This is a genomic window from Rossellomorea sp. NRS-1567 (assembly GCF_050467885.1).
GTDB lineage: Bacteria > Bacillota > Bacilli > Bacillales > Bacillaceae_B > Rossellomorea > Rossellomorea aquimaris_C.
Genome location: NZ_JBITPL010000016.1, coordinates 57,672 through 115,342, shown reverse-complemented (window position 1 = coordinate 115,342; position 57,671 = coordinate 57,672). Strand labels below are relative to the sequence as shown.

At 39.6% G+C, this 57,671-nt stretch carries 63 protein-coding genes (2 of these 63 cut by a window edge); 32 read left to right on the top strand and 31 right to left on the bottom strand.

The annotated features are described in order from the left end of the window. The 5 genes in view from ACIFOD_RS12015 to ACIFOD_RS11995 are tightly spaced (at most 51 nt apart) and all read left to right on the top strand, a layout consistent with a single transcriptional unit that may run on beyond the window. Positions 1-201: the 3' end of a glycosyltransferase family 4 protein gene (locus ACIFOD_RS12015; RefSeq protein ID WP_430314870.1), read on the top strand. Its footprint begins 1,047 nt before the window's first position; only the last 201 of its 1,248 coding nucleotides appear in the window; the start codon falls outside the window, past its left edge; its stop codon occupies positions 199-201. Continuing rightward, positions 198-1,313 (top strand): DegT/DnrJ/EryC1/StrS family aminotransferase, encoded by a 1,116-nt coding sequence (locus tag ACIFOD_RS12010; RefSeq protein WP_430314869.1) that lies wholly within the window; start codon positions 198-200, stop codon positions 1,311-1,313. Before ACIFOD_RS12015 ends, ACIFOD_RS12010 begins: the two co-directional genes overlap by 4 nt. Before the next feature lie 12 nt (positions 1,314-1,325). Then, entirely contained in the window at positions 1,326-2,036 is a 711-nt protein-coding gene (locus ACIFOD_RS12005; protein ID WP_430314868.1) for a DapH/DapD/GlmU-related protein, read from the top strand. A 51-nt stretch (positions 2,037-2,087) separates the two neighbouring features. Beyond that, positions 2,088-3,575 carry an O-antigen ligase family protein gene (locus tag ACIFOD_RS12000; protein WP_430314867.1) on the top strand — a complete coding sequence of 496 codons (1,488 nt, stop codon included), beginning with the start codon at positions 2,088-2,090 and terminating at the stop codon, positions 3,573-3,575. Further along, positions 3,553-4,230 (top strand): hypothetical protein, encoded by a 678-nt coding sequence (locus tag ACIFOD_RS11995; protein ID WP_430314866.1) that lies wholly within the window; start codon positions 3,553-3,555, stop codon positions 4,228-4,230. The genes ACIFOD_RS12000 and ACIFOD_RS11995 overlap by 23 nt, the downstream gene beginning before the upstream one ends. A gap of 54 nt (positions 4,231-4,284) precedes the next feature. On the opposite strand, the gene ACIFOD_RS11990 is transcribed toward ACIFOD_RS11995, so the two are convergent. Next, positions 4,285-5,211: an LCP family protein gene (locus ACIFOD_RS11990; RefSeq protein ID WP_430314864.1), complete on the bottom strand. Its 927-nt coding sequence runs from the start codon at positions 5,209-5,211 to the stop codon at positions 4,285-4,287. A gap of 202 nt (positions 5,212-5,413) precedes the next feature. After that, entirely contained in the window at positions 5,414-6,058 is a 645-nt protein-coding gene (locus ACIFOD_RS11985; protein ID WP_430314943.1) for a YigZ family protein, read from the bottom strand. Positions 6,059-6,583: 525 nt separating this feature from the next. Here ACIFOD_RS11985 and ACIFOD_RS11980 point away from each other — a divergent pair. Together ACIFOD_RS11980 and ACIFOD_RS11975 are read left to right on the top strand one after the other, a co-directional pair. Continuing rightward, entirely contained in the window at positions 6,584-7,726 is a 1,143-nt protein-coding gene (locus tag ACIFOD_RS11980; RefSeq protein WP_430314942.1) for a sensor histidine kinase, read from the top strand. Between the two features lie 30 nt (positions 7,727-7,756). Beyond that, positions 7,757-8,434, top strand: a complete 678-nt coding sequence (locus tag ACIFOD_RS11975) for a response regulator (protein ID WP_397552677.1) — start codon at positions 7,757-7,759, stop codon at positions 8,432-8,434. Between the two features lie 146 nt (positions 8,435-8,580). Here the strand turns inward: ACIFOD_RS11975 and treR are convergent, their stop codons facing one another. Beyond that, complete coding sequence (treR, locus tag ACIFOD_RS11970) at positions 8,581-9,303, bottom strand: trehalose operon repressor (RefSeq protein ID WP_430314862.1); 723 nt, start codon at positions 9,301-9,303, stop codon at positions 8,581-8,583. Positions 9,304-9,421: 118 nt separating this feature from the next. Here treR and ACIFOD_RS11965 point away from each other — a divergent pair, with 118 nt between their 5' ends. Next, positions 9,422-10,027 carry a hypothetical protein gene (locus ACIFOD_RS11965; protein WP_430314860.1) on the top strand — a complete coding sequence of 202 codons (606 nt, stop codon included), beginning with the start codon at positions 9,422-9,424 and terminating at the stop codon, positions 10,025-10,027. A gap of 37 nt (positions 10,028-10,064) precedes the next feature. Here the strand turns inward: ACIFOD_RS11965 and ACIFOD_RS11960 are convergent, their stop codons facing one another. The 11 genes from ACIFOD_RS11960 to treP all read right to left on the bottom strand — a co-directional run bounded on the left by ACIFOD_RS11960 (position 10,065) and on the right by treP (position 18,535). Further along, the gene (locus tag ACIFOD_RS11960) at positions 10,065-10,232 is read right to left on the bottom strand and encodes a Spo0E family sporulation regulatory protein-aspartic acid phosphatase (protein WP_430314858.1); all 168 of its coding nucleotides are present in this window, start codon (positions 10,230-10,232) and stop codon (positions 10,065-10,067) included. Positions 10,233-10,307: 75 nt separating this feature from the next. Next, positions 10,308-10,553, bottom strand: coding sequence for a hypothetical protein (locus ACIFOD_RS11955; protein WP_430314856.1), 246 nt, complete (start codon positions 10,551-10,553; stop codon positions 10,308-10,310). 11 nt (positions 10,554-10,564) lie between these two features. After that, positions 10,565-10,948 carry a DUF4176 domain-containing protein gene (locus ACIFOD_RS11950; RefSeq protein ID WP_430314854.1) on the bottom strand — a complete coding sequence of 128 codons (384 nt, stop codon included), beginning with the start codon at positions 10,946-10,948 and terminating at the stop codon, positions 10,565-10,567. Beyond that, positions 10,938-11,246, bottom strand: coding sequence for a DUF4176 domain-containing protein (locus tag ACIFOD_RS11945; protein ID WP_430314852.1), 309 nt, complete (start codon positions 11,244-11,246; stop codon positions 10,938-10,940). Before ACIFOD_RS11945 ends, ACIFOD_RS11950 begins: the two co-directional genes overlap by 11 nt. Positions 11,247-11,262: 16 nt before the next feature. Continuing rightward, the gene (locus tag ACIFOD_RS11940) at positions 11,263-11,484 is read right to left on the bottom strand and encodes a hypothetical protein (protein ID WP_430314851.1); all 222 of its coding nucleotides are present in this window, start codon (positions 11,482-11,484) and stop codon (positions 11,263-11,265) included. Positions 11,485-11,513: 29 nt separating this feature from the next. Then, positions 11,514-11,759 (bottom strand): hypothetical protein, encoded by a 246-nt coding sequence (locus ACIFOD_RS11935; RefSeq protein ID WP_430314849.1) that lies wholly within the window; start codon positions 11,757-11,759, stop codon positions 11,514-11,516. 20 nt (positions 11,760-11,779) lie between these two features. Beyond that, positions 11,780-13,249 carry a T7SS effector LXG polymorphic toxin gene (locus tag ACIFOD_RS11930; protein WP_430314848.1) on the bottom strand — a complete coding sequence of 490 codons (1,470 nt, stop codon included), beginning with the start codon at positions 13,247-13,249 and terminating at the stop codon, positions 11,780-11,782. A 16-nt stretch (positions 13,250-13,265) separates the two neighbouring features. Next, the gene (locus ACIFOD_RS11925; RefSeq protein WP_430314846.1) at positions 13,266-13,544 is read right to left on the bottom strand and encodes a DUF5344 family protein; all 279 of its coding nucleotides are present in this window, start codon (positions 13,542-13,544) and stop codon (positions 13,266-13,268) included. Continuing rightward, the gene (locus ACIFOD_RS11920; RefSeq protein ID WP_430314845.1) at positions 13,541-13,906 is read right to left on the bottom strand and encodes a YwqH-like family protein; all 366 of its coding nucleotides are present in this window, start codon (positions 13,904-13,906) and stop codon (positions 13,541-13,543) included. The genes ACIFOD_RS11925 and ACIFOD_RS11920 overlap by 4 nt, the downstream gene beginning before the upstream one ends. A gap of 1,182 nt (positions 13,907-15,088) precedes the next feature. Continuing rightward, positions 15,089-16,774, bottom strand: a complete 1,686-nt coding sequence (gene treC / locus ACIFOD_RS11915) for an alpha,alpha-phosphotrehalase (RefSeq protein ID WP_430314843.1) — start codon at positions 16,772-16,774, stop codon at positions 15,089-15,091. A gap of 345 nt (positions 16,775-17,119) precedes the next feature. Next, complete coding sequence (gene treP / locus ACIFOD_RS11910) at positions 17,120-18,535, bottom strand: PTS system trehalose-specific EIIBC component (protein WP_430314841.1); 1,416 nt, start codon at positions 18,533-18,535, stop codon at positions 17,120-17,122. Between the two features lie 551 nt (positions 18,536-19,086). Between treP and ACIFOD_RS11905 the strand changes: the two genes are divergently transcribed. Continuing rightward, positions 19,087-20,019 (top strand): LysM peptidoglycan-binding domain-containing protein, encoded by a 933-nt coding sequence (locus ACIFOD_RS11905; RefSeq protein WP_430314839.1) that lies wholly within the window; start codon positions 19,087-19,089, stop codon positions 20,017-20,019. Between the two features lie 238 nt (positions 20,020-20,257). On the opposite strand, the gene ACIFOD_RS11900 is transcribed toward ACIFOD_RS11905, so the two are convergent. From ACIFOD_RS11900 to ACIFOD_RS11890, 3 genes are read right to left on the bottom strand one after another with little or no spacing between them, the layout of a single operon-like run. Further along, complete coding sequence (locus tag ACIFOD_RS11900; protein ID WP_430314837.1) at positions 20,258-20,602, bottom strand: MFS transporter; 345 nt, start codon at positions 20,600-20,602, stop codon at positions 20,258-20,260. Positions 20,603-20,619: 17 nt separating this feature from the next. Continuing rightward, positions 20,620-20,760 (bottom strand): hypothetical protein, encoded by a 141-nt coding sequence (locus ACIFOD_RS11895; protein WP_430314835.1) that lies wholly within the window; start codon positions 20,758-20,760, stop codon positions 20,620-20,622. Beyond that, the gene (locus ACIFOD_RS11890) at positions 20,751-20,966 is read right to left on the bottom strand and encodes a hypothetical protein (RefSeq protein WP_430314833.1); all 216 of its coding nucleotides are present in this window, start codon (positions 20,964-20,966) and stop codon (positions 20,751-20,753) included. The genes ACIFOD_RS11895 and ACIFOD_RS11890 overlap by 10 nt, the downstream gene beginning before the upstream one ends. A gap of 339 nt (positions 20,967-21,305) precedes the next feature. On the opposite strand from ACIFOD_RS11890, the gene ACIFOD_RS11885 reads away from it, so the two are divergent. Then, a complete protein-coding gene (locus ACIFOD_RS11885; protein WP_430314831.1) occupies positions 21,306-21,860 on the top strand; it encodes a DUF6241 domain-containing protein in 555 nt (184 codons plus the stop codon). A gap of 45 nt (positions 21,861-21,905) precedes the next feature. On the opposite strand, the gene ACIFOD_RS11880 is transcribed toward ACIFOD_RS11885, so the two are convergent. Both ACIFOD_RS11880 and ACIFOD_RS11875 read right to left on the bottom strand, forming a co-directional pair. Then, positions 21,906-22,841, bottom strand: a complete 936-nt coding sequence (locus ACIFOD_RS11880) for a LytR family transcriptional regulator (RefSeq protein WP_430314829.1) — start codon at positions 22,839-22,841, stop codon at positions 21,906-21,908. A gap of 101 nt (positions 22,842-22,942) precedes the next feature. After that, positions 22,943-23,749, bottom strand: coding sequence for a hypothetical protein (locus tag ACIFOD_RS11875; protein ID WP_430314827.1), 807 nt, complete (start codon positions 23,747-23,749; stop codon positions 22,943-22,945). A 198-nt stretch (positions 23,750-23,947) separates the two neighbouring features. Between ACIFOD_RS11875 and ACIFOD_RS11870 the strand changes: the two genes are divergently transcribed. The 15 genes from ACIFOD_RS11870 (at position 23,948) to ACIFOD_RS11800 (ending at position 38,385) form a co-directional block, all read left to right on the top strand. Beyond that, positions 23,948-24,691, top strand: coding sequence for a YveK family protein (locus tag ACIFOD_RS11870; RefSeq protein WP_430314825.1), 744 nt, complete (start codon positions 23,948-23,950; stop codon positions 24,689-24,691). A gap of 22 nt (positions 24,692-24,713) precedes the next feature. Continuing rightward, on the top strand, positions 24,714-25,388 hold the full coding sequence (locus ACIFOD_RS11865; RefSeq protein WP_430314941.1) for a CpsD/CapB family tyrosine-protein kinase: 675 nt from the start codon (positions 24,714-24,716) through the stop codon (positions 25,386-25,388). A gap of 105 nt (positions 25,389-25,493) precedes the next feature. Beyond that, on the top strand, positions 25,494-26,261 hold the full coding sequence (locus ACIFOD_RS11860) for a tyrosine-protein phosphatase (protein WP_430314824.1): 768 nt from the start codon (positions 25,494-25,496) through the stop codon (positions 26,259-26,261). Positions 26,262-26,578: 317 nt separating this feature from the next. Continuing rightward, on the top strand, positions 26,579-26,725 hold the full coding sequence (locus ACIFOD_RS11855) for a hypothetical protein (RefSeq protein WP_430314822.1): 147 nt from the start codon (positions 26,579-26,581) through the stop codon (positions 26,723-26,725). A 79-nt stretch (positions 26,726-26,804) separates the two neighbouring features. Beyond that, positions 26,805-28,625, top strand: a complete 1,821-nt coding sequence (locus tag ACIFOD_RS11850; RefSeq protein WP_430314820.1) for a polysaccharide biosynthesis protein — start codon at positions 26,805-26,807, stop codon at positions 28,623-28,625. Positions 28,626-28,869: 244 nt separating this feature from the next. After that, positions 28,870-29,979 carry a hypothetical protein gene (locus tag ACIFOD_RS11845; RefSeq protein WP_430314818.1) on the top strand — a complete coding sequence of 370 codons (1,110 nt, stop codon included), beginning with the start codon at positions 28,870-28,872 and terminating at the stop codon, positions 29,977-29,979. Beyond that, the gene (gene murJ / locus ACIFOD_RS11840; protein WP_430314817.1) at positions 29,979-31,544 is read left to right on the top strand and encodes a murein biosynthesis integral membrane protein MurJ; all 1,566 of its coding nucleotides are present in this window, start codon (positions 29,979-29,981) and stop codon (positions 31,542-31,544) included. The genes ACIFOD_RS11845 and murJ overlap by 1 nt, the downstream gene beginning before the upstream one ends. A 14-nt stretch (positions 31,545-31,558) precedes the next feature. After that, positions 31,559-32,392 carry an aldolase/citrate lyase family protein gene (locus ACIFOD_RS11835; protein ID WP_430314815.1) on the top strand — a complete coding sequence of 278 codons (834 nt, stop codon included), beginning with the start codon at positions 31,559-31,561 and terminating at the stop codon, positions 32,390-32,392. Continuing rightward, positions 32,376-32,942: a sugar transferase gene (locus ACIFOD_RS11830; RefSeq protein WP_430314813.1), complete on the top strand. Its 567-nt coding sequence runs from the start codon at positions 32,376-32,378 to the stop codon at positions 32,940-32,942. The genes ACIFOD_RS11835 and ACIFOD_RS11830 overlap by 17 nt, the downstream gene beginning before the upstream one ends. A gap of 13 nt (positions 32,943-32,955) precedes the next feature. Then, positions 32,956-33,873: an ATP-grasp domain-containing protein gene (locus tag ACIFOD_RS11825; protein ID WP_430314812.1), complete on the top strand. Its 918-nt coding sequence runs from the start codon at positions 32,956-32,958 to the stop codon at positions 33,871-33,873. Further along, the gene (locus tag ACIFOD_RS11820) at positions 33,870-35,084 is read left to right on the top strand and encodes a CDP-glycerol glycerophosphotransferase family protein (RefSeq protein ID WP_430314811.1); all 1,215 of its coding nucleotides are present in this window, start codon (positions 33,870-33,872) and stop codon (positions 35,082-35,084) included. Before ACIFOD_RS11825 ends, ACIFOD_RS11820 begins: the two co-directional genes overlap by 4 nt. 13 nt (positions 35,085-35,097) lie before the next feature. Further along, the gene (neuB, locus tag ACIFOD_RS11815) at positions 35,098-36,144 is read left to right on the top strand and encodes an N-acetylneuraminate synthase (RefSeq protein ID WP_430314809.1); all 1,047 of its coding nucleotides are present in this window, start codon (positions 35,098-35,100) and stop codon (positions 36,142-36,144) included. Next, complete coding sequence (gene neuC, locus ACIFOD_RS11810) at positions 36,141-37,298, top strand: UDP-N-acetylglucosamine 2-epimerase (protein ID WP_430314807.1); 1,158 nt, start codon at positions 36,141-36,143, stop codon at positions 37,296-37,298. Before neuB ends, neuC begins: the two co-directional genes overlap by 4 nt. Next, positions 37,291-37,986: a cytidylyltransferase domain-containing protein gene (locus ACIFOD_RS11805; protein ID WP_430314805.1), complete on the top strand. Its 696-nt coding sequence runs from the start codon at positions 37,291-37,293 to the stop codon at positions 37,984-37,986. Before neuC ends, ACIFOD_RS11805 begins: the two co-directional genes overlap by 8 nt. A gap of 30 nt (positions 37,987-38,016) precedes the next feature. Next, the gene (locus ACIFOD_RS11800; protein ID WP_430314803.1) at positions 38,017-38,385 is read left to right on the top strand and encodes a 3'(2'),5'-bisphosphate nucleotidase CysQ family protein; all 369 of its coding nucleotides are present in this window, start codon (positions 38,017-38,019) and stop codon (positions 38,383-38,385) included. 452 nt (positions 38,386-38,837) lie between these two features. Here the strand turns inward: ACIFOD_RS11800 and ACIFOD_RS11795 are convergent, their stop codons facing one another. Then, the gene (locus tag ACIFOD_RS11795) at positions 38,838-39,653 is read right to left on the bottom strand and encodes an alpha/beta fold hydrolase (protein WP_430314801.1); all 816 of its coding nucleotides are present in this window, start codon (positions 39,651-39,653) and stop codon (positions 38,838-38,840) included. Between the two features lie 199 nt (positions 39,654-39,852). Between ACIFOD_RS11795 and ACIFOD_RS11790 the strand changes: the two genes are divergently transcribed. The 4 genes from ACIFOD_RS11790 to ACIFOD_RS11775 all read left to right on the top strand — a co-directional run bounded on the left by ACIFOD_RS11790 (position 39,853) and on the right by ACIFOD_RS11775 (position 42,261). Further along, the gene (locus ACIFOD_RS11790; RefSeq protein WP_430314800.1) at positions 39,853-40,689 is read left to right on the top strand and encodes a DnaD domain protein; all 837 of its coding nucleotides are present in this window, start codon (positions 39,853-39,855) and stop codon (positions 40,687-40,689) included. Between the two features lie 267 nt (positions 40,690-40,956). Next, the gene (locus tag ACIFOD_RS11785) at positions 40,957-41,298 is read left to right on the top strand and encodes a sigma-70 family RNA polymerase sigma factor (protein WP_430314798.1); all 342 of its coding nucleotides are present in this window, start codon (positions 40,957-40,959) and stop codon (positions 41,296-41,298) included. Between the two features lie 11 nt (positions 41,299-41,309). After that, positions 41,310-41,483: a sigma factor-like helix-turn-helix DNA-binding protein gene (locus tag ACIFOD_RS11780; RefSeq protein WP_430314940.1), complete on the top strand. Its 174-nt coding sequence runs from the start codon at positions 41,310-41,312 to the stop codon at positions 41,481-41,483. Beyond that, a complete protein-coding gene (locus ACIFOD_RS11775) occupies positions 41,476-42,261 on the top strand; it encodes a hypothetical protein (protein ID WP_430314797.1) in 786 nt (261 codons plus the stop codon). Before ACIFOD_RS11780 ends, ACIFOD_RS11775 begins: the two co-directional genes overlap by 8 nt. Before the next feature lie 239 nt (positions 42,262-42,500). Here the strand turns inward: ACIFOD_RS11775 and ACIFOD_RS11770 are convergent, their stop codons facing one another. The 3 genes from ACIFOD_RS11770 to ACIFOD_RS11760 all read right to left on the bottom strand — a co-directional run bounded on the left by ACIFOD_RS11770 (position 42,501) and on the right by ACIFOD_RS11760 (position 43,735). Then, positions 42,501-42,629, bottom strand: coding sequence for a hypothetical protein (locus ACIFOD_RS11770; RefSeq protein WP_430314795.1), 129 nt, complete (start codon positions 42,627-42,629; stop codon positions 42,501-42,503). Positions 42,630-42,672: 43 nt separating this feature from the next. Further along, on the bottom strand, positions 42,673-43,035 hold the full coding sequence (locus tag ACIFOD_RS11765; RefSeq protein WP_430314793.1) for a DUF948 domain-containing protein: 363 nt from the start codon (positions 43,033-43,035) through the stop codon (positions 42,673-42,675). Positions 43,036-43,162: 127 nt separating this feature from the next. Beyond that, the gene (locus ACIFOD_RS11760; RefSeq protein WP_430314792.1) at positions 43,163-43,735 is read right to left on the bottom strand and encodes a hypothetical protein; all 573 of its coding nucleotides are present in this window, start codon (positions 43,733-43,735) and stop codon (positions 43,163-43,165) included. Between the two features lie 511 nt (positions 43,736-44,246). On the opposite strand from ACIFOD_RS11760, the gene ACIFOD_RS11755 reads away from it, so the two are divergent. Then, on the top strand, positions 44,247-44,891 hold the full coding sequence (locus tag ACIFOD_RS11755) for a hypothetical protein (RefSeq protein ID WP_430314790.1): 645 nt from the start codon (positions 44,247-44,249) through the stop codon (positions 44,889-44,891). 207 nt (positions 44,892-45,098) lie between these two features. Here ACIFOD_RS11755 and ACIFOD_RS11750 read toward each other — a convergent pair whose 3' ends face one another. Further along, positions 45,099-46,343, bottom strand: a complete 1,245-nt coding sequence (locus tag ACIFOD_RS11750; protein ID WP_430314789.1) for a glycosyltransferase — start codon at positions 46,341-46,343, stop codon at positions 45,099-45,101. Positions 46,344-46,667: 324 nt separating this feature from the next. On the opposite strand from ACIFOD_RS11750, the gene ACIFOD_RS11745 reads away from it, so the two are divergent. Beyond that, positions 46,668-47,378: a hypothetical protein gene (locus tag ACIFOD_RS11745; RefSeq protein WP_430314787.1), complete on the top strand. Its 711-nt coding sequence runs from the start codon at positions 46,668-46,670 to the stop codon at positions 47,376-47,378. Between the two features lie 60 nt (positions 47,379-47,438). On the opposite strand, the gene ACIFOD_RS11740 is transcribed toward ACIFOD_RS11745, so the two are convergent. Then, positions 47,439-48,323 (bottom strand): helix-turn-helix domain-containing protein, encoded by an 885-nt coding sequence (locus ACIFOD_RS11740; RefSeq protein ID WP_430314786.1) that lies wholly within the window; start codon positions 48,321-48,323, stop codon positions 47,439-47,441. A gap of 278 nt (positions 48,324-48,601) precedes the next feature. Between ACIFOD_RS11740 and ACIFOD_RS11735 the strand changes: the two genes are divergently transcribed. Next, positions 48,602-52,021 carry a S8 family serine peptidase gene (locus tag ACIFOD_RS11735; RefSeq protein WP_430314784.1) on the top strand — a complete coding sequence of 1,140 codons (3,420 nt, stop codon included), beginning with the start codon at positions 48,602-48,604 and terminating at the stop codon, positions 52,019-52,021. A gap of 186 nt (positions 52,022-52,207) precedes the next feature. On the opposite strand, the gene ACIFOD_RS11730 is transcribed toward ACIFOD_RS11735, so the two are convergent. The 6 genes from ACIFOD_RS11730 to ACIFOD_RS11705 form a co-directional block, all read right to left on the bottom strand. Then, the gene (locus ACIFOD_RS11730; RefSeq protein ID WP_430314783.1) at positions 52,208-52,744 is read right to left on the bottom strand and encodes a tubby C-terminal domain-like protein; all 537 of its coding nucleotides are present in this window, start codon (positions 52,742-52,744) and stop codon (positions 52,208-52,210) included. Positions 52,745-52,996: 252 nt separating this feature from the next. After that, entirely contained in the window at positions 52,997-54,571 is a 1,575-nt protein-coding gene (locus tag ACIFOD_RS11725; protein WP_430314782.1) for an elicitor-associated permease-like protein, read from the bottom strand. Continuing rightward, entirely contained in the window at positions 54,568-55,296 is a 729-nt protein-coding gene (locus ACIFOD_RS11720; RefSeq protein WP_430314780.1) for an ABC transporter ATP-binding protein, read from the bottom strand. The genes ACIFOD_RS11725 and ACIFOD_RS11720 overlap by 4 nt, the downstream gene beginning before the upstream one ends. Before the next feature lie 153 nt (positions 55,297-55,449). Continuing rightward, positions 55,450-55,680: an AMEP412 family response elicitor gene (locus ACIFOD_RS11715; RefSeq protein ID WP_430314779.1), complete on the bottom strand. Its 231-nt coding sequence runs from the start codon at positions 55,678-55,680 to the stop codon at positions 55,450-55,452. A 181-nt stretch (positions 55,681-55,861) separates the two neighbouring features. Beyond that, positions 55,862-57,571: a sensor histidine kinase gene (locus tag ACIFOD_RS11710; RefSeq protein ID WP_430314777.1), complete on the bottom strand. Its 1,710-nt coding sequence runs from the start codon at positions 57,569-57,571 to the stop codon at positions 55,862-55,864. After that, positions 57,568-57,671 carry the 3' end of a response regulator transcription factor gene (locus ACIFOD_RS11705; RefSeq protein WP_430314775.1) on the bottom strand. The gene runs 610 nt beyond the window's last position, so only the last 104 of its 714 coding nucleotides appear in the window; its start codon lies off the right edge, out of view — the gene reads right to left on this strand; its stop codon occupies positions 57,568-57,570. Before ACIFOD_RS11705 ends, ACIFOD_RS11710 begins: the two co-directional genes overlap by 4 nt.

Here is a 57,671-nt window from a genome sequence, read left to right as displayed (position 1 = left end):
ATAACGGTCACTCCAGAATCTCCTGAAGAATTTGCAAAAGGGATGGAGTATTTATTAAACTTAACAAGTGAAGAGAAAGAAAAGATAAGAACCAATGGATATCGTTACTTGGACGAGCATCATAATATTGAGAAATTATCGAGTCAATTTCTGTCCGTTTGTAAGAACAATCATTTCGAAAACAAGGAGAATGCCCAATGAAGGTACCTATGTTAGATTTAACAGAACAATATCAAAATTTAAAAGAAGAAATCCATGTGGCCATGGAAGACGTTATGTCTAAAGCCCATTTTATCCTTGGGCAAAATGTGAAAGATTTAGAAGCTTCTGTTGCAGAATATAGCAGTGCTAAACACGGTATTGGTGTTGCAAATGGATCGGATGCTTTAAACATATCCATTTTAGGCCTGAATATCGGACCTGGAGATGAAGTGATTTGCCCATCCTTTACCTTCTTTGCTACTGCAGGGGCAGTGGCAAGAGCAGGAGCTACACCGGTATTTGTAGATATTGATCCTAAAACATTCAATATCGATCCTGAGAAGATTGAAGCGGCGATCACATCAAAGACAAAAGCGATTATTCCGGTTCACCTGTACGGACAAATGGCTGATATGGATAAAATAAAGGAAATTGCGGATAAACATAACCTTGCAATCATTGAAGATGCAGCCCAATCAATCGGCTCTCTCTATAAAGGGAAAAAAGTAGGAGAACTTGGAACGACAGCTTGTTACAGCTTCTTCCCTACTAAAAACCTGGGAGCATACGGGGATGCAGGAATGATTATCACAAGTGATGATGAAGTGGGCGAGCGCATGCGTGTCATTCGTGTCCACGGCAGCAAACCTAAATACTATCACCATGTATTAGGCTATAACAGTCGCCTGGATGAATTACAGGCAGCAATACTAAATGTGAAATTCAAGCATTTGGATGATTGGAGTAATCAACGTCGTGAAAACGCCTATTACTACAATGAATTACTTCATAAAGAACTGGGCGATAAGATCGTAACACCATATGAAGAAGAATTTAATCACCATGTGTACCATCAATATACAATCAGAGTACCAAAACGTGATGAACTTCAAGCATACCTTAAAGAGCAGGGTGTAGCGACGATGATTTATTATCCACAACCATTGCACATGCAGCCTGTATTTAAAGAGTTGGGCTTTAATGAAGGAGATCTACCTGAAACGGAAAAGGCGGCTAAAGAAGCCATTTCCTTACCGATGTTCCCGGAATTGAAAAGAGAACAACAAGAATATGTTGTTTCTAAAATTAAAGAGTTCTACAACAAAGCTTAAAGGGGAATAATGATGAAACCTGTTAAAGTTGGACAAAATGTAGTGATTGAAGATGGTGTGGAATTTGGAGAGAATGTATCCATTGGACATAATGTCATCATTTACGCTGGAACCAAAATAGGGAAGAATGTCATGATCCAGGATAATGCAGTCATTGGGAAACAGCCAACCAGAGCGAAGAATTCCATTTTGCCTGAAGTGAAAAAACTGCCACCTGCAATCATTGGGGATGGAACTACCTTGGGAACATCATCAATCATTTATGCGAATGCCGAGTTGGGTGAAGAGGTATTCGTTGCAGACCTGGCGACTGTCAGAGAGAGAGTAACAATCGGTAAACAGACCATCGTCGGCCGCGGTGTATCTGTCGAAAATGACTGTACAGTAGGAGAAAAATGCAAACTGGAAACAAATTGCTATATTACGGCCTACTCAAATTTAGGCAATTATGTATTCGTCGCTCCTTATGTTGTTACAACCAATGATAATTACATGGCCCGCTCTAAAGAGAGATATGATAAATTCAAGGGTGTAACGGTCAAAGATGGTGGAAGAATCGGAGCGAATGCACTCATTCTTCCAGGGAAAGTCATACATGAAGATGGTACAGTAGCTGCAGGCAGTATCGTATCAAGAGATGTAGAACAAGAAACACTTGTTGTCGGGTCTCCTGCCAAGCCTCTCCGCAAGGTACCTGATGATCAACTATTAAGAAATCAATAAACTTTATTGGAGGCTGTTTCTGACAGCCTCTAATTATTAGGTGATGATCAAATGAATACATATGCTAAAACTAAATACCATGCTTCCTTTATAGGGGTTGCCATCATCCTCCTTCTGGCATACACAGTGGTGATGCTAAAGGGAATCGACCTTCAATTGCTATTTCTGGTCTCATTCACAGGAGTGATAGGGATCAGTGGATTGACTTTCATCTGGCAAAGATGGTGGAAAAAAGCCCATCGCTTCCATATCACAGTCAGTCTACTCATCCTCTCGTCTTTCATCGGGGCTGCTGTGCCAATCTATAAGATTGCAGGGTTCACCATTTATCCGTTCAGAATCTTATTAGCATGGAGTGTGTTCATGTTAATAGGTTTCATTTTTTATCAAAATAAATATATCGTTTCATCCCTTAAAGATTTGAAGGGGAATATTTTTACAAGTTATGGTGCACTATGGCTTTTCTTTGGCTTTTTCGCCCTATCTTGGTCAATCAGTCCCATGAACACAATTCAGGATATAATATTCCTGGCGAGTGGAGTATTCCTTATTTACCTTATTTTATTGGTCTATAAGAATGAAGAAGACTACAAGGAATTGTATTTCTATTGGATTATCATGTCACTGCTTCTTGTAGGTATTGGACTGATGAACCATTTCTTTCAAATACACCTTCCTATATCCAGAATAAATCAGGTTGCTCAATATCAGAAACATATCCCGACAGCGGTCTTTACGAATGAAAATGATTATGCAAGCTTCTTATCAATTGCAAGTTTCTTTTTTCTTTCCTTACTTAAGAATGGCAGAATCTTATTATATAAGCTGATAGGGTTAACCGGTATGCTCCTTTCCTTATACTTGATCGTTGTAGCTTCCTCCAGGGCAAATTATATTGCTGTTATGATAGGACTTATTGTATGGTTCTTATTCGTACTAAAACCTGCTCATCGCCTGAAGCTATCTGTGGCAGGATTTCTACTGATAGTACCAATCATCATCTTCTTTTGGGAAAAGGTATCAAGTGTTTTAGGATCCGTTGGAAAAGAATTGGCTACCCTCCTACCCACTGAAGGTACAACAGATTCTGTCAGTATAAGAGAGAATCTCCTCAAAAATGTTGGTGTTTTTTTAGAAAATTCTTTTGGCTTTGGAGTTGCTCCAGGAAATATCGAGTTATTTATGAAAGAATTTCAAGTATATGATACGTCAGGGGATTACAATGTCCATAACTGGTGGGCGGAAATCCTCATACACTATGGGCTAATCATTTTTGTAGGATATGTCCTCTTATTGCTATACTTGTTTGTTCAATTGATCAAAATAGTAAACACAAACCATGATCAAAACAGCCGATTTATGGGAGAAGCTTTAATATGCGGTCTGGGAGCTTTTACAATGGCCAGCATCAGTCCCAACTCCTTTATGGCCCTCCACTACAATTGGTTGTTCATTGGAGTATGTATAGGCTTTGTTTATATGAAAAAGAAAGGTGAAGATCATATTGTTAAAAAAGATGCTAGCATCAATCATCCATAGATTCAAAAAACTCTTTATTCTTCTTTGTATCATTCCAATTGTTACGGCTGGGATAGCTTTTTTTATGGAGATGGGGAAGGAGACTACTTATACTGCATCGACAAAGATTGAGTTGGGTAATTTTGAGAATCAGAAGCATACAAGTGCAAAGGTCATTAAAGACACATATCCTACTGAAGAAATGATAAAGAAGATAATAAAAGAAACTAATTTAAAATACTCTGTTGAAGAAGTTAAAAAAGGATTGAAAATTGAAGAAGAAGGCAGTAATACCATTTCATTCAAATACACCTCCGTTAATAAAAAGAAGGCTGAAGAAATTACAAATGCAATAACTGAATATTTTCTTAAAGTGTCAAATGAATTATATACCTCAAAAAAAGAAGCTATAGATAACAGTTTGAAAAATTTAGAAAAACTGAATGACTTAGATGACTCAAAGGCTATAGTAGACAGGGAAATATTTCTGAGTGAACAAACTATTACTAAATTAAATTTAAGGGGTAATAACTTATTAGAGCCAGTTTCTATCACTACGGACTACAACAATCCACTAAAAAAAGCAGTCTTCGGGTTCCTAGTAGGTATCATGCTAAGTCTATTCATCCTCCTAATTCCTGAACTGTTCAAGGAATATAGAGAAGAAAGAATATAAGTAAATAAAAGAGAAGGTATTTATCGTTTCAGATAAATACCTTCTCTTTCTTTGTTAATAAGATGTTTCTTCATCCTCAACATTTTCCTCCGTTTGTGGAGGTGAATATTGTAAGTGATCCTGTAATTCTTTAATGATTTCTTCAGTCTTTTCTTCATCAGGAATAAAGTAATACACACCACTATAATATTGGTCTGTACCTGCAAATTCGATTTGCTCTAAAGATGAAGGAGAGAAATCGTTATATTTTTGGATGAAAGCAAGTCCTTCTTTAATCTTCATATTGGTCTCTACATTATCTCCGACTTCCTTAGCGAGGTCGTCTACTTTTAAGAATGTTTTAGGAGACAATGTTTTATCGATAAGGCTTGTAACAATTTGTCTCTGTCTTTCATTTCGTCCAAAATCTCCACGTGGATCTTTTTTACGCATCCTTGCATAAACGAGAGCTTCTTCACCATTTAGCTTTTGTTTACCTTCTTTATAATAAAACTTGTCCCAATCTTTATTTATATCATAGAAATCGAATGGTACATCTACTGTCACTCCACCGACTTCATCAATTATATTTTTAAAACCATCAAAATTGACCGTTGCATAATAGTCAATGGGTATATCCAGAAAATCTTCTACCGTATCAATGACCAATTCTTTTCCACCGTAGGCATAAGAGTGGTTTATTTTATTTTCTTCATACCCTGGTATGTCTACTAGTGTATCACGGGGTATACTAACGAGTTTCATTGTTTGATCTTTAGGATTGAAGGTAGCGACCATAATCGTATCGGACCTGCCCTGATCGTACTCATCGGAATAATCTTCAACACCTAATAATAGGACAGAAAAAGGATCATTGGAAACATAAACCTGCTCATCGCGAAGCTTCGATTTGTCACCACGTTCGATTTCGGTATAAGTGTTGTCTAAAGCTGAATAGGATTTATAAGCCATGAAGCTTAAACCGGCTACAGTAAAAAGCATAAAGATACTTATGATGGCCAGTATCACTCTTCTTCTTCTTTTCCTGCGAATTTTTCTGTTGTGTCGGAGCCTTTCTTGATTGAAATCCTGCATATTTATATCATCCTTTTAATTTGATCCACTTGATAATTATAAACGATTACAAGAATGTTTGAAATGAAAAGTAGTATTAAGATTCATTTACGTTTATATTTTAGAGGTATTAAAGACCGGTATTACTATCTTGTTCTAAATACTCTACATTACCCTCATGAATGATTCCCTGCCCATTCGTAAGCTCCGTCATCCAATTCACAAACTGCTCCTTAGACGCTTCCTCCACATACACTTCAACCTCCACAGATTCCAGGTAGTGAATCTCTTTCAGTAGGTAATGAGAGGATCTCACCTCATTTTCAACCTTACCAAGCCATGTATAGTCGATTTTCGTCTTCATCACCCTCATAAGACTTCTTTCTACAATTCCAGTAGCGTTGAGGCCTTCTGACGTAGCACGTCCATACGCCCGGATCAGTCCGCCTGCACCAAGCTTGATTCCACCGAAATAACGTGTCACAACGACAACCGTGTCTTTGAGGTCACGTTTTTTTAATACTTCAAGCATCGGGACACCGGCTGTGCCACTTGGCTCCCCGTCGTCATTCGCTTTTTGAATCAAATTATTTTCACCAATCATATAGGCAGAGCAGTTATGATTGGCATCATGATGCTTCTTCTTGATAGAGGTGATGAATTCCTGTGCCTCTTCTTCGGTTTCAGCACGAGTCACATATGTGATGAATCTGGAACGTTCAATATTGATTTCGTGCTCTCCGTAACCCTTGACGGTATTATAGTGATGTAGCAAACTCATTTCTCCTTTCCCTCTTGTCGCAACTCACGACAAAATACGCTCTTTTCTCCTAATACTACTATATATAAAAATGAAGCATAATGCATAATTTGAGAACTCTGAGGGGTATTGTGTCAGGTAATAACTGGTTCTACATGAAATAATGGTAATACAATGTAATCAAACTTTAATCTCCGACAATATGTGACATGGTATAATGGACGCTGATAGTAATACTTCAGTTGTTCCAAAGCTCTGAAAGGGAAGCCGAATGGTCTAGATAATTCCCATTCATTCTCTTCTATTCCCGGAGCGAATGATCCCTTGGTAGAGGTATTACATAGGAATATGCCTAGATGAATAAAGGAGTTTTATGATTTTACATGGAATTGATAATAGGTAGATGAGTGGTAGGTCCATGGACATATTGAAATGGCTGAAACTCAAGCTGAATATGCCGATGATTACTATGTAAGTATAGCTTTACATGAAGCTTTATTCTGGGTTGACTACTATTGTGGAACAAAAGAGGGGTGTACCGTGTCACTTAAAAAAATAGACACCAAGATGTTAGATAGCATCCTGAAAAAGATGGTCGATACGGTTGACGAAAGTAAGGATGAAATCTTCCAGATTGGCGAGCAATGTCGAACTGATTATGAAGATTTGATGAAAGAACTGCTGGAAGTCAAAGAAATGGTCTTGAAAGTGATTGATGAAGGAGATCACCTCCAACAGAAATCGAAGTTTGCCCGACTCAGACTTTCTGAAGTAAGCAAGCATTTTCAAACCTATTCAGAAGATCAGGTAAGAGAAGCGTATGAAAAGGCTCATGACCTGCAAATGAAGCTATCCATGAATAGACAGCAAGAAAAGCAATTGAGAGACCGTCGGGATGAATTGGAAAGACGGTTACATGCACTCGGGGACACGATTGAACGGGCAGAAAATCTTTGCTCGCAAATATCCGTCGTTCTCAATTATTTAAATAGTGACTTAAGGCAAGTGAATGAGGCACTGGAGGATGCGAAGCAGCGTCAGGATTTCGGCCTTCAAATCATTGAGGCACAAGAGGACGAGCGGAAACGCTTATCCCGTGAGATTCATGATGGTCCTGCGCAAATGATGGCCAACGTCTTAATTCGTTCCGATCTGATCGAACGGGTTTTTCGTGAAAAAAGCACAGACGATGCCATCAAGGAAATACGCGACCTCAAACGGATGGTCCGCTCAGCCCTATACGAGGTTCGTCGCATCATTTACGACCTCAGACCAATGGCACTTGATGACCTGGGGTTAATTCCGACCCTCAAAAAATACTTGAGTACAATCGAAGAGTATAACCAGGAGACCTCGATTCAGTTTGTGAATATGGGACTCGATATCAGACTTCCTTCAAAATTCGAAGTCGCTCTTTTCCGATTAGTACAAGAAAGTGTTCAGAACGCACTTAAGCACGCTGAAGCATCACATATACAAGTTAAAGTAGAAGTAAAGAAAGACCAAATAACAGTTGTTGTCAAAGACAACGGCAAAGGATTCGACAAAGACAAACAAAAAACGGGATCCTTTGGCATCATGGGGATGAAAGAACGTGTCGACCTTCTTGAAGGGGACATCACGATTGACTCAAAAGTAGGAACAGGAACGGTCATACTGATCCAGGTTCCACTTAATAAGTAAATTTTTCCAAGGTTTAGGGAGGCGAAAGACATGGCAACAAATATTGTTATCATTGATGATCATCAGCTTTTCAGAGAGGGAGTAAAACGAATCCTCGAATTCGAACCTTCTTTCAACGTAGTAGCAGAAGGCGATGACGGTTCAGAAGCCATGAACCTAGTTGAAACACACGAACCAGATGTTGTCCTGATGGATATCAATATGCCGAAAACAAACGGCGTAGAAGCAACTCGTGAACTGATGGACAGATATCCGGATACGAAGGTCATCATCCTATCCATCCACGATGACGAAAACTATGTAAACCATGCGCTGAAAACAGGAGCACTTGGTTATCTATTAAAAGAGATGGACTCAGAGGCACTGGTTGATGCAGTGAAAATCGTTGCAGATGGCGGTTCCTACGTTCATCCGAAGGTAACACATAACCTGGTAGCAGAATACAAGCGCCTGGCAAACGCCCAAAATTCAGGTGGATTCCAACAATCCGAAGTTCGCCGCCCGCTTCACCTATTAACGCGCCGCGAGTGTGAAGTACTGCAGATGCTTGCTGACGGTAAGAGTAACCGAGGTATTGGTGAAGGACTGTACATCAGCGAAAAAACTGTTAAAAATCATGTAAGTAATATATTACAAAAGATGAATGTGAACGACCGGACCCAGGCAGTTGTGACTGCGATTAAGAACGGCTGGGTGGAAGTACGATAAGTACCGGTTAGCTAAATAGAGTATTGTTCATTTGTTGTTGAGAGAGCGGCCCTTCTTTGAGAAGGGCCGTTTTTTGATGTGTTTGATTGATTATTAAAACAGAGTATCACAAAAAATCCACTCCCCATCCAGGAAGTGGACTCACTCTAATGCTTTCTCCGTGCAAAATCAACAAACCGGAACATATCCAACCTGTGACGCGACTCCGTATACTCAAACAGCGTCGCATCCTTCAAGTGCACATAATTCTTCACGACAACCACATGATCATATTCATGTAAATCCAGGTGCTGCCGATCCTCATCCGTACACTCTTCCACAACAATCTCTTTTTTTGCAAAATCGATGGGAAGCTCCAGATCGCCCTCCAGATATTCATAAATCGAGTTCTCGCATATTTCTTTCGTCAACAAAGGGACTTGTTCTTTCAGAAAATAGGATTTGTCCAAAATAATTCTTTCCCCGCTGATTTGACGGGAGCGGACGACTTTCCACACTTCGGCGTTTGCAGAAGTCTCTAGCTGGGAAGCAACCTGGTCATCGGCACGCATCAGTCCAAACTCATGCACGGAGGTCTCAATCTGATTCCGACCCATGGAGGTCTGCAACTCTTTAAAGCTCACAAGCCCTGAAATCGGAAAGCTCATCCGCGACACATCGAGCACGAGGGACCCTTTTCCCCGCAGTTTTTGAATAAACCCTTTTTGGGCCAATAATGTAAGCGCTTTACGAATAGTCTCACGTGAAGTGGCGTAAATAACCGAGAGCTCGTTTTCCGATGGCAGAATCGAACCCGCTGTATAGGTACCATTTTGTATTTTTTCAGAGAGATCCTCGAAGATTTGTTTGTATTTATTGCTTTTCGTCATAATATCACCTGCTATTATTTTACCATAATTAATAGGAAGAAATGAGATTGAACTTGAGTGTTGTGAATATTTTCAATAGAATGGAGATAGCGCAAATTTTAGAAAAGGGTGAAGAGCATTGTCGAAACAGCATTGGAAGAAAATCATGTTGGGAATTGGCATGAGTACATTACTATTGGGTGCTTGTGGTGCAGACGAAGAGAAGAAGGAAGAGAACTCAAACAGTACGGAAGAGGTAAAGCCAAGTGAAGACCCGGCAACAGACGAAGCGGCATCTCTGAATCAAATGACACAAATCGTTGAGGATGCGAGCGAGCTGAAAGAAGCAGAGGGTATCCCGGAAGAAGAGAAAACGGCGATCAACGCAGCCTTTGATCAATATATCACGGCATTTAACGAAGAAGACTTTGAATTATACATGAGTGTCATCTCGAAGACACCGGTGAATTTCGAATACGCGGACGAAGAGCGCTATGTGAAACAGATATTTGACTCCGTCGACTCAAAGCGTACGGTTGAAAGCGTGAAGATCATCAATTACGCTGCCGGTAAAAAAGCAGATGTGTATGCTGATATTGAAGCGACGACGAAGGACCCGAACAGCGATAAGGAAGTGACGCGCTCAGGGAAGCAGGTAACCGTATTCCATAAGAAAGAAGATGGATGGAAGGTTGCGGCGATCTTCTTTTTGGCTAGTGAAGGGGAAGAGGAAGCGGCAGAATAAAAATGAAAGGCTGTGCTCGAGCGCAGCCTTTCATTTTTTATTTTTGATTCAATTGGTGGTATAGGTTAAATAGTTCATCAAGTTCCTGACTAAGTCTGACAGTGGCGGGATGTGAGAAACCGTGGTATTGTGCAAAATATTTTAGTTCCAGGCGTTTTGATTCCATTTCACGAGTGATGTTTTGAACTTTTGGCGTAGCGTTCATTGCAGGAACTCCTTTTTGCTTTATTATCCCACAGAAGGCTTTAAATGTTAACTTAATTATGTATATGGTTTACTATCATGCGCGCTGAGCTGAATCTTTCTTGAAAAATCTTGAACGCACCAGGAGTAAAACGATAGCAAAACTATAATTAACAACCGCAATGATCGCAAAAGCAGGAAATTGGTCAGGCATCGGATTGCCGGAAAGAAGGGCAGGACTGATGATCGCCAGTGGCAGTGTACCACTAATGAAGCCCATGATGTCGAATACAAGCAGTCCGACCCGGACAATTTTTCTAAGGGATGGATTGTCTGTGAACATCGATAAACCTCCTAGTAAGTGTTATCCTCGCGATCGGCTTCCTCACGAATTTTTTTATCTTCATCCGTTACATAGCCGTTATGTAGAACGTCTTCAATCATATTCCGGTTAAAGAAGACATTGTAGTCAGGGGAGATATTACCTTCAGGGTAAGGAACCCCAATATAGTCGAATTGTTTATTCGTACTTACTTGGATTTGGTTGTAGCCATAGATCATGACCGATTTATCTACTTTAGAGAGCTTGACAACAGTACCTATGGGGAGAAGTTTACTCGGATCCAGACTTTCTTCTTTAACTTCTTCCTGCTTTTTAGCTTCATCATTGGCTGACTGGCTACAGCCCATTAAGGTAAAGGTCATAAAAGTAAGGATCAATAGGAATTTAATTTTCATGGTTGGTTCCCTTCATACTTTTACTTTGTTCAATGTCTGATTCTACTTTTTTCCTCATCAGATCTTCGGCGGGTGATGTGAGACCTGGATGTATGATTTCTTCAATGATCTCTCGGTTAAAGAAGACATTGAATTCCTCTGACAGGTTCCCTTCAGGATAAGGGACAGCTATGTAATCGAATACCTTATCAGTCTTTTTTTGAATCTGGTGGCGGCCATAGATCATGACCGCTTTGTCTACACTTTTTAATTTGACTACTGTTCCGATTGGAAGCAACTTGCTTTTCTCATTAATCATCCGATATCCCTTCTTTCTAATGAATTTTTGAACGTATGAATAAGGAAATTCCGCAACTGGTAAAAGAAAATAAGGCTAAAATGATTATTGCAGGATACTGGGTTTGTAATTGGTCATCCCGAACTAACAAGAGGGTGACAATCGACAGTGAAACCGTACTACTAATCCCGATGAAAATGGCGAAAAACAGTAATGCAAAGCGGATGGCTTTTTTTAGTTTTGTTTTACTAGTAATCATTCTTTCATCCCGTTTCGTGCACTACGGTCTTATTCATGAGAAAGACGTTCCTTTTTGAAAAAAATGGCTCGAATAACGAGTGAAGCAGCACAACTTCCGTAAATGAGCAGTGCAATTATCATGATGGCTGGTAATTGAGATTGCAATTGATCTTGTGGTATTCCCCATGTTACCAGAACAATAAGGCTCACCGTTCCCATTAACCCGACAAAGATCGGATAGAATAGTAGAAGAAAACGGAATAGTTTTCTAGTTTTTTCTTTATTTGTAGGCATGGAATATCCTCCTGATGAAATTATTTTTTATCTTCTTCCAAACCACCTTTGAGTCCTATCCCGATCCCGTAAGCAGCATAAACTCCGGTTTCCATTCCAACGGACCCACTCACACCCATACTTCCTAATGATAAATCAACCGCGATATAAGGGTCATAATCGAATCCGAACCATTCTTCCAACGGTTCATAACCGAAGAAATTAAGAGGCTCCAGCTTCAATTCCGTTTTTGCAGCCGAGACTCCTACTCCTGCACTCGCTGTATAATTTTCAACGTTTGCCTTGGCATCTGCCTGCCCGAATGCCAAGTCCACTGCTAATGGAGAAGAGTCGTGGGAAAAGGTGGTTTTTGAGACGATTGCATCTGTTTTCAAGCCGATATTTTGACCGTATAAAAGGGCTTCGCCTGCAGATTTAAATGAGTAGGGAATGTCAGTATCCATCTGACCGTATAATACCTTTTGTTCGAGAAACGCCGGCACGTCATCCATATATTTCGTATCAACGACGGATCCGGATAAATCGAAGGACACGTTCCCTTCCGCATAATCATTTTTAAACAAAAGCTCAGCATTTCCCACACCATCTGAATTAAATTGATCTTCAACGCTTTTGTCTATGACAAATTCATCTTTTTCCGGGTAACATACCCCATACTCAGTCTGTGCAGTACCGACGCCAGATGTAGAAAGATCATCAGAATAAGAGAATAGTTGACTTGAAGAACTTTGGTTCCCTAACATCAACAATTGTCTCATGGAATCATACTCACTGGAAATGGTGAGTTTAGATAATAACAGGCTTTCAGCGCTCAACCGTTCCTCCAACGTATTCATGAATGGATGACGATGAAATGATTGATCAAGCTCAGTGCCAGAGTAATCTGCCACGCTGATCTTCCCGTTCTTAAACATTCCCTCTATGTCATAAATATAACGTTTCATCAGCTGAATGTCATGGTCCACAGTATCCAGGGCTTTGGTTTGGTCAGCGTCAAAAGAGGTTAAGTGTTCTATGGTTTGAGTGATTTCTTGTTGTGCCCTCTTCGTATCACCCAGAAATCGCTGGTCTTGAATGTGGGGGACGTGAACAATATCACTAATAGAGTTCAACGTTTCGTTTGTTTCGTCTACGAGGTCACAAGTGACGGTCTGGGATATGTTCAATCCATCGGTTAACTCTCCATCCAAAAAACTTTGACGAATCAACCCATTGGAATCGGACTCCAAATCAATGGAAGCTCCTTTAAGGCTTGACAGGGTCCTCTCATAGTTTTGAAGGGAAAGGGAGTAAAAGGTCAGGAAGGGGATGTGCATATCCTGATAAAAAGAACGGATGGCTTCCCCGCCTTTTCCGCTGAATGACTCCTGCAATCCAGTAAAGTTACCAACAGCCCGCTGGAGTTCAACGAGTTGTTTCTTCTGTGCTTCCACTTTGTTCAATAAATCTTCAATACCGCTATGTAACGATTGGTTATCAAGCATTTTCATGGTCCGTTTTCTCCCCCTAGCGTGACATGATGGAAGCCGAGATCGTGTGATCCACTTCTTTAAAGTCTTCAATGGCCTTGCTTGCAGATTGATTGTTTTCGGTTAATACGCTTTTATATACGTTTGCCACTTCCTCGAACAGTTGACTTAATTCATTCAATCTCCTGACAACGTCCAATTGGTTGGAGGAGGCGATGTCTTTGATGAGTGACGTTTCAAATGATTCAGAGGCAGCTTGTATGTCAACCAGTGCTTCATTGATATCGGAGAAACGCAGCTTAATATCCTGACTCACATTCCTTCCTCCCTTCTAAGTTCTCTCTCGATACGCTCTTCTTCGTTTGCGATACTTATTTCCAATGATTGAATCTGTGACCGGATAGAGGAGATTTTATCTTCAATGCTTATGATGGCAGTATCCATCTGGGTTTGAGAAATATCTTTATAGGAAAATAAAACATCGTCGCGGACTTCGATAAACTTTCTGGCTAATGTCCCCTGCCAAGTGGAAGAAGTGAGCTCAGGATTATTAATGCTCGTTTGATGCCGGAGAAACTCTCCCTGAAGCTGATTGACGGAAGAATAGGCATGCTTTAGTCGGATGAGCTGTTCTTTTTTTTCGTGAAGTTGTGAAGTTAAATAGGATAAATAGGACAAGTCTTTCATCCCCTTTTATATTCATTTTTTGTATATTCGATAAGGCATACGTAATATATGGTATCAAATGGAAGCGGGAGGGATAAATGGGTAATTTCACCTGAAAGAAATCATGTGAAAAGAGTAAGTCTTTTTGCATACTATATACCCATAATATGGTTGTTTACACCTCATTATTTAAAAAAACTATTTTTGAGCATTAGAAAAGAGTGGGATAAACCTAAAATACCACGACATAAAGACGAATAATTACAGTGTAGGTTCTTAATACCGCTAATGATCTTCTTGCAAGTAAAGAGAAAGAGTACATCATTATCTGTTGTTTAGGAAATCACAGCGGAAATGTTCTCACTACATGCAGGAACAAGGATTTAAAGTGGTGGACATGGGAGGGGGAGGCATGATGAACTGGGCTGGGGATACAGCAGAGAAGTAATAATTGGTTTTCTGGGGGAAGAAGGACTTCCTTCATTGGAAAAAGGTATGCTTTTTTCCTTTATTTGAAGTATTTTGTGTAACTAGGCAGTGGTGAAGCTGATTTGAATGCAATATTATGCCCGGCAAGCTGATTTAACGGCGAAATTTTCGTTTTAACGGCGATATACAGGATATAACGGCGAAATCTAAGATATAACGGCGATATTCAACATATAACGGCGAAATTCCAAAATCCTCGTCCAATCAACCGCTGGAACAAGCTGATAACAATAAACCAGGCTTTAACAAAACTATTAAATAAAGACGCTGGGATAAAACTAAAAAACCACGGTATAAAGACGAACAATAGAAGTGTGGGTTCTTAATACCGCTAATGATTTCCGTGCAAGACTACGCTTTCCGCGGGTAGCCCGTGAGCCTCCTCGGCAAGCCTGCGGGAAGAAAAGCGGAGGGGCTTTGTTCAGAGGCGGGTGGCATAAGGCGAAGCGTCCACGAAGGCGTTCTTTGCCTTCTTGGACGCTTTGACTTATGACATGTGCCTCTAAGCCCCGGAGCTGGACGGGTCTCACATAAGCTACTTTTCCCGCAGGAGTCTTCGTCTTGCACTCCAATCAACCGCTGGAAACAGCTAAAATCAAATGTTCCGAAAATTAATAATAAACCCGAACAAATCTGTCTTCTAGGAAGCAGACTTGTTCGGGTTTTACTTAGACTAAAACACTATTATCCCAGCTTCATTATCTCTTATTTATTAAAATGAAACACTAAAGACTCATAAGGACGTAACCTAATGTTCTTATAAACATTCGCCGTATCCTCGTAATTAGACAACAATACCTCACTCGACCAGCCTTCAACATCGACCTCATCAGGAAGAGTGAACTCCGTTTCATGGCCATAGAAGTTGTTAATCACAAGCAGTTTTTCCCCATCACCATTACGAACATAAGCGAAAATATCGGGGTGATCTTCCAAAATTAACTGATAGTCCCCATCCACAATGATGTCATATTCCTTACGAAGACGGTTCAGCTTCTGATAGTGATAAAAGACAGAGTTTTCGTCTTTCAACGCTTGTTCTGCATTGATTTCTTTATAATTCTTCGCCACAGGAATCCAAGGAGTACCGCTCGTGAATCCGGCATTTTCTTCACCATTCCACTGCACAGGCGTTCTTGAGTTATCACGTGACTTGTGACGCAGGATCTCTAAAATCTCTTCTTCGGATTTACCTTGTTCTTTTAAAATATTGAAGATGTTGATGGACTCAACATCACGATACTCATCGATGCTTGTGAATTTCGGATTCGTCATCCCGAACTCTTCACCTTGATAAATATAAGGAGTGCCCTGCATCATATGAATTGTTGTCGCGAGCATCTTCGCTGATTCGTTATGGTACTCACCGTCATTGCCGTAGCGGGACACGATGCGAGGCTGGTCATGGTTACACCAGAATAGGGCATTCCAGCCGCCACCTTTGTGCATTTCACGCTGCCAGGTAGAAAGGATGTCCTTCAGTTTAAGAAAATCAAAGTCAGCAATGGACCATTTCTCGCCATTAGGGTAATCCACTTTTAAATGGTGGAAGTTGAACGTCATGCTGAGCTCGTTCCGATCAGGGTGTGAATACTTGATACAATGATCGATCGTTGTTGAAGACATTTCTCCAACCGTCATGATGTCATATTGAGAGAAGACTTCCTTATTCATTTCCTGCATATAGTCGTGGACTTTGGGACCGTCTGTATAAAACTTGCGTCCGTCTCCAGGTGCGACCGATCCGTCGTCGTCAGGGAAGTCCTGATCCTTGGAGATAAGGTTGATTACATCTAAACGGAAGCCGTCGACGCCTTTTTTCAGCCAGAAGTGCATCATGTCATAAAGCTTCTGGCGGACCTCATCGTTCTCCCAGTTCAAGTCAGCCTGGGTCACGTCAAAGAGGTGAAGGTAGTACTGACCCGTTTCACCATCATATTGCCAGGCGTTGCCGCCGAACTTGGACTGCCAGTTTGTCGGCGCGGAACCATCCGGCTTGCCGTCCTTCCAAATATAGAAGTCACGGTACTCGTTATCCTTCGACTTACGGGACTCAATGAACCACTGATTCTCCGTGGATGTATGGTTGATCACGATGTCCATGATGATCTTGATCCCACGCTGGTGAGCATGTTCCAATAGCTCATCGAAATCTTCCATCGTCCCATACTCACCGTGGATATTGAAGTAATCGCTAATATCGTAACCGTTGTCGCGTTGAGGACTCTTATAAATAGGCGTCAACCACACCACATCAATCCCAAGCTCCTTCAAATAATCCAACTTCGCCGTAATCCCTTTAATATCCCCAACGCCATTCCCCGACGTATCATAAAAACTCTTCGGATAAATCTGATACACAACCGACTTCTTCCACCAAGGTTGCTTCATATCTAAAACACCATCCTAGTTAAATTTTGAGGGACGGACCTCAATCGATTTCACTTACACACCATCATGGCCGTCAAACATGATTCATCTGCGATTTTGCTATCATAAGGTCCGTCCCTGCATCACGGAAGAGGGACGGACCTCCAACACATATTCCTCTAATTTTCAACCCATGAGACCGGACACTCCGCACCACTGCAAGCTTTGTGGAGGTCCGTCCCTAAACAAAAGGGAGACAACCATCCATTACACACAACCTGAACAGGTTTGTGGCTAGAATTGATTTGTCCCCCTTAGTTTAACTTGTATATACAAGTTGTTACAACTGTTTTCTCTATTTATTGATTATACGACTTCGTTTTTGCTGAATTTAGACCATACCATGGTCAGGACGAATGGTACGACGATACAGATGGCCATTCCGATAAAGAAGGATAGCCAGTATTCAGGAATGATCGATAGAAATCCAGGTAATCCACCTACACCGATGGAGAATGCTTTTGTTCCTGTCATCGCTAACAGTACACCACCGATGGCAGACCCGATCAAGGCACTGATGAATGGGTAGCGGTAGCGCAGGTTAACCCCGAACATCGCGGGTTCTGTAATTCCTAAATAAGCCGAGATGGCTGACGTACCTGCCAGGCCACGAAGCTTTTCGTTTTCTTTCTTCGCTACAAACATCATGGCAAGCGCTGCTGAGCCTTGTGCGATATTCGATAGAGCCAGGATTGGCCATAGGAATGTTCCACCTTGGCTTCCGACTAGCTGTAAGTCTACTGCAAGGAAGGTATGGTGCATACCTGTGATAACCATCACCGCATACAGACCACCATACAATAGTCCACCTAACCAGGAAGCAGAGTCGAATACCCAAACGACACCGTCTGTTAATAGGTTACCGATAAAGAACGTAACCGGTCCAATCAAGATAAATGAAGCAAATCCAGTAATTAAGAGTGCAACTGGTGCCACTACTAAGAGCTTGATGGAATCATGAACTCTCTTATCCAGGAACATTTCAATTTTCGCTAATAGATAGGAAGCAAATAGAATCGGTAGAACTTGTCCTTGATACCCAATTTTGTCGACTTCTAATCCGAATAAGTTCCATGTAGGAATCTTTTCTGCACTTGCATAAGACCAGGCGTTAAGTAAGTCCGGATGAACCAGCATAAGACCTAATACGATACCGAGTAATGGACTTCCGCCAAAACGCTTGACCGCTGACCAACCAATCAACCCGGGCAGGAACACAAAGGCCGTGTTGGCAATCAAGTTAATAATCGAAGCAATATCTGCCCATTGCTTATGAACATCAATGACCGATTTCTCATCATAGAAAATCCCCGGCCCGGTCAAAATATTATTCAGACCCATCAACAAACCGGCAGTTACGATCGCAGGCAGAATCGGAATGAAAATATCCGCTAATACCTTGATCGCACGCTGCAGTGGATTGAGGTTTTGAGTGGCAGCATCCTTCACATCCTGCTTGGAAGCCTGCTCAATCCCCGTTTCCTCTGCTAAAATTTGATACGCTTTATTTACAAGACCTTGTCCAATGACAACTTGGAATTGACCATTGGAAGAGAACGAGCCCTTCACCAGATCAATCGCTTCTAATCTTTCCTTATCAACCTTTTTCTCATCATTCAGTACCAACCGAAGACGAGTCACACAATGAGTGGCCGTGCGGATATTATCCTTGCCGCCAATCGCTTCAATAATTTCCAGAACGTCTTCACGTTTCACGCTCATGAAATTCCCTCCTTTAGGTATGGTGCACGGCAACTCTCGAAAAATGTCGAAAGTTGTCTTGAACCCGCTTTCATTTCTATTAATGGAATTCCCCTAAATAGTATGTGGAAAACGCTTCTCTCTATGCTTTCGTAAAAAACTTCCGATAAAACGAAACGCTTTCATTTAGTAGGGGGCTTGTTGTATATACAAGATATACTTTTATTGTATTCATGTATATACAGGTTGTCAATGAAAAAGTGTAGCGTTTACATAAGAGATTTTATGGGATGGTTGCATAAATCTGTAACAACTGGAGTGTATAGATTTGTGTCGAAAAAAATAGCCTCATAAAAAGGATTATTAATCTAGAACATTCCTCAACAAATATATATTGAATTAGTCCTATTAAAAGTAGGATTGAAATTTAACCCATAATGTACCAAACATTATTATACTGGGGTTTATTCCTTAATTTTCTTTACATAAGAAAATATGCCTATTAAAATATGAATCTCCTTCGTCCATAATGGAAAAGCATGAAAATTTTACACAATGAAGGAGAAATTTGTTTGAAAAAGACAATTATTGCTGTAACAACTGCTGCTTTAGTCTCGTCATTTGCTGCCAATTCAACGGAAGCGGCTTCATACCGCGTACAATCGGGAGATTCCCTTTCGGTGATTGCTTATAAATATGATACATCTGTTTCTAACTTGAAAAATTGGAATGACCTAAGTTCAGATATAATTTATGTCAATCAGGTCCTTGAGGTATCCGCTCCTACAAGCACTTCTACATCTGCCAAAACATACACAGTACAATCAGGCGACTACTTATCTAAAATCGGTGCGGAATTTGATGTATATGTGGCAGAATTGAAAAAATGGAACAACTTAAAGAGCGATGTGATCTATCCGGGTCAGACATTAATCGTTTCCTCGACAGGGACAAGCACAACGCCAACCCAACCAACAGGGTCGAGCTCATACACGGTCCAATCAGGGGATACATTATCTCATATCGCCTCACGCTATAATGTAACAGTTTCCCAGATCAAATCGTGGAATGGATTAAGCTCAGACATGATTTATGTAGGACAAAAGCTCTCCATTTCTGGTACAAGCACTGGTGGAAGTGAAGCGCCGTCTTCAAGTGTAGTGGACATCGCGAAAAAATACGTTGGTACACCTTACGCATGGGGAGGAACATCACCTTCAGGCTTCGATTGCAGCGGATTCATTTATTATGTATTCAACCAGGCAGGACAATCGATTGCACGTACGAACACAGGTGGATACTACAGTAAGTCATCCTTTGTATCCAGCGCTAAACCAGGCGATCTTGTATTCTTTGAGAATACATATAAAGCAGGAATAAGCCACATGGGCATCTACGTTGGAAACGGAGAATTCATCCACGCTTCAGATAGCGGCGTGACCATTTCTAAATTAAGTAATACGTACTGGAATCCTAAATTTGTAGGCTACAAGCGTTTTAACTAATTCTTCTTTTCGAATATAGATTAAGAGCGAGTATGAAATTTCATACTCGTTTTTCTTTTTCTTTTATTACCCAGGATGGTACTCGTTGAGTGAGTTTTTTTCCTTGCTGACATAAGTGTATCTAATAAAAATCCATTCCCCGGCTAAAAGCTACTCTAAAACTGATCCCAAAGGATTGATAGAGAATGAAATAAAAAACCGCCCAAGATCTACATCCTGAACGGTCTCCCAAACAACTCTATTTATAAGAAAACACACCATCCGCCACACGGTCATACTTCCAATACATCCATCCACCAAGCACCACACAAGGAGCCACCACAACAGCCATCCCTAGAAACGCAGAACCTGGAGAGATATCATATAAGAATCCACCGACAAACGTCAGAATCGCAGTACTCAATCCCATACCCAACGAAGTATAAACTCCCTGAGCAGCCGGGATGTCTTTACTCTCCAATTCTTCATAGATTAACCGCATAAAGGCATAATGTGTAAATCCGAAGGTTAGAGAGTGAAAGATTTGGGTAAAGATGAACACAGGGGTGCTGGGGAATAGGAACAACAAAGTCCAACGCGTCACAGCAGCCCCTGCTGATATCACAAATAAAGGACGCCATAAATATAGTAAAAAGCATGAGCTCCCTGAATCAACACAACAACGACCATCGCCCAGACAAACTTACGGGATTTCAGCAGTCCCCGATCCCCACGAACGGCTCCGACCGTAATCAATTCCATCTTCCTTCATCATCGGATACACCAGGTTGAATAAAACCATACACACCAAAATCACCCCAAAAGAATTCATAGGCAGGAACAGCAACAAAGAAGCCCCGGAAATCAATACCAACCATTGCGGCAAACGACCAAGCGCCAAAGTCCGACTCAACTTCTGAAACAGAAAAGCTCGAAAACGACCGCGCAATCACCCCAACCGCAATCACCGTACTTGCAGCAAAATGGAAAAGTCTTTAATTTCCACCAGCCACGCTGTCCAATAAGGTATGAATATTCCCCAAGTAAAAAATCGCAAAGAACTGAACGGACAACCACGTCTGATTCTTCAATCTATCAAAGCTCCCTTTATGTAGACTGAAAATCAATTTACAAACATTGAGTCATTATTCGGAAGTTAGTCGGGGAATACAACAACTTGGCGACTATCTTTCATTATATGGTAAGATGAGAATTCTATTTTGAAAAACTTGAAGGACTATTCGCCTAAAATCTAGAAGAAGAGTACATACAGAAAAAGCTGTGCAGCATACAGGGGGGATGTAGTCGTGAGCAAGAAGGTAGCAGGAATCATCATAGGAAGCGTATTACTGTTAACTGCTTTAGGTGTTTACATAGCTGTGGGTAGTTTAGATATGGGGACGGGGACCAGCGAATCGCAACAGGATCCGTCTGATGGGAACGTGGAACAAACGGCAGGGGTTGAAATGAAGGATGATGGTGATGAAGCGAAGAAAGTGAGCAAGGGTGGAAATCCATTCGGGGAAGAAGTCAAAACCCCCTTAAGTGAAAAATTGATGCAGCAGTATATACATGCCATGAGTCATCAAAAAGTAGCGGCAAAAGAGAAATGGTCATTCTTCGAAATCACTGATGAGCGGATTGATTACCTGCTGAATCAATTAGAAATCAATCAGTATAAGCATGAAGGCACATATAAAGATATCTTGACGAGCTGGAAAGAGGGAGATTTCTCAGGAGCCGTCAGTGATCATAATAAGGTTTGGCGAATCCAGGAAGGCACGATTGGGAAAGCCACCAGTTTGCTGTCTCCTAAGGAAGAAGAGGTCTATCTCAATAAGCAAAAAACCGAAAAAAGATAAAAGAAGAGGCTAAGGGTCCGATCGGACCCTTAGCCTCCTTCTTATTTATAGTTCCAGATGCTCTTTTAGAGTATCCTGAATCTCATTCAGTTCTTCATCGGGAATCACATAATAATAGATTCCGTCGATTTTAGTACCTGCACCGGTCTTGATTTGAATTTGTTCGATGTCTTTCGAAGCCGATTTGTAGTGTTTTTGAATGTCTACCATTTCTTCAAACTTCAGATTGGTTTTGACATTGCTTCCCAATGCATCGAATATATTATCGAAGTTCCATAGACTGGATACGCTTGCCCCTTCACGAATAACGGCCTGGATGACTTCCCGTTGACGGAGCTGTCTGCCGAAGTCGCCGCGGGGATCCTCGTATCTCATACGTGAGAATGCGAGGGCTTCCTTGCCGTTCAAGTCAAGTTTTCCTTCAGGGAATGAATATCCATCATGATTGAAGTTCAGGTCATTGTTGACTGTAACACCGCCTACAGAATTGACGATATCCTTAAAGCCATCCATGTTGATTTGAACATAGTAATCAATGGGGATATCCAGTAGTCCTTCTACTGTATCCATGGACATTTCCACACCGCCGAACGCGTAGGCGTGATTGATCTTATCTCTTGTTCCATGACCCACGATATCGGTCAGAGTATCACGGGGAATGCTGATCATCTTAACGGATTTCGTATCCGGATTGACTGTAAGGACTATCATGGAATCTGAGCGTCCTCTATCATTTTCCCGTTCATCCACACCTAATAATAGGACAGAAAAAGGTTCTTTATCTTTAAATTCAATTTCTTTCGTACGTTTGGACGACTTGTCACGGTCGATAGGGGTATGCATGGTTTCTACTGCTTTATTTAATGAATCATAGATGCTATACCCGTATACACCACCAGCAACAACCAGTAACAGAACGATTATGCCAAGGATCTTTGGCCATTTTCGTTTCTTACTTTTCATATGTTTATCACTTCTCATATTCGATTCCCTCACCTTTAATTAGCCTACTCCATAAGATAGCAGATTAGGAACCAATTGCATAGATGGAATTTTTACATTATTTATCAAAACAATGACGACTATTGGTTAATAAAATAGTCCATTAAATACTCTGCCCAGATATCATGGCCCTTTTCGTTAGGGGTGTCCTGGGATTCGATTAAATAATCACCCAGCGTTTCATCATCCGGCCATGAAGTCCAGTGATCAAGGTATGAAATGGATTCTTCCTCCGCAAATTCCTCCAATGCTTCAATTTGTTGAGGATAATAAGTGGCTCCTTCTAATGGATGAGGAGGTTGAAGAAGTAATACACTGTCTTCATTTGTTTCCTTAAGAATTCTCAGGAACATAAGAATACTTTCATGATTCTGAACGGATCCCACCTGATTGGAGTTATCGGTAAGGGAGAATGGTTCTAACAAAACGAGATCAGGTTCGTAGGCGAGGACTTTGTCCGCTTCTTCTCCATTGATGAATTCGATGGAGGTGACCCCTGATTGAAAGATCTCCACTTCTACTTGATTGTCGAGTTCTGATAAGATCTTTTCCTTTAATTGAGGTGCCCAACCATTTTCGGTTTCCCCCAGGGCCGGTGAACCGACGATGGCAATTTTATACGTTTCGCCATTTTCCATAAGGTCTTTGAAGTGAACCTGGGCTTCTTCCGGCCAATTGGAAATGAGAGAATCGATTCCCTCCCTTCCTTCTTCCTCGGATTCTTCCTTTTGAGGTTCTGTTGTTTCCTCTGTCGAAGTATCCTCCACCGTTTCGGCCGTCTTTTCTTCAGAAGCGACCAGTGTCGTACGCTCTTTCCAATACATGTTTCCAAGGAAAAGGAAAGCGACGCAGCTGATGGCTAATACAGTTAGCAATAATTGTTTCATAGGAATCTCCCTTCATTCAGGTAAAATTATACAAGAAATAAATACCAATTATGATAATAACCTTTTCAAATAGAAAAATATGTAGTTTAATAGATAAGTGTGGAAATATTACATTTCAATTAAAATTATGACAATAAACGAGAAAAAAAACAACTAAGATATGATATTATTTTACATATTTTTCTTTAGGAGGAAGTTATGGAAGAAACAATTAGTTTGCGGGAATTGATCGAGACAATAAAGAAGAGAATTCAGCTCATCCTGTTAATCACTCTTACAGCTATCATTGTAAGCGGGGGAATAAGCTTCTTTCTATTAACCCCTGTGTATCAATCCTCAACTCAACTACTGGTCAATCAATCCAAATCGGAACAGCCGGCTTATAATATAGGGGAAATTCAAACGAATCTTCAGTTGATTAATACGTACAATGTCATTATGAAAAGCCCGGCTATCCTTGAGAAGGTCATAGCGGATTTAAACTTGGATCTAACAGTTGACGAATTGAATGAAAAGCTGACAGTTGCCAGTGAGAAGGACTCACAGGTCATTAACCTGTCTGTGGAAGATACGGATCCAAAGCAGGCGGCGGCCATTGCCAATAAGACGGCAGACGTGTTTCAAGACGAAATAGGTAAGATCATGAATGTGAATAATGTCAGCGTATTGGCGAAAGCGGAAGTCGGGGTAGATCAATCACCTATAAAACCAAAACCTTTACTTAATATCGCCATTGCCACAGTTGTTGGGTTAATGACGGGAGTCGGATTAGCATTCCTATTAGAATTCCTCGATAATACAATCAAGACAGAACAGGAAGTAGAGAAGTTATTAGGTCTCCCGGTACTTGGTTCCATCACACGAATCCAAGATCAGGAAGAAAAGGTTAAAAGCCGTGCCCAACGAAAATCAAGAGTGAGAGGTGAGACAGTTGGCTCTTAAGAAAAATCTCAAGAAACAAATGATGAATACGAAACGTAAATTAATTACGAAAACGGACCCTATGTCTCCGATCTCTGAACAATACAAAACGATTCGAACGAATATAAATTTCTCCTTCATCGATCAGGAATTACGCTCCCTTATGGTTACTTCGTCAGGACCCGGGGAAGGGAAATCTACCACTTCTGCTAACCTTGGGGTCGTATTTGCCCAAGAGGGGAAGAGAGTTCTCCTGGTTGATGCGGATATGCGTAAACCAACGGCTCATTATACATTCGGATTAAACAATACATTTGGTTTAACAAGTGTATTAACGCGTCAAAAGAACTTAACGGAAGTCACTCACTCGTCGGATGTGAAAAACTTGGATTTACTTACATGCGGTCCCATCCCGCCAAACCCGGCAGAGCTTCTAAGTTCGAAACGTATGGAACATTTCTTTAAAGAAGTCTATGAGGAATACGATATGGTCATATTTGACACTCCTCCGGTTCTTGCTGTTACGGATGGTCAGGTATTAGCCAATCAATGTCAAGGAACTATACTGGTGATCAGCTCAGGTACGACTGAAGTAGACAGAGCTATGAAGTCTAAAGAACTATTAGATGCTGCCAAAGCGAAGCTGGTAGGAGTGGTCCTTAATAACCGGGAAATGAAAGATAGTAATTACTACTATTATTATGGCGGCAATAAATAATATAAATTACAATTAATTCAACACTTTACATTTTTAAGCATTATAGTAAAATATAAACTGATGTTCGGGTAGGTCTAAATAACCAGTATAAGAGGAGGGGTCAACATGATAGACATACATAGTCATATTTTGCCTGGGATCGATGACGGTGCCAAGTCTATAGAGGACAGTATTGAGATGGCAAAGCAAGCGGTTTCCGAGGGCATTCATACGATCATCGCGACTCCTCATCATAAAAATGGGAAGTATGACAACAAGAAGTCGGACATCCTGCCATTAGTAGGCTCGGTCAATGAAGCATTACAAAGAGAGAATGTTGCATTAACCGTCTTACCTGGACAAGAATGCCGCATATACGGAGAAATTCTGGAAGATTATCATAAGGGAGAAATTCTACTCCTAAATCAGTCATCTCAGTATCTTTTCATCGAATTTCCTTCAAGCTCTGTACCAAGGTATGCAGAACGCTTACTATATGATATCCAGGTCGAAGGTCTAACACCCGTCATCGTTCACCCTGAGCGCAATTCCGAACTGATTGAGCGACCGGACAAATTATACAAACTGGTTAAGAATGGAGCCATTACCCAGCTAACAGCTTCCAGTCTGGTAGGATACTTCGGAAAGAATATTCAAAAGTTCTCAGAGCAAATGACCCAAGCCAACCTGACACACTTCATCGCATCTGACGCTCATAACATACATAATCGCACCTTCAAAATGGAGGAAGCGATGGACTATATAGAGAAAAAGTATGGAATAGACATGGTCTATTACTTTACTGAGAATGCAGAGATGCTCGTTGATGGAAAAACAATCTATAAAGAAATACCTGAGTTGATCAAAAAGAAGAAGTTCCTCGGAATCTTCTAATTCCAGTCAAGATACAGGTGATCCTAAGGTACTATTGTCGTTGGTCAATCAGAATCAAAAAGTTGCACACAGACAACAGTAGAATTTTGGGAATGTCTCCTTACCGTTATCGATGGAGGCACTCGGTCACACCGTGGGTGAAGAGGAAACTTCGCCTTAGACGCTCGTCGTCAGTGGTGGGATGTGAGGAAGGGTTAGATGCCCACATTTACTATTTTAATAAATAGAAGTAAAGAAAATCAATGAAAACGCTTTATGCAATATCTTCATGAAGTGGATTTAACATGAAGAGATGTTAGTTAAAGGAGATTAACTAATTGAGTAAGTTTACTAGTATGCCAAAAAGTATTAAAAAAGCCATACGCTATATTTATCAAGATGCACCATACGAGCATCTAATGGAAATTCAAAGCTTAATCAATCAAGCGATTGAGCAAAGATTAAAAAAATCCAAAAAAATATAAATTCCTAAGGAAAGGATATAGCTACTATATGTTTCCCTTAGGTATTTATTTTGTCGAAAATAGAAAGGGAGAGGTCCATTTGAGTTATACGAAGCGTGTTTCCATGCTGATTCTACTGGATTCTATCATTGTGTTAACAGCTATTTATATCGGTTATTATACTCTTCATCCATACTTCAGCGCTTATACGTTCCCAACACTCGTTATTAGCTCTATTGCGTTATTGGCCAGTCATCATTTATTTGCGTTTGTATATCGTCTTTATCAGAAATCGTGGGAATACGCAAGTGTTGGAGAAATGCTTGCGATTGTAAGGGCTGTTACCTTCTCGATAGTAATGACAGGAGTCATACAGTTCTTCGTAAATGGAAATGTGTATGTACGTGTTCTTTTAATCACTTGGATGCTACATGTCATTTTAATAGGGGGATCACGATTCTCCTGGAGAATGTATCGGGACTATTACATACAGCCGAAGCAAGAGAAAAATCGTGCCTTAATCATCGGGGCAGGATCAGCAGGATCCATGCTTGTCCGCCAACTTATGAAAAGTCGTGATGCAGACCTGCTTCCGGTTGGATTTGTTGATGATGATCCTAAGAAACAGAAGCTTCAAATCTATGGGGTAACGGTCGTTGGTAAAACAGAAGATATCCCAAGGTTAGTAGAAAAACTAAATGTAGATAATATTATTATTGCTATACCTTCACTTAGTAAAACAGTGGTTCAAAAAGTGTATCAAGAATGCAGCAAAACAAATGCAAAAACACAGATTATGCCGATGATTGAAGATATCGTGTCAGGTAAGGTAGCCGTGAATCAATTCCGAGATGTTCAAGTAGAGGATTTACTCGGTAGAGAACCAGTCGAGCTTGATATAAAGAGCATCTCTGAAAAACTGACGGGGAAAACAATTCTGGTTACTGGAGCAGGTGGATCCATCGGTTCAGAAATCTGTCGTCAGGTTAGTAAGTTTAAACCCAAAAAACTTTTATTATTAGGTCATGGTGAGAATTCTATCTATGGAATTGATATGGAGTTAAGGAACAAGTATCGAACAGAGTTCGAGATCATTCCGATCATTGCAGACATACAAGACCGTTCCCGTATCTTTGAAGTGATGGAAAGTCACTCACCTGACGTGGTGTATCATGCTGCGGCTCATAAGCATGTTCCTCTTATGGAATATAATCCGAAAGAAGCTGTGAAGAACAATGTCATCGGGACGAAGAATGTGGCGGAAGCAGCGGATACATTCGGAGTCAAAACGTTTGTGCTGGTTTCTTCCGATAAGGCTGTTAACCCTACAAACGTAATGGGATCTACAAAGAGAATCGCTGAAATGATCATTCAGAATCTGGATAAAGAAAGCCCCACGAACTTTGTTGCCGTCCGTTTCGGGAACGTTTTGGGCAGTCGTGGAAGTGTCATTCCATTATTCAAGAAGCAGATTCAAGCTGGAGGTCCGGTTACGGTTACCCATCCTGATATGACGAGATACTTTATGACGATTCCAGAGGCATCCCGATTGGTTATGCAGGCTGGTGCTTTGGCACGTGGTGGAGAGATTTTCGTGCTGGATATGGGTGAACCAGTCAAAATCGTTGATCTGGCGAAGAATTTGATTAAGTTATCGGGTTATACAATAGAAGAAATCGGGGTTAAATATGCGGGGATTCGTCCTGGTGAGAAGATGTATGAGGAGTTATTGGGTGAGAATGAAGTTCATGGGGAGGCTGTTTTTCCGAAGATTTTTATTGGGAAGACGGTGGAGTTTGAGTATGAGCGGGTAACGAACCTGGTTGAGAATCATACGGCATTTGAACCTAATTATCTAGCGCAATATGTTTTGGATTTGGCGAATAAGAGAGAGAAACTAGTTGTTAAAAGTGCCAACTGAATCAAGTATTTGATATAGAAAAACTAGTCTCCTCTTTCTTTCGAATAAAACATACAGTTAATCATATATGGGGACAAAGGTGAGGAGCAGAGGATATGAAGGTTAAAAATTACTAAATATTATGTTACGCTTTCTAAAAGAAGGATACTATTTATAGTTAATTAAGGAGAACTAAATCAAGAAAGTAATTTTATAGCAAAACAACTTTCTTGAGCTATACAGTAAGAGTTAAGGTGTTGATATAGTGATAAATACTAGTATGTTTTTTAGGATAGTAGTTGTTCTGATTCTGGGCGTGGGACTTGGGGTTGCAGTAACTGCTCTTGATGCAATAAATAGCGTAGCATTAATAATGATATTTAATTTATTTGTTTTGCGTATAAATGATAAATATAAATACCCTATTGTTTTCTTTATAATTTTAGTGATTTTGCTTAATAATAACATAATCCAATTTCCGCTTTTTCCCCAAGCGGAAATTCTATTAGGATCTAACCCAATTAGTTTATTACATGATCATCACCCGCATGCATTAAGGTATTTGGTTGCTTTTCCTGCTATTGCAGCAAGTGAATACTTCAAGATAAGTATAGATGTTGTTTACTCTATATATATATTACTTATGTTTTCATGTACCTTCTGGCTTTTTATATTAATTCAAAAAGAAATAATCGCAACAAACTATGCTGTAAACCTAAGAGTAAACTATTTATTGCCACTAATTGTACTTTTTGTATTAACTATTACTATGAATGGAAGATTAGTACCAGCCTATTTAGGATTTGCTCTCATATTGTTGCTACAAATAAAGATGTATAGTTCTTATAGTTATAATATTAGGGAATATTTCTTCCACCTGTTAATTTGCTTGGCTTGGTTATTAACAACAGTGAGTAGTGGAACAATGTTTGTTGCTTTAATACAAATTTTTATTGGATATATATTTATACTAATTAAAAAATTCAGATATATTTTTTTGATTTTTGGTTCTTTTACTTTGTTTGTTTTTTTAGACTTAATAAAGGATTTTCTAATCAGATCATTCTTTAAAAATCTAAATTTCTTTGGTGATGATTATACCGCAATACTTAATATGACGTCACACGGAATAATAAGATTGTTTGAGGACTATTTAATACTAAAATCGTTGGTTATTATTATAGTAATATTTTTGGGATTATCAATATATTCAAGAATCAAAAAAATTTCCGGAATCAAGATACTTTTAATAGCAGTATGCCTTTCCTTAATCGGCGGATCATTTGGTATTTCTACAGGAACCATGATAATTGTTCCCCTAACGATAGTAGGAACATTTCAGCTGGGATTGTTAAACAAGAAAGAGGATTACTAATGAAGGATAGCAAGAGGTCAAATACATTATTAAGTGCATCAATCGTTTTATTAGTAGCTACTCTATTGAGCAGGGTCGTAGGGTTTCTAAGGGAATTCTTTATCGCAACAAACTATGGATTATCAAAAGTCACGGATGCATTTTATTATGCGATTACTATACCGGAGCTTTTAAATAAATTAGTTATCACGGGTGGAATTGGAACAGTACTCTTACCGGTATTTGTTGGATATATTGCCAACCAACAAGAAATGAAGTCGAAAAAATTTTATGAAAATATTCGGAATTGGATATTTTTAATATTATTTATCCTCTGCCTCATAATATTCTTGCTGAGTGATTATTTAATCGGGACCCTTTCTCCGTCGCTGCCTGAGGAAGAGGTTAAGCTTACCGTAAGTTTTTTACAAATAGTGATATTTTCAAATGTTTTGTTATCTTTGTCAGGACTAAACAAGACTTTTCTGAATGCAAACAAGATATTCGCGCCTTCAGCGTTCGCTCCAGTAATCCAAAATGTTTCATTCATTATATTATTTATAACTTTAAGGCCGCTCTTTGATTTTTATGCTTTACCAATTTCATTTTTGATTTCAATAATTATACAATTTATCTTTCAACAAGTATATATTTTATATCAATTCTCTATTAAACCGTTTAGTTTTGGCTTACAGAAAGATAAGCTTTTGATTAAATTATTGATCCTTTCATTTCCGGCGATGTTAACAATGGCCCTGACGGATCTAAATGTGATAATTGATAGAGTACTGGCAACCAACTTAAAAGCAGGAGCAGTTTCTTCTATTATGTATGCAAATAAGTTGATTCAACTTCCTATCGGAATACTAGGAGCAAGTATTGTTGCTGCATATTATCCTTTTATCACAGATTCTATAAAAAGCGAAAATAAAGAGAATACACAAAAATTACTCTTTAAAGGAATGAAAGTAATTACATTAATTTCATTTCCGGTAACACTATATTTCTTGATGTATTCACCTCAAATAGTTAAATATATCTTTGAATATGGTGCATTTACCAGTGAGGCTACTGAACTTACATCAGAAATATTAACATATTATAGTTGGGGGCTTCCTTCCTCGCTCTTAATCCTTATGTTAATAAGAGTCTTCCATGGTTATTCAGACATTAAAACACCAGTAGTGGTAGGTGCAGCATTATTAGTGTTAAAGGTAGGTTTATCAGTCCTATTAATACAGAATTTCTCGTATAAGGGCCTTGTCTTTTCTACTTCCTTAGTTTCTATATTAGGTATGTTGGCACTATTACTGATAGTTATTAGGAGGCTGGGAATCAATTGGGGTTCATTTAATTACTTCTTTATTGTAAAAACTTTAGGGAATATATTAATGACTGTAGTTGTTCTTTTAATAGTGAAAAGCTTTCTTCCTGCTAGCGATTCATTAATTGGTTTTATACTTACTACCTTCTTCTTTTTCTTCTTATATTATATATTTGCTTTGTTATTAAGAGTAGAAGAGATAAATGAACTTACAAAGATAATAAAAAAGAAAATTATAAAACTCACAAAAAAGCGATTCTAAGGAGGAGGTAAATAATGAAGTTAATGTTGATATCAAATAACCCACTACTAGTTGAAGATGCAGAGCGAGCAGGGGTAGATAGGATATTCATTGATCTTGAAAAGAATGGAAAACAAGAAAGACAAGGACATTTAGATACGCATGTTTCCACCCATGAATTGCAAGATGTCTGCTTGATAAGAAAAGTGGTTTCAAAGTCTGAATTGCTCGTTAGGGTTAATCCTATTCACCAGGGGTCTGAAGAAGAAATTAATGATGTTATAACATCTGGTGCTGATGTAGTCATGTTGCCGATGTTCAAGACTCCAGAAGAAGTAGCAGAATTTGTGACAATTGTGAATAATCGCGCCAAGGTATGTTTATTGTTAGAAACAGCGGAAGCTTTAATACGTATTAAGGATATTCTCTCTATAGAAGATATTGACGAAATTCATGTAGGTTTGAATGATCTTCATCTGGGGCTTGGACTCGATTTTATGTTTGAGATTCTTTCAAGTTTTGTAATCGATGAATTAGCGAAAACCATTCAAGATAAGGGAATAAGGTTTGGGTTCGGTGGAATTGCAAAGATTGGAGAAGGTGATTTGCCAGCAGAACTAATATTAAATGAGCATGCCAGGTTAAATTCTGAGATGGTCATACTTTCGAGAGGATTTTTAAAGGAAAGAGATAAAGGTCATTCAAGATATTACGATCTAAGTCTTGAAGTGGAAAAAATAAGGAATCATTATAAATCAGCTTTAAAAAGAAGCTCTTCTGATATCCAGAATGATAAAATTGAACTTGATAAAAAGATTAAAGTTATAGCAATGAGAAAGAGAGAGAGTAATTATGTATTTAATAGTTAAAAGGCTGGCAGATATAATTTTCTCCCTCATCTTATTAATAGTTTTATTCCCTTTCTTAATTTTGATAGGGCTGGCAATTAAAACAGATTCAAAAGGCCCTGTGCTCTTCAAACAAAGGAGAATAGGCTTAAATGGAAAAGAGTTTTTAATATATAAATTTAGAACAATGGTTGTCGATGCAGAGAATATCGGGCCACCATCTACCAGTCAAGGGGATTCGAGGATCACGAAGATTGGCCAGTGGCTGAGACGGTTTAGTATTGACGAAATCCCTCAACTAATAAACGTAGTAAAGGGAGATATGAGCTTTATAGGACCTAGACCAACCGTAAAAGAATTGTATGATAAATTTGATGATGAAAGAAAATGTGCGTATAGGGTATCACCAGGTATAACAGGCTATGCTCAAGTGAATGGGAGAAGTCAACTTAGTTTAAATGAGAAGAAAAGATTAGAGGTTTATTACGCTGATAATATTTCTCTATTAATGGATATAAAAATCTTAATAAGAACTTTTTCTAAAGTAGTAAATAAGTCGGATAACAATTAAGGAGTTGCTTTTTATGATAATAGGTTTGATAGCAGGTAGCAGTGGAGATGCGTTGACTGACCAACTTCAAAAATCGGGTTTTGAAGTTGCTTTGGTAGCTGGAAAGCAGAATGAACCAGGATATGAGCATGCTAATCATACATTAGTTGAGGATATGAGCAATAAAGAGGAAATAGAAAGATTTTTCTCTAATAAAAATGTAAGGTCAATTGTAATTGGAACCGGGCACAAAAAGGTCATCGAATTAGCTGAGTATCTAGAGAGTAAAGGATTTGTAACATCTATAAACCCTGAAAGAAGTCAGTTTGCTAAAGACAAGATTGACTTTAAAGAAAACTTAATAAAGTCAGGCTTTACTACACCTAATTTTTATGTGATAGAAGAGAAGGCAGAATTGAAAGAAGTGTTGGGTAATTTAACTCTTCCCTGTGTAGTCAAATCCGCTATAGATTTAATACAACCAAGAAAGGCCAATGACACTATTGAGTTGGAAGATGCCGTTGGAAATGTATTAGCAACTGGATCCAAAGTTTTGATTGAGGAATTTGTGAGTGGAACAGATTATACCGTCCCTGTAAAAAATGATGGGAATAAGGTCGAAGCTTTGGAGGCCTTAAATTATAACAAAGCTAACGAATATAAATTAATAGGATTTGAAAAAAGGTCTAATCCCAAAATGGATAGAAATACTGAAGAAAAACTAAAGGATATTGCTGTTGAGATAGTTAAAAAGTTTAATTTTACAGGGTTAGTTCGAGTGGACTGTATTGTCGAAAACGGTGAAGTTTTAGTGCTTGAGTTAAACTCTGTAATTGTGACAGGTTACAAAAGTACACTTATGCCTTTTTATAAAGAAGCAGGAATTGATATTGCAAAAGAAATGATAGATGTATCATTGAAAATCCTAAGAGGTAAGGAAGAACTGCTGTGAAAAAAGTTCTGTTTATAACTTATGGAGGAGGTCATGTGAATATTGCTCTTCCTATAATAAAGGCACTAAATAACGAGGATGAAATTTCACCTATTCCAATAGCTTTAACCACAGCCACCGTCAAATTTAATAAAGAAAAAATACCATACTATAATTTTTTTGATTTTTTGAAAGGTGACGATTTTGACAGAGTAAAGACCTTAGGGAGAGAACTGGCAAATAAACATCATAACGAATTATCAGGTGTTTCTTTACAGGATTCTATAGCTTATTTAGGACCTTCGATGCATGACTTGGAAACTAAATATGGGTATGAGAAGGCAATGGAAATGTTCCAAACAATAGGAAGGAAAGCTTTCTTTCCAACTTCCGTTTTCAGTAAAGTATTTGACGTGGTAAAACCAGATTTAGTAGTAACTTCTTCGTCCCAAAGAGCAGAAGGAGCAGCCAATGAGGTTGCATTGGAAAGAGGTATCCCAACTTTAAGATTTGTAGATTTATTTGGTCATATTGGCAACGTACCAAACAGTGATTATATCGCTGTTATGAGTGAGTTTGTCAAAAAGAATTTATTAGAACGGGATATACCTAGTGATAAAATACACATTGTTGGACAACCAGCCTTTGATTCTTTATTTGGCAGTTCTACTATCAGTAAGAATGACATCCTATCTAAAGAAAACCTACTCAATAAGGAAAAAATATTTCTTTGGGCAAGTCAGAGAGAGAGTGAGATAAACGTCTTGAGTGAAGAAATTATTGGGACGTTTGCAAATAAAAAGGAATTAGGTCTGATAATTAAACTTCACCCTAGTGAAGATGGTTTGGTTCAAGAAGAGGTTCTTAAAAGAGTAGGTAATCCTAGCAATATTATTATAATTAAAGATAAATATGATACGCAGGATTTGCTAAGATTAGCAGATGTAATTATTACAAAGTATTCAACCTGTGGTTTGGAGGGAATTCTCCTTGATAAGCCTTTAATTACAGTAAACTTAAGTGGAGAGCCTGACAAATTACCTTTCGCTTCTTCTGGTGCTGCACTAGGTATATATCATAGAGGAGATCTTACAAAAGCAGTTACTAAGGTACTAACTTCACCAACTACAAATGCGAAGATGAAGGAAAGTAGGAAGAAATTCCTTATAAATAAAGATTCAACAAGTAGTTCTGTGAGACTAATTAAGAAAATAGTTGCTAATCATCACTAAGGAGGAGAAAAAGATGCAAAAACCATTTATATCTATAGGGGATAGAAGAATAGGAGAAGACTATCAACCTTTAGTAATAGTAGAAATTGGAATAAATCATGAAGGTAGTTTAGAGACAGCGAAAGAAATGGTAAATGCCGCTTATTCAGCAGGTGCAGAAGTAATAAAACATCAGACTCATGTGGTAGAAGATGAGATGAGTAAGGATGCCAAAAAAGTAATACCTGGAAATACGGATGTTTCCATTTACGATGTTATGGAGCGTTGTGCTTTGTCGGAAGAGGATGAAGGAAAGTTAAAAGAATATGTAGAGTCGAAGGGCATGATATTCATAAGCACTCCATTCTCACGAGCAGCTGCAAACAGGCTGGAAAGAATGGGAGTATTAGCATATAAAATTGGTTCTGGTGAAATGAATAATTATCCTTTACTTGATCACATTGCTTCTTTTGGAAAACCTATGATTGTTTCAACAGGAATGAATGATATATCAAGTGTGAAAAAGGCTGTCCAAGTTCTTCAGAAAAGAGGGGTGCCTTTTGCATTACTGCATACCACAAATCTATACCCAACCCCTCCTGAACTAGTTAGATTAGGGGCTATGCAAGAATTAATCAATGAGTTTCCAGATACAGTGATAGGTCTATCGGACCATACAATTAATAATAATGCATGTTTTGCTGCAGTGGCTTTAGGGGCATCAATTCTTGAGCGACACTTTACAGATAAAATGGAAAGACAAGGACCAGATATAGTTTGCTCTATGGATCCGAAAGCACTCAGTAATTTATTAAAAGGATCAGAAGAAATTGCAAAAATGCGAGGAGGAAAGAAAGAACCTTCGCAGGAAGAAAAGGTAACAATTGATTTTGCCTTTGCTACAGTAGTAACAATTGCACCAATTAAAAAGGGTGAGAAGTTGACCAAGGATAACATCTGGGTGAAAAGACCAGGTACAGGAGAAATCAAAGCTGAGCATTACGAAGATATCTTAGGTAAAACTGTAAATCAGGATGTTTCGGAGGACTGTCATCTAGAATGGGGAATGATTAAACAGTGAAAAGAATTGTATTTCTCTCAGGAACACGTGCTGACTATGGTAAAGTAAAGTCATTGATGAGAAAAGTTGAAAATCACGATGACTTTGAACTTCATATTTTTGTTACAGGCATGCACATGATGTCAAAGTATGGTTCGACTTACAGGGAACTCGAAAAGGATAAGTTTAAAAATATATATAAATTTTTAAATCAACAGACAGGTACTACAATGGATATTGCTTTGAGCAATACTGTACTGGGGTTCAGTAATTATATTAAAGAAATAAAGCCTGATTTAATTGTTATTCATGGAGATAGATTAGAAGCCTTAGCCGGAGCAATTGTTGGTGCCTTTAACAATATAAAAGTAGCCCATATTGAAGGCGGAGAAATATCAGGAACAATAGATGAATCAATTCGACATGCAATAACAAAATTCTCACATATCCATTTAGTAGCAAATGAAGAAGCTAGGAATAGAATTATCCAATTAGGTGAGCTAAAAGAAAACATATTTGTTATTGGCTCCCCTGATATAGATATTATGTATTCAGAACAACTTCCAAGCTTGGAAGAAGTAAAAAAACATTATTCTATACAATTTGATAATTATTCCATTTGCATGTATCATCCAGTAACAACTGAAATTGGTGAAATGAAAGAAAACGCTAAAAATCTTGTTAATGCCCTTATCTCTTCGAATAAGAATTATATTGTTATCTATCCTAATAATGATTTAGGAAGCGAAGAAATCTTGGAAGAATATAAAAGGTTAGAAGGGTTAAACAGATTTTCAATTTTTCCTTCTATTAGATTTGAGAGTTTTTTAACGTTATTAAAACATTCTGATTTATTAATAGGGAATTCCAGCGCAGGTGTAAGAGAAACTGGTCATTATGGAATACCTTCTATTGATGTCGGCAACAGGCAAAAGGGACGATATAATGAACAAAATAATAAGCATATTACAGCTGTTGAAGATAATGCTGTACAAATCTTACAGGCAATAGAAGATCTTAAGCCAGTGTCCATAAAAGATTTTGATTTATATGGCTTAGGAAAAAGTGATGAAGAATTTATTAAATTACTTTCAGAAGAGAATATTTGGAAAATAGAAACCCAAAAAAGGTTTATTGACTATCCGGTTATTTCTAAAGGAGATTCCTATGTATAAGGGATGCAAATTCTTAGCTATAATTCCTGCTAGAGGAGGAAGTAAGGGAATTCCTAATAAAAATATTATTGATGTTGAGGGAAGATCTTTAATTGATTATACGATAAAAGAGGCCTTAGCGTCGAAATATTTAGATAGCGTTATTGTTAGTACAGATAGTCTAGAAATATCAAGAATTGCGGTTGAGTGTGGGGCATCCGTGCCATTTCTGCGTCCAAAAGAGTTAGCTTCAGACGAGAGCCGCACCATTGATGCTTTACTTCATACTATCAAGAACCTTTCACAACAGGGACTTAATTATGATTATTTAGTCCTTCTACAACCCACCCAACCTTTAAGGAAGAGCTTTCATATTGATGAATCAATTGAAAAAATAGTATCTGTTGGTGAGGAAACGTTGGTTAGTGTTTCAAGGGTAACGGAACATCCTATACTAATGAGAAGTGTAGATAATAAAGGAATATTAAAGAGCTTATTAAATAAAGACAGTACAATAAGAAGACAAGATTTCCCGGAATATTATAAAGTTAACGGGGCAATTTATATCAATAAAATAAATGTAAATTTAAATGAAGAGACTAGTTTGAACGATAACAGGCTTCCATATATAATGGATAGTATTTATGATGTTGACATTGATGAACCCATTGATTTAGAAATATTCAAAATGCTTGTTTCAAAATATTAATAAGTTTAACAGGACTTATTAAAGAAGGTTGTGACACGTGCTGTTGCAAGTAGATCTCATATGTCAGAGGAAACAGAATCCTTTATTAAAGAATTAGAAGCAAAGCACGGAGAAGTTGAAGTTGTTTCATCTGGAAGCTCACTAAAGTTTTGTTTAGTGACAGAAGGCAAAGCAGACTATTATCCACGGTATGCCCCAATAATGGGATGGGATACAGGAGCAGGTCAAGCGATTGTTGAAGCCGCAGGTGGAAAAATGTCGAGGTATGAAGACCAGGAACGCTTTTATTACAACCGGGAAAATTTATTAAATGGTTGGTTTTTGGTAGAAATGCCAGAGTATAAAATGAATTTAACGGCTAAGCTTTCCCATGGCTTAGCGGTCTTTTTTTGTGTCTAAATGCCGAACGTATATTCCTGTTTGTTATTAAATTTTCTTTACTCTAGTTTTTATATCCCCTTTATTTAATATCCAGGTTTGATTTTTGAAATTTAATTAGGGGAAGCGCCGGGACGGTTCTTAAAGGGGGTCAATCGGAAGTTTTGCGCACAAAAAGATTGATTCTTTTCATCCTGGGAAGTTTGTGAGGATTCCATTCCTTTTCTAACACATAAGTGTAGAAGAATTTAATAGAAGAAATGTAGTTGTTAATCGTTTCGAGAAAAAGTTCTTTCATTCTATGGATTGTTTGGTTTGGCGATTAAACAATACCACAAAAGTACGTGCTTTTTCATTTTTCACACCTTTTTTTAGTTGGAAGGACGTAATGAAAAGACTGCCTTTTTCGCTGAGAAGGCAGTCTTTTCTGTTGCCCTAGTTTTGGCAGAACAGAGGTAGTATAAAGAATGCTGTTATCCATTCCCTTCCAAAAACCCCTCAACCATCTCATTAAACTTTTCACTATGCTCCCAAAACATGAGATGCCCACCCAATACATTCACCGACGCTTTAGGAGTAAGCTTCCTCAGGCTGGAGGTTGCTGCTTCTGCCCAATGCTCAGCGACAACAAACAGAGTCGGTACAGTTTCACTGCTCTCTGCCGCCTCCACACGATAATCAGAAAAAAGCCCGGAAGAAAACAGATTGGCGGCAATGTAGTAAGGTGTCTTTATTGATTGGGAGACGATCCAATCTAATTCATCTTCCTTCAGCTCCCGTTGGACCATGACTCCGGTGGCATAAGCAGAGATGAAATCCCGCTGTCCTTTTGGATTGCGAAGGTAGTTCTTGTAGGCCGCAGCCATGTCATCAAGCTTGCCTTCCACCCAATCTTGGTCTTGTTGAACGGATAGAGATTTTGGCGGCATATCAATGAGGACAATGGATTTGATCCCATCCGTACCGAACTGGCGGATATATTCCCAAACCGTTAAGCACCCGAATGACCAGCCGACAAGCGTTGCATTCTCTACCTTTAATTGCTTCAATACCTTCTCGAGATCCGTTCCATGCGTGACATAGTCATTCCCGTGGACCGTCATGGTTGACCGGCCGTGGCTCCTGGGATCGATCACAATCGTACGGTGAGTTTTTGAAAAGTGCTTGACCTGCTCGGTGAAGACTTCAGTGGTAAATGTAAAGCCAGGAATAAATACAATGGGCTCCCCACTGCCGGTATCCTGCACAAATAATTCGATTCCCGGTTCCACTTCAATGTATGTGTTCATAGCTGTCCCCCTGAATTTTTATCAATTTGTTTCTACATTATATTCTTCATGACGTTGTTTCATATCGGAAATTATTGATAAATAAAGAATACGCCGTCCTAATGATGGAGAATTTTAAAAAAATATTTTTTATGGGGTGTCCTTTTTCACTCTTCCAGCCTATTTAAAACATGAATAGATCAGAAGGGTGGAAAAGAACATGAAATCAGGATGTCAGGTAGTAGATCAAATCGGAGAATTGGAGATCGTGGGGAATATCGTTCCTCATTTATGGTATAAGAACATCACATTTACAAGTGGGAAGGCTCATTTTGTAGCGATTACGCTTCTCGCGGATATCGTATATTGGTACCGACCGACGATGATCAGGGATGACAACGGACTGATTGTCGGTGCACGTACGAAGTTCAAAGGGGACATGCTGCAGAAGAGTTATCAGGCATTTGCCAATACTTATGGGTTTACGAAGAGACAGGTGAAGGATGCCATCGATTTTCTGGTGGATCACCATCTTCTCATGCGCGAGTTCAGAACGATTTCGAGTTCAAGTATTCTTTTGAATAATGTCATGTTTCTGCAGCCGGTTGCTTGTAACGTTCGAAGGATAATGAATGAGAGAATCAATGTGGCTGATCTTTCTATTTGCCCACGGGCTACGTCGGAACGTAAGAGGGAGGGCGTTTCAACGGAGGGGCCATCCACAGGGGATGCACAGACTCCTACGTTTGAGCGTAAGACAAATACAGATAGTTCTTCAACTAGTACTTCAAATAATAAAACCAATAATGACAATGATGAGGGAGCACTCGCCTTTTTCGTTGAAAATGGCTTTGGACAAATAGGAAGTTACATAGAAGAGAAGATTAAGGGCTGGTGTGGGGATTTATCATGTGAGTTGGTTGTTGAGGCCATGAAGCGGGCGATTGCAAAAGGGAAGGTGAGCTGGGGGTATGCAGAAGCGATTCTGAGGAATTGGTTGAAGGATGGGGTGTTGAGTCTTACTGGGGTTTGGGAAAGAGAAAGAGGCAGTGTGTGATAGGGGAGATGATGATTTCGAAATGGAGAAAGCAAAACTTCAGAAGGAGTTAGAAGCGTTTGCGAAGTCTTGATTCCTCAAGATTGAAACTGACAACCTCTTTTTCTAAACAAACGTTTGATTTAATGCCCTAAGCGTATTGATCCTGCTTCTTAGACCATTAAACAAATGTTTAAATAGATAGTGAGAACGATTTCAATTATTTTGAGTCCATCAAGAAATGTCCAACGTCTAATACATAGAAACCAAGACAAAGGTGTGTACCAAATGGGGCAGCAGTCAATGGAAGGATCGAACCCGGAAATCAGTGAGCTCATTGATCTGCATGGGCAGCAGCTGATCAACCTTGCTTATACATACTGCAAGGACTGGAGTATGTCCGAGGATATTGTACAAGAGGTATTTATAAGTGCATATAAGAACTTCGATACATTTAAGGGGAAGTCTTCTTATAAGACATGGCTGTATGCCATCACGATCAACAAGTCGAAGGATTTTCTCCGCAAGCCATCTATGAAAGAACCATTACTTCAGCGGATGATGAATAAGGTGAATCCTGTTCAACCCCGGAAGAACACGTCATCCAAAAAGAAGGTCAGCATGGGTTAGCTGCAGAAGTGATGAACCTGCCCATCAAGTATCGGGAAGTCATCATCCTTTATTATTACGACGACCTCACCACAAAGGAAGTGGCTGGTTTATTAAAGATTCCACATTCTACGGCCAAGACGAGGATTCAAAGAGGGCGAATGGCATTGAGAAAGCAGCTGGAAGGGGGTGATTTCCTTGCGTGAAGATCATGATAAGCAAAAGATTAAGGAATCTCTTCATGAAGTATTTCATGATAACCCATTTTCCGATGAGATGAAACATCGGTGGCTGATGGAAATCGCAAAAGAAAGGCACCAAAGGCAGTCGTCAAAAAGCAGCTTATTCCCAAGATTACTCTCTATAGGGGTTGCACTCGTATTCTTCATCGGTTTTGGTTGGTTTCTTCTGCAGCAGGTTGATGTAGAAGGTGATAACGCGAGTGAACATCCACCTACTGAGGAAGAAGGCGGGAAGGATACCCCTGCGGAATCGGAAGGTTTACAAGAGAAAGTCCTGGAACTGAAACGTCAGGAAAAGGTTGACATGGAAGAGTTTCTTTCTTACTTTCATGGGGAACTGAATAAGGATTATACAAGTTATCCATTGAGTAATCATGATGGTTATTATTATCAATCCAAAGAAGAAGTGATGGAAGGCATCCTTTCCGTTCTGGGGAAAGCGCGGCCGAAAGATCCAAAACTCAAAAGGGATTTAAGCCATTTAGAAGAACTGATTGAAGAATTTCTTTATGTGTCGCGGAAATTCCCGCCGGAACACGAACGTTCAGATCCTGCCAGGGTGTATTACTATACAGTTGGTCTGATCAATGATCTCTATTCAGTGATTGTCGTTGGTAAAACTAGTGAACTGAATGGATATTCCGTAGTGGGGAATGGTGAGGAAGTAGATGTGATTGAGGCGATAGGGAAGAGAATGATGTATACCAGTCCAGAAGGGCCGCTGGTAAACGGCGGGATGTGAGAGCCAAGGAGATCGTTCCCTTGGCCTTTTTTTACCTCTAATAAGATTACTTAGTGTTATCCTCTTGACTCCTTGGACTAGGTAACGTGCCTAAAAATCTAGCTAATACGATCAGTGTCATAAATAGACCTATGATAGGTTGAAACTACATTAACGGCAGGCCAGTACTAGAAGTATAGCTAAGAGTGCTCCCGAAATTGGTCATTCGGGTGAAACTCAAAGAAATGATTAAGTTCCGCCTACTTCTTATCATTTAATATATTTTTCTTTAATTTTTCTATTTCTTTATCGTATGCCAACATTTCTTTGGCAAAGTCAGAGTCTTTTTTCTTTAAGTCTTCTGAGAGAGTGTCCTTTTCTTTACCCATTGTTCAGTATAAAAAGAGGCTGGATCAACCGGCCTCTTTTTGCTTACTTCAATTTAATTTGTACTGGCTTGCTTTCCTGCGCATGGATGGTTCTTCGATTGCTCTTTTGCAATGCAGTTCTTTTTACTGAGCTGGTCACATCATGAATCATCTCTCCCACATCATGAGCAGACTCAATTAAAGGGTCAACGGCTTTCATTTTACTTTTGACATCAACAGAAATTTGGTTGGCGGTATGAATCAGATCTTCTGCTTCCTCTGTAATGCCGTTCACAGCTGTCCGGGCGTCAGACAGCGTCTTTTCCGTTTCAGCAAGTGTTGTCATTACTTTTCTTAATGTCATAATCAAATAGATCACGAGAATGGTAAACGCGACGGCTGCAATAACAGCACTCCACTCAAGCATTGAGACCAGCTCCCTTCGTATACTCTAAGTCTATGAGAATGAAGGCGTAGACATTCCTTTTACAGGTGAAGCACTGGGATGCACGTCCTTTGTCCTGACTAATCCCTGTTAGTACAGTGACATTTCTCTAGCTTTTCACCGATCTGCCACTTGTCAATCCTATAGCACGCTCCTTCACAACCCTTAAATACCCCATGCAGCTCAGAATGATCATCAAAGGCGTCAAACTGACTAAATATCTTGAACGCGTTTCCCACATAATAAAGAAAAGAAAGAAACCAATGATCGATAACATGGAAAAGGTAGAAAAGGAGTCCTTGTTCTTTAATCTTAAAGAAAACAGTAATCCTATCAACAACATGAGATGCTGGACCCTTGCATACCCTTGGACGATGTGCCCGAGTGTTTGAGTAGTCAATTGAGTATAGTTTTCTGGGTGTTCGGGTATCCTCCTCAGTTTATTTAAAGAGTAGCAGGTTCCATCTGTCCATGTATGGCCAATCTTCTCTATGTTATATTCAATATTCCCTATGAATCCTTTTTCAGAAATACGGTTTTTAAGTTCTTGATAGTGGATTTGAGTGACTGCTTCTCTTGGATACTTCGTTAATAGGTCTTTCGTCCACACGACATCATCCTGAGAGTACTTGCCGAACTTATTTTCGTTTTGCCCCATCACAATCCAATGGGTAACAGGCATACTTTTTTGTTCGACAGTTACCTTTTCTAGAATACCGAACTGATAGATTATGCTGTTAAATAGAGATTTTACAATTTGACCTTATTTATTTGGAGCTTCCATTTCATAGTCCTTCAGCAAACGGGTAAAAGAAGTGATATAGTTTTTTTCTAAAGTACGTGACCCTTCATGTAAGTAATGATATTTATACTATTTATTTACAGAAACGTCCTCATAGCAAATATAGCCTACTTAAGAACGATCAAAATATATTCAACTCTGTCATCAACCTTAAACCCCTAAAAGAAAGTTCACTATAACGAACTTTTATTTCTTTATAAAAAATGAAAAAGTAAGAATAATAGAGAAATATAGAGATATTTGAAGAAAATTGTTCACTATAACGAATTTATGACGGTTAATAAAGGTTTTTATTAACTTTTTTATGACATATAATTACATTGTAAGTTCTTAATAAAGAACAAAAAATAAAATTACATAGACCTATAGGGGTCGAAGGGAGAAAAGAATTATGGGGATCGTTAGTGCTAAAGTATTTGCAGGTTTAGTCGCAGGAAGTATTGCAGTGTCTGGAGTGGCATACACAGGTGCAACTCACATGGATAACATCAAAAGCCAAATTGTTTCTCTACAGGATAAAGCAGAATTGTTTCATGATCAAGCGTACAAGCTGGGTCAAACGGCAAATAGTATTATCTCAAACAAAAATGGTGAAATTAGCCGTCTTGAAGGAGAGGTCACACGACTGGAAACGGAATTAACCACATCCAATGGAAACATTGATTCTCTCGAAGCTAGTTTAGAAGATGCAAATGCTAATATTAATCAAGCAAATGCTGATGTTAAAGATGTGAGCGATACTCTTGACCAAGCAGTAACAGAGGTAGAGGCGCTTCCTGAAATTGCACCATTAGTAGATGAGAAGGCAAAGGTAAACGGAATGGAACTGGGTATTTCTGTAATTCAATCTCAAAGTGAGAGAACCATCAGATTTAATAATCCCAACACGGTTGATGTTACAGTTTATTTCAACGGCACTTCTCAAACAATTAAAGGTGGGGATGTTGTTTATAAAAAATTCCCAAATACCACAGTATTCTCTTATACAGTCCCTACTAACGATGGCACGGGAAAAGCAGTAACTGTAACGAAATAAAAATATATGTATCTTGAAATGATTATTTGATGTGAAAACAGAAATTCAATATACCCGACCAATACAGATCTGATAGCAACTAATCTATAAGTATATTTGAAATGGGACTCCTCAGGGGGTCCCATTTCAGTTTTTAGATCAATTCTAAAAAAGTGTATTTTCTGTGAGCTTGTCAGAAGATGAAAATATCCTTTTTAATGGATTGGATTAACGGGTACCCCATCCATTTGACTTAATGGTTGCAAGGGCGTACATCCGTAAAGGGAATAGCAATCCTAAATGAATAAGGCCATATAAAGGAGCCATCAAGAACACGACTGGATGTTTTAGAATATAGAATATATTTCTTGCATAAGCTGAAAGGCAAATGTAAATGAAATAATAGAACATAAGCAATAACCCTATAGTCTTTGCTTTGAAAATAAAGGCGAATAAAATAACGAACCCGAATAAAATCCATAGAGAAAGCTCTAATAACACCCAAATAAGGGTTCTCGGCTTCTTGAATCCTACTTTTAAAGCATTCAGGCTTTCACGGAAGAATGACTTATTCCAACGGATTTGCTGTTTAATAAATTGACGAACGGTATGTGGTACATCTGTCAGACACACAGCTTTAGATTGATAGAGTGTCTTTCCTTTGAGAATCGCATAGTTCGTTAAGCAGCGGTCATCTCCAAATTGAACCGGCTCCCCTAAGAAGGTCTGATTGCCGTAGTCCTCAATATTATCCATGATAACATCTCGTCTATAGCAGCTGATAGGACCAGAGCAAACAAGTACGTTCCCCGTAAAGGATTGAGCGGCTCTTTCAACTCTAAAGGCGTTCTCATACCTCATATCCAATAACTTGGTAAACCAATTATCTGTTCTGTTCCTTGCATTGATATGACCTGTAACGGCTTGAACTTCTGGATCATGGAAGGGTATCAATAATTCACGGGTCGCGTCGGGGTATACATATCCATCTGAATCGACAGTGAAAATAATGTCCCCTGTTGCCTGCTTGAATGCCCAGATTTGAGCATGTCTTTTTCCTTGATTTTTTTCTAGTCGATGAACAATCAGCTTTTCAATGTTCCGACTTTCTTTAAGCATCAAAATGGCTTCGTAACCCGAAATATCTTTACTGCCATCATCTACAAAGAAAATCTCGTGGACAGGGTAATCCTGTTGAAGGATACTCTCCACAGTCTTAATGACTGCGTCCGGTTTCTCATTATAAGAAGGGATGACCACTGACACTTTTAAATCAGGCGGTGTCCCAACCTTTGGCTTGTATTGAAATGAAAGCACCATCTTTCCAAGTAGATACGTAATCATGATAGAACCATAGATTCCTAAGGAGTAGTCCACACCCCCATGAGCATATTTTCTAACAACGAAAAGCATGGAAATGATGAGACCGAATAAAAGTATGATGAATAGTTTATGAATTTTCTTCTCTGTCAATGAATACTCTCCTTTATCAATAGAATGATATAAATCATTAAGTCAAACTTGTTGCTATTCAAGTTTTTACCCCCTTACCTGATGCGTTAAAAGGACAAATTGTTTCCTCTAATGGAACAAAAGCGTTGCAATGGAAGGGTATGTTAATCCTTAAAGAAAAACACCCGCTACTTTTGGCGGGCGATTTAGGTGTAGTCAGGTATAGATGGGTTTCTTTGGTTAGTGGAAAGGCTCATTAGCCTTGTAGTAAACACTTAAAAGGTATTTTGAATTTTAACTAGAATATATAAATATAAAATATGAGGATTTGAAATGGAGGAACCAATGACTACTAGTAAGAAGAAGCGTTTTTTGTACCTAAGTAACTTCCTTTTCGTATTAGGTTTACTAGCTATCATTCTAGTAGCCTATTTTCTGATCCAATCTATAAGGGAGACATTCTACCAGAACCGCTTTGAAAATCAGTATGAGTTTATTTCATTGGAGGAAGAAGGAGTGGTGGATCCTGTTCAAGTATTTCATGGAGTGAAGGTGAATACGTTTCTTCAGGATGAAGAAGATTCAGGTAAGAAGAGCGGGAATATCATCATTGAAGTGAAGGATGAACCGGAAGCAAAACTTAAGGGGTTTACCGTCCAATCTGGTCAAGAGGGGATGAGTGCTTTTGATGACGCGATACAATACAAAATAATGGTAGAGAATGAGACAGGTAATGAGTCGTTCATTGTTTCCATGCGCATGACTCCTAAGTCAGAGAAGCTGAGTTCAAATCCAATTAAGTACCGGACTTACAGCATCAATGAAAATGGTGTAATAAGTGAAAGTAATTTCGATTTGGGTTCCAAGTCTAACCTGCAAACGCAATGGATAAGGGGACTTTCTGGAGAAAAGTATGGATATTACACGAACCTGCCGTACCAAAAAGGCGGGGCCATCTCCTTGCTTTTCCTTACCTTACTGGGCATTCTCTTTATCATGAGTGGAATTTGGCTTCGCCGAAGAGCCCTTTTGACAGGAAAGGATAAAGTAGCCTAGCCCATAGCTTTATTAATAGATGAAGAATAAATAGAACTTTAAAAGGGAGCGTCCTGTCAGCTACAATCGTTTTGCCATTACATCAATCTTCGGTGCAAGAAACGAGATGTATGTTTCATCATTCCGCAGTTCGAACATAAACAATGCATGTTTGAAATAAGGTAGAGCTTTGTCATAGTCAGACTCCAGCTCATAATTGTAGCCTATTTGATAGTGAAGCTCGCCTAATCCCCAGAGCAATTCTTCTTCGAAACACCATTTGATTGCTTCATGGCAATAGGTCGTAGATTCTTCCAGTTCTCCTATACGGGTCAGTACCCTGGCAATATTATAGAATAATTTGGTTTTGATGGATTTATCCTGTAGTTGTCCCGTCGTTTTCATGGCCGTTTCGACTTGCTTATAATAATGTAGGGCTTCACCATAGTGATGAATAGAGAAGTTAATCGCACCGATGCTCGACAGGATTTGCATTTCTCTTTCAGACATCGCCTTTTTCTGGTGGGCAGTCAGTTGATTAGCTTCATGTAGAAGGGAAAAGGCAGCCTCTGAATCATTCTTCACTTCATATTGATAGATCCCTTTGTGCCAGTAAAGAAGTTGAAGGCTTTCATTATCTTTATAGAATAGGGGATTCTTCTCCTCTGTCTTAATCAGGTCCATCATTTCCTCGTATTTCCGGTAAACCCTCAAATATCTCAATTGTTTCTCTACTTCCCGTATATAATCCAGCCGTGGGGTAGTCCCTATTTCAAAGAAATAGTTAACGTCGACGCCAAGCTTAACAGAGATTTGGTACAAAGCCGTGGCACTGGGATATATGTCGCCTTTTTCGATCCGGCTGATGAGCGCTTGGGTACAGATTCCTTCTGCTAAGTCACCTTGAGTGATGCCGACGACCTTCCTTAATTCTCTAATCTTCTTCCCTATTACTGAGTAATCCATTTGCCTACCTCCTGTTATTTTTATATTTTAACAGAAGCTATATTTATTAGTTGGGGTTATAGGAAGTTACATATTTCCACAAAAGACAGTGTCATTCATAAAATCAATGACTATATAACTATAAGTTTAGCGTTTCTTTGACCATTTTAATAGAAAAGACCTCTGTTTATCCCCAATAAAGGTGCTTGAAAAACCCCCATTTACGGAAGCGATTTCTCTATCTACTATATAAAAGTAAGAATAGTTAGAATACAAGATAGTAGAGGGGAAGTAGAGTCATGAAGAAAAAGGTCGTACCATCTTTATTGGCATGTGTGATGGCCGCGGGGACGCTCGGGGCATCAGCAAGTGCGGAGTTTCAGTTTTCTAAACAGGATCCAATTCCTCATTCCGTTCTGGCAAAGAAATCTAATCCATTTGCGGGAGTACTCGAGCAGAGCACTGATCCATTGTACGGTGTGGATCAGTCTTCCTTCGATCCGAACGAGAATGTAAGGGTTGTCGTTGAGGTTGAGGTGGACAAGCATGCGAAGTCGTCGCCACACGCTCAAGTTGAAAAAGTGAAGAATATCATTTCGGGCAAAAAGGACTCAAAATCTAATGTGAGACACACATTTTCAAAAGGTTTCAGTGGCTTCAGCGTGGATACAACACTTGGTGAGGTTCAAAAGATAGCCAAGCTGGATGGCGTAAAGGATGTTCGCATTTCCAAACAATACGAGCATACCGTTGTAGACAGCAAAGAGCTCGTTGAGGCCATGGATACATGGACGAAGTATAACACCCGCGGGGAAGGTATGGTCGTAGCGGTCGTTGATTCAGGTGTGGACCACCGTCACGAAGCGATGCAGCTTTCGGAAGAAGGAAGGAAAGCTGCGAAGTTAACGGAACAAAACCTTCAAGATGAGTTTCAACAAACCGAAGTAGACGAAACCTGGTATACAGATAAAGTTCCTACAGGGTACGACTGGGCAGACAACGATACCAACGTCATTCCACCCTCAAATTCTCACGGAACCCACGTAGCGGGAATTGTAGGAGCCTATGAAGAAACAAAGAAAAAAGCAGAGGGGATCGCTCCCGATGTACAGCTTCTAGCGGAAAAAGTATTCTCAGATAAGGGTGGCGGCGCTTATGACGATGATATCGCAGCAGGGATCTATCACGCCGTTGAGATGGGCGCAGACGTCATCAACCTTAGCCTTGGCTCAGATGCTGGAAACGTAGATCCAAATGATCCCGTACAGCGCTCGATTCAATATGCAACAGAACAAGGCGTCCTGGTCGTTGCGGCGGCAGGGAATGCGGCTTACAGCACCAAGAACAATTTGCTTGCAAGGTCTCAATTGCCTTTAGCGAAAAATCCAGACATCGGGCTGGTGGGAGACCCGGGTGTGACACCGTATGCCCTACAAGTGGCTTCTTCAGAGAACGATATGATGACAGTGGACGGGCTGCGTTTGTCCGATGGAAGTCTATTCGGCTATCAAATTCAGCCGGGGATCAAGAAATTGATCGGAACGCTTGATCCATCTAAGGAATACGAACTGGTTTATGTTGGTGAGGGGGATTCGGCAGCGGTCAAGGACCTTGACTTGAAAGGGAAGATCGCGGTCGCACAGCCATCAGAGTACTATTCCCCCGCAACCTATATGCAGACCGCAGCTGCAAAGAAAGGTGCTGTAGCGGTGATGGTGGTTCCACCTCCCCAGGCGACGGCGTATGCAACCCTATACTTCAGCCCGTACTTCATTCCGGCAGTCACAACGGATCAAGTGAATGGAAATGAACTCGCAGAGCGATTGAAGTCCGGTGAAGAAGTGACGGTGCAACTGACTGATGAAGTGTTAAAGGTTCAAAATACGGCAACCGAGCCGATGTCGACGTTCTCATCCTTTGGATCTCCAACGGACTTAAGCTTCAAACCGGAGATCACGGCACCGGGCGGGAAGATCTTCTCTACGGTGATCAATAACGAGTATGAAACCATGAGCGGAACGTCAATGGCGAGCCCGCAGGTGGCAGGCGGAGCCGCGCTTCTTTTACAACACTATTATCAGGAGCTGGGCCTTCCGAAAAATAAAGAAACAGTGCTGAAAGCGAAAAACGCCTTGATGAATACGTCTGAAGCACTGACGAATCCAACCAATGATCACTCGGTTTATTCACCAAGAAGACAAGGTTCCGGTATCATGAAGATTGACCGTGCGATGGAGACGCCATACCTCCTTGAACGTTCGGGTGTTCCATTAGAGCAGGCCGCTTCTGTTGCTCTGAAAGAAGTGGGACGCAGCTTTGATTTCACCTTGAATGTGGAGCCTTTAAAGAAAAATCTTGTGAAGCCGCAGCACCAATATGAAATTATGATCGATCTGATCACAGACGAAACAACCAAACAAACACACGATGGAGTGGAAAGAGAGTACTTAACCCTTCACACTGTACCGGTTACAGGGGCAGACATCAAGATCAACGGCAAGACATACGATCCGGAAGAACCAATCCAATACAAACCGAACCGTGATGAAGAAGTGAAGATTACAGTTGAATTGTCTGAAGAGCTGAGTGAAGGACGCTTTATTGAAGGGTTTGTACGCTTCGTACCAAAAGGAAGCTCGGTAAATGAACTGACGACACTTTCCGTACCGCTTATGGGATACTACGGTGACTGGGACTCCATGGGGAATGTGGATGAAAGCCCGGTAACAGGGGATGCATTCTTGGGATATACGGTCCTGTTCAATGAAATTGATTCGTTGCCGATCGGATATGATCCGGCCACTGGAACCTTCAATAAAGAAAAGATAGGCGTGTCACCACAATCCGTCAGTGAAGGGGTTTATCCTTCTTTCACCGCACTGCGCAACCTGAAGGAACTGTCCCTGAGCATTCAGGATGAAAAAGGGAACATCATCAAGGATATAGGCAACTTCAGTGAATTCACAGAGGATGGAAGTCCGTTTAAGTTTAGAAAGAACATCATGAGCTACAGAAATTACTCTTATAAAATGGAAGGATTCTTCTGGAATTCTACGGACGATGAGGAGAAAACAATACCGGATGGACAGTATTATTACGTCTATACGAGCACGTTAAACTATGAGGGTGCTAAACCTAAAGAGACCAAGATTCCGATAAAAGTAGATTCCGAAGCTCCTAAAGTGGAAGACATCAAGGTGGAAGAAATGCCGGATGGAAACTACCATATCAGCTGGGATCTAACAGACACAGGAACCGGTCCTTTAGGCAGCATGCTGTGGGTGAACGGAAAGACCCAACGGATTCAAAATGGGGCATCAGAGTACATCTCAAAAGTGAAGCCGGAACTGGTCACCATCTCTGGCATAGACAATGCCCGGAATGTGGGAGTCGCGTACCAGGGGGATGAAACGTATTTAAACGCTGAACCGCTTATTAACTATTTAGGCATCAACAACGCTTCAAGCGTAAGTGAAACCAAGCCGCTGCGCCTTACGCTCTTCGGATACAAACGCCTCGATTGGCATTTGGAAATCACCGATGCACAGGGGAACACACTTGAAGAAGCAGACATCCATAACGAACATTCCATCTATAACCTGCCATGGGCACCTGACAGTGATTATCCGGATGGGGACTACTATGTGAAGGTTACAGTGAAGGATGAGAGTGGATTGACGCTGTCATCTGAGCCGAGGAAATTCACGATTAAGCGATAGATTGTGGGACGGGGGGACAGGCACCGTGTCCCGGGAGTGATAGAGACGAGGGGGTTGATCCCCCTCGTTTTTATTTTGGTTCTGGGACGAGGGACCTGTCCCTCCGTTCCGATTCCTCCGCTGACGTAGTAACTACCTGTTTACCAGCTCAAAAAACTTTTGTCCAAACATTTCTTATACTAGTTGCTACTGTTGGATTAGCATTAAGTAATAGACTCCGGCAATTTCACAAAAGTGGATAGAATCGTCGTGAAGATTGATTGTGTGAGTATAGGGAGGCATTAAGGTATCATAAGATACATCAGCTACTATTTTTAAATGTCCGCTTTGCTCTTTGTAAAAACGAATTGTACGATCCATTACCTTTGACTTCACCTGCATACTTCTCCCTTGAAAAGTATATAAAAATAATTGGTTTGTCTTAATTTTAGTTTTATCTCTAAGTTCAAAGTGATGAAGTTTCCCATCCTTCTTATAGTTCACGTCCCATTTATTAAACAATAAATTATTAAGAAGACTTTTTTCTATAAAGTCCAGGGAAGTTTCCTCTAACACGCTTCTGACCTTCACATTTGACATATTGATAAATGTACTAAGTACATTTTGTCCTTTAAAATTGAAATATCTCTCGATTTCTCCGACCTTTTTGCCTGAATTATCATTAATAGCGAAAGTTTTTGTTGATCGGTTCATCATTGGTGGTCGGAATTTATAAGTTCTCATCAGACTTCCTCCTAAAGATTATTTGGCAAGGACACGGGGACAGGCACCCCGTCCCAGAACTGAAAAAGACGAGGGGACTTTAATCCCCTCGTCTCTATTTAAACCCTGGGACAAGGGACCCGTCCCTTTATCCTTTAAAAAACTCAATAACGGGGTCCAATAACCCCGTGAATCTCATAATGAGGAATATGACGCAAAAAATGGTGAATCCGAAACTTAATCGTTGGAAGAATGTTTTGTTTTCTTTCTTTTCTACGCTTGCCATAACTTGTTCACCTCTGGTTTGATTGTTGTTTTATTGCTTTTATATAACATTCCAATGATGACTACGATGGTTATAGTTAGAATGATAGCAGCCTGAACGGATAATGAATGGTTTTCTATGATTCTTCTATAGTACTCATACAATATACTGAATACAATCAGCAGTGGAATGTTCCATACAAACAGATAATAAAAGAGCGGCTTCACTATTTCTCCATTATATTTATAGCCGTTATATTTCTTCGTATTTCTTTTCATGATTCTCGATAAGAATACTTTGGATGATATGAAGGTCAGGATGAATAATTGCACTAGTCCATAGATGATAAACGGTAGTTCTACCTTCTCCAATATCATGACGATAAGCAAGTAAGATCCTGCTAGTAAGAAGGAGATGATATGTACTAAACGGCTTCTCATTTTATATAAATGGTGGTAATTAAAAGGGATACTGAATAAAAGGTCCTGAAGGTTTTTATCATCCGATAATAGGATATTAAGTGTTACGGTCGTGATGAAAAGGGCAAAAATATTGATTAAGATGGTCAGAGTGATCCCGGAAGAAGCAAATTGATTTTTGAATTCAATGACACTCGTAAAAAGTAAAGGTGAGACGTACACTGAAAACAGCTTGGGTGTTCTTAATACATACAATAAATCCTTTTTGATAAAGTGATCCTGGATGTACCTATGAATGAAAGTGGATGCTTTGTTCGAATAAAATGACTGATCCAGGTCCCTTAGGGAAATGGTCAACAGCCCCTTTTTATAGCAATGGTCTGTCAGGAAATAGACAAGTGGTATCGTAAATGATGCGTATAGTATTATGAGCAGTGTAAAGATCGCCACTGACTTTAGCTCAATCGAGTTTTCCAGCAGATACTCCGGATATTGAAGCAGGAGATAAAAAATCTTATTCAGCCACTCATCTTGATGAAGTAAATACTGCTTGTAGTTGCTTGCGTATACGATGACTGCAATGACCCCTACAGAAGCCAATGTCATGATTGAAAAGGCAACTGCCTTTAATCCTTTCCCTTTCGAAATAAGGAAAGCCGATGTATATAGCACATGTGCCAGGGCACTGAAGAAGATCGATCCTGCTATGATTTGGGGAATTGTCATCAGTACGATTTCAATCGCTATATTTCCAGCGAAGTAATTTGCCAGTATGAAAGGAAATAGGAAAGCTGCATTGATCAGCAGGACTTCTATGGCTACTATAAAAAAACGCGCCAAGATGATTTGCGAGTTCTTAATCGGTGCAACAAGTAATATCTCACGTTCAGGGGAGAGAAAGTACTCTTTATAAAACGCTTTAGTAGCGGACGAGATGGAGATTAGGCACAGAAATGCAAATAGACCTACTATGTATGTATTCATATTGCCCTGTATATTCTCAGACAAAGCATTGATAATGAAATAAAGCACTGCCGTCACTGACAAGGAAAGAATGAAAATGCCGATCCATTCTGTCAGGACATCTCTTTTTGATCTGTTTGATTTATGTCTTGTGAGTTTATACTTGAACGTTAAGTACTTGATGAAGTTCATCTCGATCATTCCCGTCCTTCTACCACAGAGATAAGGTAATCTTCTACACTTGTTAAACTTCCGCGAAGCTGATTGACAGATATATTCTTCTTTACGATGGATCCATTATTAATGATTGTTACACTATCGGCTATTTCTTCTATGATATTTAATGAATGGGAGGATAAGAATACGGTCCCACCATTTCGGGTGTATTCTTTCAAAAAGGACTTAAATTGTTTGATACTCAGCGGGTCCAACCCAAGAGTAGGCTCATCGTATATCAATAATGAAGGATTGTGCATAACGGATGAGATGATGGATATTTTTTGTTTGTTCCCTCTTGAAAGGTTTTTGATTAATGTATGTCTATATTTCTCGACTTCGAAATGCTCTAAAAATCTGTTTATGGTTTTTTCTATTTGTTGAGTATCTGTCTCACCATATAAAAAGGATATGAAATGTAAATGTTCCGTTACCGAAAGTTTCTCGAAAATGGCTGGATAATCCGGGCAGTAGCCTATGTATTTTTTGTGATGGGGGTTTTTATAATCAATCCGTTCATTTTGGAAATATACGTCTCCGTCATCAGGTGTCAGGATTCCCATTATGATTTTGATGGTTGTCGACTTGCCTGCACCGTTCTTTCCTAAATATCCGCATATCGTTCCTTTGTTTATCGAAAGGGAGTCTATTGATAAGACGCACTCTCCATCATAGTACTTCTTCACATCTTCCATATGTAAGATTTTCAATATCGTCATTCCCCTTTATATGCAAAACTGTAAGATATTAGTCGTTCGAGTTAATCATAGCATTGTATATTCTCTTTCAACAAGGAAGAGAATACCAGACGAAAGAATCATTTTCGCTGGTATTCCCTAATCTATGTTTATTGGGGAATGATATTATCCAAGAATAATTCGAATGATATCGTAAACGGAATATCCTTTAAGGAACCAGTCAACAATCTTTCCAGGGTTCGCTTTGATATAGTTTAAGATTTTCATAGCTTGTGCATACGTCTTACCTGCAGCTGCAGTTGCTAAATTGTATGCCCATTTTAAGAATGATGCTACTTTATCCCAAGGGATTCTACTTACTAGTGCTTTAAGTGCGTTATAGATTGCTGAAAACATTGTTAAATTCCTCCATTGAATAAAAAGTTTTCCAAAGGCCTTTGGTTAACTTCATCATAGTTCCAGTTATTGCTATATTCAATAGATTTTGACAATTGTTGCGTATTTCCGCAAACCTTGTTCTGAAGGGATTTCACTAAGAATTCTACGCCCTATAAGGCTTGAAGCACTTTAAATGAACTTAGGCATTTTTCCTATTTTGTTCATGAGGAAAAATCAATCGGATTGTTGTTCCGCTGTTCAGCTTACTTGTTACTTCGACTATTCCGTCATGTGCTGACACGAGCTGATGGGCAATGGCCATCCCCAGTCCGGAGCCGTTATCGCTGTCTTTGGTATTGCCGCCCCGGTAATATCGATTGAACAGATTTTGTATGCTTTCAGAATCGATCCCTGTGCCGTTGTCTTCCACACTTATGATGATGGAGTCCTCTGACTTCAGTACCCCTATTTTAATGATCGTCCCGATGGGGTTGTGCTTTATGGCATTGACCACTAAGTTATTCATGATTCTCGTAAACCATTTTGGATCCACACCGAGGTACACAGCCTGATGTGCTGTCTCGAGAAGAATCGGTTTATCAGGGGACTGATACTGGGGCATCCACTTTTGTAAAAATGAAACGACATCGATTCTCTCTTTATGGAGGGGGAGGGCATCATTCTTCAGTCGATACGTCAGATTCAGATCTTCAATTAATTCACTCATATAGTTGGATTTGTCTTGTATGATCTGCCCAAATTCATTCATCTCGCTTTGACTCCAAGTATAAGAATCAGAAGCGAGGAGGGTGGAGTACCCATAGATTGAACTGATGGGAGTCTTTAAATCATGGGAAAGACCCGTAATCCATTCTTCTCTTGTTTGGTCCATTTTTTGCTGGATTTGTTCATTTTTCTTCAAGGTGGATGTGAGCTTTTCCAAAGAATGAACGACATCCTTAAAGAAAGCGTATCGTTTATGCAGCATTCCTGCTTTATTTAGTAAAGGGCTTACTCCTTTTTTATTTAGAGGGCTGACATATTTCCCTTCAGACATATCGTTGATCCACTTCATCATATACAACAAAGGAACCCCGAATTTCTTTCCGTACCATAGCCCAAGTACTGTGATCAATATGCCAAGAATGGTAGAAACGATCAAGAAGCCTTTGATAAACGAACGGTTGATCATTCCATCCGTGATCGCATCAGGGCTGTAGTATGTATTCTCCGTACCAATTACATATAAAAGAGTGCTGCTGTCAGGACGGTATAACGAAAGGTCATACTTCGAATTCCACGGTTCTTCCTTGATCTCCAATAGTTCGTTAGCGGAATAGTGTAACGTCTCAGGTGCGAAATAATCCCTGATCATCTCTCCCTCAGAGTTATAGATCTGTATCCAGGCATCGTTTTGAACTAAATAATCCTGAACTTCCTTGCTGATTTCAGGAAACCCGTCCATGGTTGTCAGATCGTTTTTTATTTCAATGCTTCTTACCTTTTCACCATAAACGACGACGCGGCCGTTTGGGATTTCCCAATATTTCATTCTGTACATTCGGTTCTCTAAAGAGAGTATATCCATAAAGGTATAGGAATCAGGCAATTCTGATGGAGTATTGTATTGGCCGATTACGCTGCCATCCCGATTCACGACTTGCAGCCATCCTTCATTCTTTTTGACAGAATCTTTCACATCTTGATTGATGTTCACCTCTTGCCCCTTAATCTCTATGGCGTGTTCCATGTACTCCTTGGAAGTTCTTGAGAAGTCTGATTTCATCTCGGATTGAGAGATAATGAAAGACAGTGAGACAAGAGCTATGATGATCAGCCCAATGATGACAACTAACAAGAAAATGAAGTGAGATAAAAAGTGCATAGTCAGTTTTTTTCGTAGATTCATAGTGTCCGGCTCTTTCCGCTTACCAGCTTATATCCCAGCCCCCTGACAGTTTGTAAAAAAGTTGGCTTACTGGGGTTTTTCTCGATTTTTTCGCGGATTT

Bases quoted from the DNA above. Each gene is read 5' to 3' on its own strand.
- ACIFOD_RS11790 (WP_430314800.1), top strand. From the start codon at position 39,853: ATGAAATCAGGATGTCAGGTAGTAGATCAAATCGGAGAATTGGAGATC.
- ACIFOD_RS11710 (WP_430314777.1), bottom strand. From the start codon at position 57,571: ATGAATCTACGAAAAAAACTGACTATGCACTTTTTATCTCACTTCATT.
- ACIFOD_RS12000 (WP_430314867.1), top strand. From the start codon at position 2,088: ATGAATACATATGCTAAAACTAAATACCATGCTTCCTTTATAGGGGTT.
- ACIFOD_RS11870 (WP_430314825.1), top strand. From the start codon at position 23,948: ATGGAAGAAACAATTAGTTTGCGGGAATTGATCGAGACAATAAAGAAG.
- ACIFOD_RS11735 (WP_430314784.1), top strand. From the start codon at position 48,602: ATGAAGAAAAAGGTCGTACCATCTTTATTGGCATGTGTGATGGCCGCG.
- ACIFOD_RS11805 (WP_430314805.1), top strand. From the start codon at position 37,291: ATGTATAAGGGATGCAAATTCTTAGCTATAATTCCTGCTAGAGGAGGA.
- ACIFOD_RS11745 (WP_430314787.1), top strand. From the start codon at position 46,668: ATGACTACTAGTAAGAAGAAGCGTTTTTTGTACCTAAGTAACTTCCTT.
- ACIFOD_RS11740 (WP_430314786.1), bottom strand. From the start codon at position 48,323: ATGGATTACTCAGTAATAGGGAAGAAGATTAGAGAATTAAGGAAGGTC.
- ACIFOD_RS11760 (WP_430314792.1), bottom strand. From the start codon at position 43,735: ATGCCTGTTACCCATTGGATTGTGATGGGGCAAAACGAAAATAAGTTC.
- ACIFOD_RS11825 (WP_430314812.1), top strand. From the start codon at position 32,956: ATGATAATAGGTTTGATAGCAGGTAGCAGTGGAGATGCGTTGACTGAC.
- ACIFOD_RS11835 (WP_430314815.1), top strand. From the start codon at position 31,559: ATGAAGTTAATGTTGATATCAAATAACCCACTACTAGTTGAAGATGCA.
- ACIFOD_RS11830 (WP_430314813.1), top strand. From the start codon at position 32,376: ATGTATTTAATAGTTAAAAGGCTGGCAGATATAATTTTCTCCCTCATC.
- murJ (WP_430314817.1), top strand. From the start codon at position 29,979: ATGAAGGATAGCAAGAGGTCAAATACATTATTAAGTGCATCAATCGTT.
- ACIFOD_RS11795 (WP_430314801.1), bottom strand. From the start codon at position 39,653: ATGAACACATACATTGAAGTGGAACCGGGAATCGAATTATTTGTGCAG.
- ACIFOD_RS11930 (WP_430314848.1), bottom strand. From the start codon at position 13,249: ATGAAAATGCTTGATAACCAATCGTTACATAGCGGTATTGAAGATTTA.
- ACIFOD_RS11860 (WP_430314824.1), top strand. From the start codon at position 25,494: ATGATAGACATACATAGTCATATTTTGCCTGGGATCGATGACGGTGCC.
- ACIFOD_RS11725 (WP_430314782.1), bottom strand. From the start codon at position 54,571: ATGATCGAGATGAACTTCATCAAGTACTTAACGTTCAAGTATAAACTC.
- treR (WP_430314862.1), bottom strand. From the start codon at position 9,303: ATGACGAAAAGCAATAAATACAAACAAATCTTCGAGGATCTCTCTGAA.
- ACIFOD_RS11780 (WP_430314940.1), top strand. From the start codon at position 41,310: ATGAACCTGCCCATCAAGTATCGGGAAGTCATCATCCTTTATTATTAC.
- ACIFOD_RS11955 (WP_430314856.1), bottom strand. From the start codon at position 10,553: ATGTTCACAGACAATCCATCCCTTAGAAAAATTGTCCGGGTCGGACTG.
- ACIFOD_RS11880 (WP_430314829.1), bottom strand. From the start codon at position 22,841: ATGAGAAGTGATAAACATATGAAAAGTAAGAAACGAAAATGGCCAAAG.
- ACIFOD_RS11975 (WP_397552677.1), top strand. From the start codon at position 7,757: ATGGCAACAAATATTGTTATCATTGATGATCATCAGCTTTTCAGAGAG.
- neuB (WP_430314809.1), top strand. From the start codon at position 35,098: ATGCAAAAACCATTTATATCTATAGGGGATAGAAGAATAGGAGAAGAC.
- ACIFOD_RS11990 (WP_430314864.1), bottom strand. From the start codon at position 5,211: ATGCTTTTTACTGTAGCCGGTTTAAGCTTCATGGCTTATAAATCCTAT.
- ACIFOD_RS11875 (WP_430314827.1), bottom strand. From the start codon at position 23,749: ATGAAACAATTATTGCTAACTGTATTAGCCATCAGCTGCGTCGCTTTC.
- ACIFOD_RS11940 (WP_430314851.1), bottom strand. From the start codon at position 11,484: ATGATTACTAGTAAAACAAAACTAAAAAAAGCCATCCGCTTTGCATTA.
- ACIFOD_RS11935 (WP_430314849.1), bottom strand. From the start codon at position 11,759: ATGCCTACAAATAAAGAAAAAACTAGAAAACTATTCCGTTTTCTTCTA.
- ACIFOD_RS12010 (WP_430314869.1), top strand. From the start codon at position 198: ATGAAGGTACCTATGTTAGATTTAACAGAACAATATCAAAATTTAAAA.
- ACIFOD_RS11865 (WP_430314941.1), top strand. From the start codon at position 24,714: ATGAATACGAAACGTAAATTAATTACGAAAACGGACCCTATGTCTCCG.
- ACIFOD_RS11960 (WP_430314858.1), bottom strand. From the start codon at position 10,232: ATGAACGCTACGCCAAAAGTTCAAAACATCACTCGTGAAATGGAATCA.
- ACIFOD_RS11715 (WP_430314779.1), bottom strand. From the start codon at position 55,680: ATGTTTTCAGCAATCTATAACGCACTTAAAGCACTAGTAAGTAGAATC.
- ACIFOD_RS11785 (WP_430314798.1), top strand. From the start codon at position 40,957: ATGGGGCAGCAGTCAATGGAAGGATCGAACCCGGAAATCAGTGAGCTC.
- ACIFOD_RS12005 (WP_430314868.1), top strand. From the start codon at position 1,326: ATGAAACCTGTTAAAGTTGGACAAAATGTAGTGATTGAAGATGGTGTG.
- ACIFOD_RS11950 (WP_430314854.1), bottom strand. From the start codon at position 10,948: ATGAAAATTAAATTCCTATTGATCCTTACTTTTATGACCTTTACCTTA.
- ACIFOD_RS11765 (WP_430314793.1), bottom strand. From the start codon at position 43,035: ATGCTTGAGTGGAGTGCTGTTATTGCAGCCGTCGCGTTTACCATTCTC.
- ACIFOD_RS11895 (WP_430314835.1), bottom strand. From the start codon at position 20,760: ATGGAATTGATTACGGTCGGAGCCGTTCGTGGGGATCGGGGACTGCTG.
- treC (WP_430314843.1), bottom strand. From the start codon at position 16,774: ATGAAGCAACCTTGGTGGAAGAAGTCGGTTGTGTATCAGATTTATCCG.
- treP (WP_430314841.1), bottom strand. From the start codon at position 18,535: ATGAGCGTGAAACGTGAAGACGTTCTGGAAATTATTGAAGCGATTGGC.
- ACIFOD_RS11730 (WP_430314783.1), bottom strand. From the start codon at position 52,744: ATGAGAACTTATAAATTCCGACCACCAATGATGAACCGATCAACAAAA.
- ACIFOD_RS11770 (WP_430314795.1), bottom strand. From the start codon at position 42,629: ATGGGTAAAGAAAAGGACACTCTCTCAGAAGACTTAAAGAAAAAAGAC.
- ACIFOD_RS11945 (WP_430314852.1), bottom strand. From the start codon at position 11,246: ATGATTAATGAGAAAAGCAAGTTGCTTCCAATCGGAACAGTAGTCAAA.
- ACIFOD_RS11995 (WP_430314866.1), top strand. From the start codon at position 3,553: ATGCTAGCATCAATCATCCATAGATTCAAAAAACTCTTTATTCTTCTT.
- ACIFOD_RS11755 (WP_430314790.1), top strand. From the start codon at position 44,247: ATGGGGATCGTTAGTGCTAAAGTATTTGCAGGTTTAGTCGCAGGAAGT.